The sequence below is a fragment of the Bacteroides sp. AM32-11AC genome (genome assembly GCF_003603515.1).
GTDB classification, from domain to species: domain Bacteria; phylum Bacteroidota; class Bacteroidia; order Bacteroidales; family Bacteroidaceae; genus Bacteroides; species Bacteroides uniformis.
In genome coordinates, this window is record NZ_QTNH01000005.1 from 1 (window position 1) to 57,671 (window position 57,671).

Below are 57,671 nucleotides of genomic sequence, written 5' to 3' on the forward strand. Positions count from 1 at the left end.
AACCGACTAGTGACCAAAAAATTTTTAGTGGACACTAGTGAAATCCCAATATATAACATAACGTTGATGGTGCACATCGTACAGAGGTTTCAATATAGTACCTTCCGCATTTTTGAATTCCAGTCCTTTACCTGTACGTTGCAGGTTGCGTTCCGGATGTTTTAAGTCTACTTGCAATGTCGTATTCAATCCTGCCGGGATATGATAATCGTAAGTATAATAATCATTGTATAATGCCGGATCAGAGAATGGTGCCGGAGTTTGCATACCTTCTGTTCCCAATTCGCCGGCCAATACCAGCGGTCCGTATAGCAGAGCTCCCTTTTGAGGATTATCAGAAGTGGTTTCCAGCTGCAGGCTCATCGGATAATTGGCTTCAATGCGATCACCGTCTTTCCACTGGCGGGTTACAGCAATGTATGATCCCGGTTTCTGCTTTACCGATACTTTTTTCCCGTTGACGTTTACTTTCACGCCTTCACTCCATGAGGGATAGCGCAGATAAATCGTAGTGGTGACAGGTTTGTCTGTTTGGATGGTCAATGTAGTGTTTTCTTCTGCTGGGAAACCTGTTTCCTGACGCAGAGTTATTCCTTTTGCTTTCCAGTTTACTTCTGACGGAATAAAGAGATTCACGTAAATTCCTTTTTCATTGTGACAATAGATAGCTTCTCCGTATTTGGCATGACTTTCAAAACCACTGCCTACACAACACCAAAAGGAATTCTCCCGGGTACTATAAACTTTGTGAGAGCCGGAGAGTAAGGGCAAGAAATAGGATACCATTCCCGTTTCAGGATCTTGTTGTCCAAGAATATGATTATAGAGTGCACGTTCGTAGTAATCGGCAACTTTGGCATCTCCCGTCCAGCAGAACAGGTGACGGCTTAGTTTCAGCATATTGTACGTACAACAAGTCTCACCGGTATATCCGGTCAGATGTTTGGATAATTGTTGTGGATCGAAATAATGCTCTTTATCACTACTGCATCCCGGTGCAAAGGTATGGTGGTCTATCATGGTATGCCAAAAGAAATCTGTCAGTTTCCGACTGTCGTTATCCTGCGTCAGCTCGTAGTTGCGTGCTTCGGCAAGAACTTTTGGAATAAAGGTATTCGTGTGCTTGGTACCTAAATCATCGCGTTGTTCTTTCAGCGGATCTATCACATCATTGTGATAGAAGAATTCGGCAAGCCATTGATAACGCTCGTCGCCGGTGATGGCATAAAGATTATAAAAAGATTCGTTCACACCGCCGAACTCATTCCGTATCATCCTTTTCCGGGTGGCTTCATCCAGTGGTTTAAGTTTATTATAAGCCCAGTCGCCCATGCGGGTCACAACTTCCAATGCCGGTTTGTTATCTGCATAGAGGTATTGGTCAATCAATCCGGAGAAGAGTTTGTGCAGTGTATACCAGGGTGCCCATACACTTGTCCCACGTATGTTCCGATTAATCAATTCTTCCGGATATGCACTGAGATATCCGTTTCCCAAAGCCGCCTGTACCTCTGCCAGACCTGTAACAAGGCTGTCGCCCTTCAACTTGAATATTTCACTTCCGGTAGATGCGTACATGAGCGCATAGGCTGATAGTAAATGCCCTGTTGTGTGTCCGCGCAGTTCACAGTCCAGCGATTCCCAACCACCCAGTTTCTTTACGGTCATATATCCGCCTTCACGCCCGGCAAATACTCCGGCATTGTTGCGGAAACCGTGCAGCAAACGATTGGTTGCTATGGAAGTCATCCAAGCGGAATCACGCATCATATTGTCGCGAAAGCGGCTTGGCAATAAACGCACGTCCTTTAAGTCGAAACTTTCTACCTGCATCGGTGCGGTCGTCACTTTTTTCATTTTTCCGGCATGCTGTCCGGGATAAACGGATTGGGCGGAAAGACCGGTTGATAGAGCCGCACAAATTGTCATTAGGATTAAACTCTTATTTCTCATAACCTTTTTATTAATTCTTTCTTTATATAAAAACTACGTTCCACCGGCTCGGCCGTCTGCACCTTACCTGCAACGCCGTATTGCCAGGCAACTACCGTCACTTTTACCGGAAATTTGCTGCGAGGAGGAATAGGAGTGAATACAATTTGGTCTCCTTCTATCTCGGCCGGACCTTCTTTGATGTAGTAAGAGACCGGCAGTCCGCAATCACTTGTGGCTTTTAAAGATAGAGACCCGCTTCCTGTTTCCACATCGGGCAGTCCCGGAAACAGTATATGCTGCCTTTCTCCTGCCGTATTCCGGTAGGGGATGCGGATACTGACTTCCTGAACGGCACTTTTATACCTCCGGTCTCCTGTCTGGCTTGCCAGCAGGCATATATCACCGGTGCGGCGTGGGTTATCCATACCCATCCGATAGAAAGATACCTTAAATGTCGTGTCATTTACCTTTTCTACCGGTCCGCAGATGCGACTGATTGTCGGCGTTGCATCTGCGTGTTCGTCAGACAGTTTCGTTCTCAGGGAATCCGTACATACAGCTTTCAGATGGAAAGTAATTCCATCGGCTTTCGGATTGAAGCGAGGCTGTACACGTACATGCTGTTTCTTGTCGTATGCCAGCAGACTGCCGCTTTGTTCAAATCCCAGATACTGTTCTTCCTTACCGCGACTTTGCACATACCGTGCTTCAGTCGCTTCTGCCATTTCACGGTCAAAATACCAGAAGGCGTCATGCACATCGCCTTTATATTGTGAGTAGAAAGCAGCTTTGGCTCGTTTCTTCTGATTGGGATGCCAGCGTTCTGCCAGCCAGCCTTTGGTCGGGTTTATCGGATTCAGTTTTACTTTACCGTCTTTCGTCACTTCATCCGTCAATCGCAGGCTGACAGCCTTTTCCAGAAACAGAGCGATGTATGCGGCTGTTTCATCTGCCACATCAAAATGTCCCCGTCCTGCATCACACAGAAACGAAATGCAACTTTCAGGATACATCATGCGGAAAGCCAGTGCCGGATTTACCCGGGCTTCCCACCATTCATATTCTCCTTCAATCATCAGTCCGGGTATCCCGTTGATATTACGGGTACGTCCCCATTCCAGATTCTCACGCCCGTAGCCGGTCAAGTTCGTACGCGGAGCATCGCCGTGCAGGGAAATGACGGCCAAGGTGCGTTCCGCATTCCATGCGGCAAAGTTCCAGGGATAAGTAGCCATGGCCGAATGGCCTATGGGCACGATAGGGACATTTTTCAGTTCGCTATATCCGCTGACGTCTGCCAGGTCGGCCATCATTTTCTCGAATATCCGTTGTGTGCCTTTCGATACATCCCATTGCTGGTCGATGCCGGGTGTTATCCATACAAAACCGATTCCCAGCTTCTGCATCTTCTCGCGGAAAAGGGGATTGTCAAAAAGAGTTTCTTCGCTCATATTGTGTTGTCCTACAAGAATTGTTTTCACCCGCATACAGTCGGCGGGTATCCACAAGAAAGCCGTAGGATTCCGATTCGTTTCGTTGGAGACGAATCCGTCAAGAGTCACAGACCATTGCCACTCTCCTGCCCGCAGGCAGGGAGAGAAGCAAAGCAAGAGGATTATTGAAAAAAGCAGTCTATATCTATTCATGGTTCTTATGGTTCACTTTATTTTAATTCCTTTTATAAACTCATTGGTTACTACTCCTTTCAAGTCCTTCATCCGTTCTCCATTGATTACTACATTTTCAAACGTCACGTTTTGCACGGTTCGTTCTTTGTCCAGTCCTTGTATCAACGATGGATTCTCTCCTACGCCTGTGTACGTAATGTTCCTGAAAGTAATGCCGTCAATGCCGCTTCCCGGCTGTTTATCATATTTCTCGTTGAAGCGTACTTTTACATAGAACAGCCGTCCTTCCTGAATATTCTCTACCCGGATGTCTTCGAAAAGGACATTACGGACCTGATTCTTGTCACCGCAATCCACTGTCATGCAACCTTGATAAATCGGATCATCCTCGTCATGTTCCAGAATGTCGATGTGGCGGAAAGTCAGATTTTCTATTACTTCTCCCGTAGGTGAATCGGGGTCGCCATGGCCGCCTACATTGATGGGATGCGCCACATCTGCCCAAAGAATGGAGTTCTGCACGGTGATGTCGGACGAACCTCCCCACCAGTTCCAGCGGTGATTGTACAGAGCGATGCAGTCGTCCGAATTGCGCATGAAGACATTGTCAACAAGCACTTGGCAGCAACACATCATGTCTATGCCGTCACTCCAACCTTTGCAACTGAATGATTTCAGATTTTTGATGGTGATTCCCGTTGAACCGCCTCCGAATATGGTATAATGTTCTGGGTTCACTACGGTAATTCCATCTATCAGCACATTCTTTGAGTCAGTCACTTCAATGCCCCGTATCGGATGGTCCAAGATGCCTCGTCCGATAATCCGGACATTTTCTGCTTTATCTACCAGAAGTTTCGCTTTGACTACCGCTCCCGGTGCCAGATATACGATGGTATTACCGGGGATACGGATTTGATTATTAGGTAAGTCTTTAGGGCGGTGGACTCCCGGACTGAAATACATGATGCCTTTTGCCTCTTTATCATATTTTTCTGTTTCCAAAGGGTTGGCAAAGAGATGCAGATTGTGCAACCGGTCGCCATCAAACTCAATAGAGAGATACTGTGGCTTTTCCAGAGTGAAAAGAATGGCGTTTTGTACCTGCTTGTATTCAATACCTTTACTCAAAGGGCGTATGGTCACTTCGCGCACGCTGCCATTGTTCTTCTTCACCATTACCTCTACAACACTTCCCATATCAAATTGCACCATGGAAGCCTTCTGCACGTTGTCCATATCTACCTGTACGTTGTATTCAAACAAGTCTTTCCACTCACCGCCGGGGATACGTACACGTACCGTGTAGTCGTCATTATGGGGTATGCCCGGATTTAAACTTTCAGGATAGGTCACCAATTGTGCCTGTACTCCTGCGGTAAAGGTCAACAATAACATCACTACTAATTTGCAAATCTGTTTCATAAGTTCCATCGTTTTCTACACAAATATACGATTGAAAGCCGAAAAGCACTTAATTTGCACAAATATCATTAGCCCTACTAAGTGAATATCCCGTACAAAACGTATTTCTACTTAAAGCAACATAATTCTATTACCAATGAAACTAAGAAAACTAATCTTTATCTCCGGCTTATTGCTCGGATTCGTTCAGACTATCGACGCACAAAACCTGTTAATCACCTATCCCGCTCCTCAGGGGACGGAATTGAAGAACGACTTCACCGTCAAAGTGCGCCAACCGGGTGGAGAGTGGCAAGCAATAGCCACCTATCCCGTCAAAGTGGACGAAGTAAAAGAGGCCCGGCACCATGTAGAGCTGGCCTCCATGAGCTATTTCGACTTCAACGGTGAAGTGGAAGTATCGGTCACCGCCCATAAGGAAGAGATAGAGACAGCCCGCATACGTCCCCTATCCTACGGCATCACTCCGCAGGTCAGCCGCAACACGCTCACTTTCAAGCTAAACTCTCCCCGCAACTTATCGATAGAAGTGAACGGCGACATCTTCCACAACCTGCACCTCTTCGCCAATCCGATAGACCGGAACAATCCTCTGAAACCGGGTATGAACCCGAAGAAATTAAAAAAGAACCGCAACTTGATTTATTTCGGTCCGGGCATACACCAATTACCGGGCGACACGCTGGATGTACCTTCAGGCAAAACCGTATACATTTCCGGAGGAGCCATCGTCAGAGGGTGCATACGAGCAAAGAATGCTGAAAATGTAACTATCTTCGGCCGGGGAGAAGTACATCCCGAAGGACGTGGAGCAGGAGTCAGCATCATCAACTCCAAAAACATCCGGGTAGAAGGCTTGATTACCACCCAATGCCCCACCGGTGGCTCAGACAGCGTGACGATACGCAACGTAAAGGCCATCAGCTCCTATGGATGGGGCGACGGGATGAACGTGTTTGCCAGCAACAATGTACTGTTCGATGGCGTATTTTGCAGAAACTCGGACGACTGTACCACTGTTTATGCCACCCGTATGGGCTTCAAAGGCGGATGCAAGAACATCACCATGCAGAATTCCACCCTCTGGGCGGACGTGGCCCATCCCATCTTCATCGGACTGCACGGCGATGCCGAAGGTCAAGAAGTAATGGAGAACCTGAACTATATCAATATCGACATCCTCGACCATAAAGAAAAGCAGATAGACTATCAAGGCTGTATGGCCATCAACATAGGAGACAACAACCTGGTCCGCAACGTGCGTTTCGAGAATATCCGCATAGAAGATTTCCGTCAAGGCCAACTTGTCAACCTACGCATCTTCTTTAACAAGAAATATTGTGCGGCTCCGGGCAGAGGGATTGAGAACGTGCTCTTCAAGGACATCACCTACAACGGAGAGAACGCCGAACTGTCCATCATTGCCGGCTACAACGAAGAACGGAAAGTGAAGAACATCCGCTTCGAGAATCTCAGAATCAACGGAGAAGCTATTTACGACGACATGCCGGGCAAACCGAAATGGTACAAGATGGGAGACATGGCACGCTTCTTCATTGGCGAACATGTGGAAGGGGTGACATTTACCAAATGATGTGCTTGTTGAGTGCAGGAAGCAAGGACTCCGTGAAACCATAACGCACTTCGCCGTTGGAATAGGCCAGCCGGTAAAGACGGAAAGCAGGGTCATACCCCTTTATTGTCAGGTAGCCACTCTGATAAAGTACCGGAATAGGGTCGACAATGTGGTCGGTAGGCGCATCGAACTGTTCATCGGTAGCCGTAAGTCCGTCCAGGCTCTGCACGTCGAAATCCGTGCGTTGCAATATATCAATCAGAAAGGTAGGAGTGCCCGTAGAGAACCAGAAGTTCTTGTACTCCTTTGCATCGAAAGCGTTGAACAAGCTGAACGGATTATAGATGTCGGCACAATTCTTACTGAAATGATAGCCGTCGTACTGCCGTTTCAAGTGAGCGCAAGCTTCCTCATAAGTCCCATTGTTTGCCTTGGCCATTCGCTCGATGTCCGGTTTCAAGTCTGTGAGCAATTCTTGCTCGGTGATGCCGCAGAGTGCACTGAAATCATCGTGCATGCTGATGTTCTTCAGATTATTCAGTTCGCTGAAGATGCTCAGTTGGCTGAACTTGCTGATGCCGGTGATGAAGAGAAAGCGAAGATACTGCCCCAACCTCTTGAGGGGGGCTGAAGAACTTCCGCATCTCGTTGCGGAGCTGTTGCTGCAAGGCGGTGTCGGAATTGCTGTCCAACAAGGGGGCATCGTACTCGTCAATCAGCACGACAACCTGCTTGCCGATCTGCTCGGAAGCTCTCAGAATGATGCCTTGCAGACGCTCGGAAGCGGTCTTTTCCGCTTCATCCTTTCCATAAATCTTTTCCCACCGGTGCAGGAAGAGATTAAGCTGCCCCGTAAGGTCGGTCAGTTCCATGTATTTTGTTAGGCTGAAATCGATGTGCAACACCAGATAGCTTTCCCAATCCTTCTCCCAGCGCTCCATAGCCAACCCTCCGAAAAGGTCTTTCTTTCCTTGGAAGTAGGCTTCGAGCGTAGACACGAGAGGCTCTTGCCGAAACGGCGGGGACGGCTGAGGAAATAGACCCGGTCGGTATGTGTCAGTCTATAAACCAGTTCCGTCTTGTCTACATACACACAGTCGTTGTTGCGCAACTGTTCAAAGTTCTGTATTCCTATCGGGTATCTTCTGTAATCTTCTAACATGGCTATGGAGAAAATCAATGGTTATAAAGACAAAGGTAGGAATTTTACTTATTATATTCACAAACATCTCCCATGTTTCTCATGGCTTTTTCATTTAAGGGAGTTATCGGGAGTTAGAAGGAGTTATCACCCTGCAAGCTTAGGAGTTAAAAGCCGATAGTTCTGTTGATGTATAGCTATACTATCGGCTTCTAACACCCTTTAACTCCCTTAAATGAAAGAGCCGTATATGTTTCTTCTGTTCACTCCTTATATTTAGCAAAGGCTCACTATAGTGAGCCTTTGCTAAAAAAGTACCTGATCGTCCATCATTCCTTTAGCCGCTCCGTATTCTTCAATGCAGAATGCCACGAAGAGGGCTATGTCTCTATCTTTCTTGCTCATTGTAATTCTCCTTTCTACGGCTCTGCCACACATGTTTGCCCTATTAACACATCATTTATCAAAACGACATTAGAATATTTCCTGACTTTGACAATGGGGCATGAAGGGGACGCAGTAGCAAGTCATCCGCCTTTATTTACGGTACGAAGCCGTAAAAGTGCTTCTATATAATAATAATCTGCATACATAATCGAAGCATCAATCTCACGTCCACGAGGCATATGGCCTACAGAATGAAGTAAAAAAGCTGTATTAACCGTACCCGACTGATAAGCCGATGAGGAGAGATTCTCCAACATAGCTATAGCTGCATCAAGATAATGGCGTGATTTTATCTCATCATTTACATAGCCCGAAAGTTCAATCAACGCCGAAGCCGTAACAGCAGCAGCAGATGCGTCTTTAGGAGGGAGCAATGGTGACATTGGCGCATCAAAATCCCAATATGGTACCATATCTTCAGGCAAACGACGAAGATAAGCATCGGCCGATTGGCAAGCTACTTCAAGAAAACGTACATCACGAGTTTCACGGTAAACCATCGTATAACCATAGATGGCCCAGGCCTGACCACGAGCCCACATTGTACTATCAGCCAATCCTTGATGAGTGACGCCTTTAATAAAATGACCGTCCAGTGTATCGTAAACCGCAACATGATAGCACGAATGGTCCGTACGGAAATGATATTTCATGGTTGTTTCCGCATGTTTTACGGCTACATCATACAGCCATTTGTTACCACCGTTCTTGGCCGACCAAAAAAGCAATTCAAGATTCATCATATTGTCAATAATGGTGTTATGAGGCCAATTCATCTTTTTGACCATACCCGGCCAAGATAATATGGTACCCACTTTGGGGTTATAGAGTTCGGCCAACGAATCTGCCGCATGATGAAGTGCTTGAGCGTACATAGTATCGCCCGTAAGACGATAAGCATTACCCACACTTGGCATCATAATAAATCCCGAATCATGCGAACGAGCCTTACGATAAGCTTCCGGCAACAGAATACGAGTAACATTTTCAGCTGCATGCAACCATACCGTATCCTGAGTCGCTTCGTAAAGATACCATAATGTACCCGGCCAAAAGCCACATGTCCAAGAACCTACATGAGCATACTGCCATTTTTTCTGTCCTTTATCAATCGTATTGGGAATCGAATCTACATCAGGAAGCGTTTCAAGAGTTTTTATAGCCTGACAGCTACAGTAAGCAATAGCAGAATCCACATTAAAATCAGTGGTAGGATGGGTATGGGAAGAACACCCAAATGCGGCAAGCAGTAATCCTGCAAATAACGCATTCCTCAATCTAAAATGTTTTTGCATAATTAGTAAGTAACAAGTTTATTAATGATATAATTTATAAGCATATAAGAAATTACGAACCAAAAAGTAAAAATACTCAATCGCCCCGGCAAATTAACCATCCGGTTTAGGTAACAGTCCTGCTTGATACGTATATTATCAAAAAACATCAACCAATTGTTTTATCAGTATGAATAGATACCTAACAACCGTCCTTGTATCCATGATTTGCAGCCAGCAGTTGTGGAACAACTCGATACTCGATTACGAGAAGGACAAGTCAACCGTCAAAAACATCTATCACAAAGGATGGATTGACTTTAACAAAAATGGCGTGAAGGACATCTACGAAGACAGCTACGCCCCACTTGAAGCAAGGGTGCAAAACCTGCTCTCGCAAATGACTCTCGAAGAAAAAAGTTGCCAGATGGCTACACTGTATGGTTCAGGCCGCGTACTCAATGACGCCCTTCCAAGTGATAACTGGAAAAACGAAGTATGGAAAGATGGCATCGGGAATATTGATGAAGAGCACAATGGGCTTGGCAGCTTCAAGTCTGCATACTCTTTCCCCTATGCACACCACGTGAAGACGAAGCACGCCATTCAACGCTGGTTCGTAGAAAATACACGGCTGGGAATCCCGGTAGATTTCACCAACGAAGGCATCCGGGGGCTATGCCATGACCGGGCGACCTACTTTCCTGCCCAATGCGGACAAGGAGCCACATGGAACAAAGAACTAATAGCCCAAATAGGCGAAGCTGAAGCCCGTGAAGCCTCCGTACTGGGATATACCAACATATACTCCCCCATCCTCGACATCGCACAAGATCCCCGGTGGGGACGATGCGTAGAAACCTATGGCGAAGATCCCTATCATGCAGGACAAATGGGAAAGCAAATGATTCTGAGCCTACAAAAAAACAAGCTGGTCTCTACCCCAAAACATTTTGCCGTCTATAGCATACCGGTAGGCGGACGTGACGGAAAAACACGTACTGACCCCCACGTAGCTCCCCGAGAAATGCGCACACTCTATCTCGATCCTTTTAGAGTGGCCTTCCACGAAGCCGGTGCGCTGGGAGTAATGAGTTCGTACAACGACTATGACGGCGAACCCATCACGGGCAGTTATCATTTCCTCACCGAAATTCTTCGACAAGAATGGGGATTCAAGGGCTATGTGGTTTCCGACAGTGAGGCCGTAGAATTTATCTCCACCAAACATCAAGTGGCCAACGGATATGAAGATGCCGTAGCGCAAGCCGTTAATGCCGGACTCAACATCCGCACCCATTTCACACCACCTGCCGACTTCATCCTTCCGCTGCGCAGTGCCGTAAAGAAAGGAAAAATCTCCCAAGAAACACTCAACCAACGTGTTGCCGAGATTCTACGCGTGAAGTTTTGGCTCGGACTTTTCGACAACCCTTATCGTGGCGACGAAAAGAGAGCCGGACAAATAGTACACAGTCCCGAACATCAACAACTTGCGCTGGAAGCCGCACGCCAATCGTTAGTACTCCTCAAAAACGAACACCAGGCACTTCCACTTTCCAAGTCGATACGTTCGATAGCCGTCATCGGTCCCAATGCCGACGAGCGACAGCAGCTAATCTGCCGATATGGCCCAGCCAACGCACACATTACCACCATTTACGAAGGCATCAAAAAGATGCTTCCCCAAGCAGACGTTGTTTATAAGAAAGGATGCGACATCATCGACCCCAACTTCCCCGAAAGCGAAGTCCTTGAATTTCCCAAGACTGCCCAAGAAGTACAAATGATGGAAGAAGCCATAGAGGCGGCAAAGAAAGCGGAAGTTACCGTAATGGTATTAGGAGGAAACGAACTTACCGTAAGAGAAGACAGGTCACGTACTTCATTGGACTTGCCTGGCAGACAGGAAGAATTACTCAAAAAAATCTGCCAATTAGGCAAACCTGTGGTATTGGTAATGATTGACGGACGCGCCTCATCCATCAACTTCGCCGCTACCCATGTTCCTGCCATCATCCATGCCTGGTTTCCTGGTGAATTCGGAGGACAAGCCATAGCCGAGGCACTGTTTGGTGACTACAACCCCGGAGGACGCCTCGCCGTGACCTTCCCTAAATCCGTTGGGCAGATACCCTTTGCCTTTCCTTTCAAGCCCGGTTCTGATGAAAGCTCCGAGACTTCTGTCTATGGTGCGCTCTACCCCTTCGGTCATGGACTAAGCTATACTGCTTTCCAATATGGTGACCTTGCAATATCTCCATCCAAACAAGGAGTACAAGGCAACATTTCCATCAGTTGCACCATCAAGAACATCGGTCAGCGCGAAGGAGATGAAGTGGTACAGCTTTACTTGCGCGATGAAGTCAGCAGCGTAACCACCTATACACAAGTGCTGAGAGGATTCGAACGCATCACTCTAAAACCGGGAGCATCGCATACCGTACATTTCGAACTCACACCACAAGAGCTGGGGATATGGGACAAACAAATGAATTTCACCGTTGAGCCGGGCATGTTCAAAGTCATGATTGGTTCTTCATCAAAAGACATCCGCTTGAAAGGAGAATTTGAGATTGCACAATAGGAACATCCGGACTGAGATAAATAGCGATAGACAAGAAAGAAGAGTCAATTCCATTCTATATATTATAACAAAACATATATAAACAAAATATACATTATGAAAACATTATTAAAAAAATTGATTTTGAGCTTTGTGCTAATCTTTGCTACAAGCATGAACATCGGAGCCAAAGTAGTTAGTTATCCGGTACCACAAACCGAACCTCTGTCCTCTGATTATACAGTTGAAGTCAACGGCATAACTATACCGGTATATACAGCCAGTACACAACACCACGACAAGAAATATTCAATTGCTTACTTCGATTTTTCGGGTACGGTAACGATTACTGTAAAAAGTAATTTCCAACTGAGCAAACTGAATATTTTGCCTGACAAATACGGCATCCGTCCATCGGTAAATAAAAACATAGCTACTTTTAAGCTAGATACTCCTTGTGACATTTCTTTTGAACCAGACGGTTGTAACAGCCCTTTGATTCTCTTCAGTAATGAATTGGAAAAAAGTATTCCCTCCAAAGATGACCCGAATGTAATTTACTATGGTCCGGGTGAACATAATCCGAAAAATGGATTAATAAAACTTACCGACAATCAGACACTATATATAGCAGGAGGTGCCGTAGTCAATGCAGGAATAGAAGCAACTGGTGACAATATTACGATTTGCGGTCGTGGCATTTTAGACGGTTCCGATTGGGAACACAATGCCGGTCCAACAGATTATATGATTAATGCCAAACATTGCAATAACTTGGTGATGAAAGATATTATTTTGAAAGGCTCTTATTATTGGACTATTGTTCCGCAAGATTGCGACCGTGTATTGATTGACCATATCCGTTTGGCCGGTTCGCGAGTGGGAAATGATGACGGGGTAGATCCTTGCAATTCCAGCAATGTAACGATACGCAACTGCTTCTTTCGTACGGACGATGATTCCGTTTCCCCCAAAGGCATCACTCGTGCAGGAGGTGAAAGTCATTCTAAGTCAGTAGAGAATATCACGGTAGAGAATTGTGTATTTTGGGTAGATTTTGCCAATGTATTTCGTATGGCTACTGAAAGTAGTTGTCCGGCATTCCGCAACTTCACGGCACGAAATATTGATGTCATCCACTTCCCTGACCGTGACCGGGTACAAATATTTTGGTTACACCCCACAGGTGAAATGAGTATGGAGAACCTCTGCTTCGAAAATATCAGAATCAATGGGCACAAACCTTATAATTTAATTAAAATGACTCCTGCCCTTCAGTTGGTTGGTACTCGTCCAATAGAGAAGCCGCGCCCCAACAATATCAAAACTGGCCCAGGACGGCGTGGTCCAGGTAGTTGTGGATATGGAGAATTCGTAGTAGTTCCATCTAGTGGTCCATATATACACAATGTAACTTTCCGCAACATATATACATACGGTACAAAGAATAGCCCTAAAGCTGGAGGAACTGTTTTGTTACAAGGGATTGATGACAAATACAATATATCGGGCGTTACTTTTGAGAATGTAAGTTATTACGGTGAACCGATAAACGCCCTAAGCGAAAAAGTACAAATGAATGACTTTGTGAAACACGTACAGTTCGTAGGCAAACACATTGAATAAATTGGGGATATTCAGTAAATGTTCCCGTTTCTAATAAATCAAGAGAAAAGTTTTACTTTACGTGAGCTTTTCTCTTGATTTTTCCGTTCAACTCTCCCGGTCTTCTATCTTTTTCATAGAATATTATTTACATATACTTATTCTTTTTTTCCCACCCATGCGTTATGTACATGCCTTTTCTAGGTGAAGTTAAAAACCTCCCCTCTTTTCTTCTTATTTTAGTCTGATTATGCAGCCATCCTTTTTTTCCTCTCTACTTTTTCTATCATACATACCGCATTGGCTGTATGTATCCCAAAGAAAATCCAAAGTACTTCCGTTTTCCTGGTTCTGGCTTTTATCCTGGCCAGTGAGTAATGTTGCTTCTGCGTTCCAAAACTTCCTTCCAAGCGGGTAGCTCTTTCACGGCTGAGTTCCGACCGTAAAATCTTACGAAGCGGCTCATCCTTGGCAGCTCTGCCCTTACGCTTAAAGGAAGTACTTATATGATATTTAGTACAAAATTTCCGGTTGGCATTATTGGCATAGATTGAATCTGCCACAAGCGCCTTGACCCTAACCCTGGTCAGTTGTTGTTGCAGACGAATACAGTCTTTCAAACGTACTCCTTCATTAAAATCCTTAAAAGAGATATGTTCTATGAAAGAGATTCCATCTATCTGTATATTGTTGACTTTGGCTCCGAATTCAACGGATTTGGTTTCCTTGCCCCTGATGATGGGGCGAAGGTGATGCCGGTCGATACTCACAATACGGTTAGATACTTTCTTGCCTGCAAATAAACTCTTCCCTTGCTCAAGGATTGTCTGTATGACCAAAAAGCGTCTTTGGTAATCAGAGGATAGTAAGTGACCTGCGTTTAATCATACGAATCTGCGATTTCCTGCGTTTACGTAGTTTACTATAAGCAAGGTAGGTACGGCCTACATCAAGATGGCTTTCATAACAGGTGGCATCGGGAAAAGTTGGTATAGGACTTCAAGACCATCAAGGCTATTTTACCTTCGGGAGAAAAATAACTTTTACGCCCCAAAGCAGAGGACTTCAAATGCATTTGTCGGGCCAATTCCGAGAAAGGAAACAGAGCATGGAGGCGGCCTAATTCACTCGTTGCAAAACTTTGACGATATTTTTTAGCATATCGAACTCAGTAAAACCAAAACGAGGTTCGATTTCTGAGATTTTTTGTATCTTTACCATGTGTTTTTAGTTTAGATTACCCCCGTTTTGGCCGTCAAACCGTTTTTTGGGGGAATGCTTAAAGAGACAAAAAGGCAACCAACTCGCAATGAATTAGTTGCCTTAAATTTCCTTATTTTAGGAATATCCCCAATTAAAGACCTATTCAAATAAGAAAAGCTATACGGAGGTTGTGTCAACGTTTTGACGCAACCTCCGCATTTTAATCATCCTGCGGCAATCTACCAATTCCCCATTGCTTATTAGGCTTATCACCCAAATGCAATTCAAGAACACCACCGTTAGCAAAATCTTCATGATAGAACCAACACCTATCCCAGGGGTTTCCATCAAACGTAGCCCGTTGGATATACATATTTTTGTCGGAATTGCCCGTAGTTACAATTTGGAAAGTCTTTCCCGGATAGTACCTATTGTCAAGATGTATGGTCACTTTATCAAATATAGGAGAGGTTATCTCATAATAAGGCTTTACAGCGCAGCCTCCGTCCACTTCAAACAGTCCCATCGCCATTAAAACGCCCAAAGCTCCCATCTGCCCTTGGTCTTCATCATCACGATACCCACCATACGGGGTAACATCAGCATAAGCCGCTTTGACCTTACGCACCCATTTTTGTGTCAGCCATGGTGCCCGAGCATGATTGAAAAGATGAGCCATGCCCGTGCCTGGTTGGTTACCGTAATCAGTCCAATTACCAGATTTGGTATCTTTTGAACGGAAAAAACCATAAGGCTCACTCTTGACAAAGTTCTCATTCAAACGCTCGGCATATTTCTTATGACCACCATAAAGTGCTATTAAACCTTGCATATCGTGGGGAACATAATGAGAATATATAGCCGAATTGCTTTCACAAAAACCACCTTTCTCCGTCAACTCAAGTGGATCGAAATCAGGTAACCATTCTCCATCCGTCCCTTTAGGTTGCATGAATCCTGATGCTTTATTCCAAAGGTTCTTATAATTTTTTGAGCGTTCAAAGAACAATTCATAATCAGCTTGCTTGCCCATTGCCTTGGCCATTTGGGCAAGACACCAGTCTTGATATGCGTACTCCAAGGTCATAGATGCACCTGTAGTATGCATACCTACCACATTCGCACGTCCATCAGGCACATATCCCATTTTAATATAATATTCCATTCCACCTGAATGAGCATCCTTACTATGTTCGTAACCGGCATGGTCACGAATACCTCCAGGAAATGCATTCTTGCGTAGCCCTTCATAGGCCAAATCAGCATCATAATTACGAATACCTTTGTTATAAGCAGTTGCAAAGAAAGACACAGCAGGATCGCCTATCATTACATAGGTATAATTTCCCCCCGAAGGTCCGCGAGGAATAAGTCCCCCATTACGATACATATCCAACATTGTATTGCAAAAATCATCCATCAGATGCGGATAAGCCATAGACCAAAGAATATCAAGCGACCAATGGCTCCCCCACCACGCATCAAAATTATGATGATTGTAGAGAGGTTTACCACTTGCAGACAAAGGAATACGGCAAATACGGGGAAAGTCGGACGTTTGGTCAAGATAACACCCATCAACATCACTCACTACCCTACGTCCCAATAATGCGTGCCAAAGATCTGTATAGAACTTTATCTGTTGCTCACGGCTACCGCCCTCCACTTCTATCTTACCAAGCCAAGTATTCCACTCATCAAACGAAGCATGTTTTACCTCTTCAAAATTCCATGATTCCAGTTCCGCATAAAGATTCTTACGAGCCTGCTCTACACTAACGTATGAAATGGCAACCTTCAGTAGTACTTTTTCATTGGCCTTGGTACGAAACTTCACAGCCAATCCCACATTCTTTCCTGAAATTCGCTCAGGTTTGGTATTAGGCACTATTTTCCCTTCACGCCAAGTCACTATCTGCTCCACCGGCTTGCTCAACTGTGCATAAAAATAGACAGGTGTATCCTTAGGACGACGCCCTGTACGCTCCATTATTTCCCAACCAGCTATTTCCGTATCACTAATCTTCCAGACTTCCGAATAAGCGGTAGGACCGTGAGCCAAAAAAGCGCCAGTATCAAAAAGGACATAGCTCGAATCGCTTTGGGGGAACGTATAACGATGGAAGCCTACCCGCATTGTCGACGTTAATTCAGCAGTCACATCATAATTTGTAAGTTTCACCTTATGAAACCCAGGTTTGGCAATCTCACCCTCATGAGTAAATTCAGACTGATAGGAGTCCATGCCCAAATGCCCTTTAAATGGACCAACCGTAGGCATTACAGCAACACCGGACATCTGCCAATTATGAATATGGCTAAAACATCGTATATACTTAGAGCCATACATATAACCCGATCCCCATGAATGTTCCGTATCTGTATCAGGACTCAGACTGACCATACCAAATGGGCGACAAGCAGAACTAAAAAAGAACCAACGAGAACGATGGCTGTCCACGAATGGATTTACCAGTTCTACATACTTCCAATTTGTTTCGGGCTCATTAGAATAAACCTTTAACGACATTAACAATGATGACAGAAATACTAAAGCCAATAAACACTTCTTCTTATCACATTTCATCATACTGGATTTTAAAAATTAAATCTTTATAATTTCTGCTTCCTATAGTTGCGAACATTTCGGTTATCACCTGTATCAAGCACCAACCGAATAGCGGCACCACCGGAAGCACGAAGAGAGAAACGAAGCACCGACTGGGCATTCACAAGATACCGCTGACATCGCACACGAGTACGGGTTTTTACTGATTTATCTCCATCTGTATAAATCTCAGCTATATAAGACTTTCCTTGCGGCAAAAAATCGAGACTAATCTCCTGTTCGCGAGCATCATTATTGGTTATGGCACCAACAAACCACTCTTCACCTTTGCGGCGAGCTATGGTAACGAATTCGCCTATCTTACCTTGAAGCACCTGCGTATCATCCCAAGTAGTATAAACATCATCAAAGAATTTCAATTCAGGTTCATCTTGTGAATCAGAGGGTTTATCATACCAATACATATACTGAAGAGGGCTGTAATAGATTACAGAAAGAGCCAACTGATGAGCAGGAGTTGTTTGAATAGTACGAGAACGAGGTACCCCATAACTATCTTTATCCGTATGCAAACGCCCGAAGTCCTGACGATAATAACAGATAGTATAGTCTGCGGCACCTGCAACAAAACGCGTAAAGGGAAGAATGGTATTATGAGTCGCATCAGGGAATTCTTCATTTCCTCGAATACCTTCTTGGGTCATCAGATTGGGATAAGTACGACTAAAACCCGTTGGACGATATTCATCATGAATGTCCACCATAAGGCCATATTGCGCACATTTCTTCACCGCTTCGTGCATCCACCTTGTCCATATTTGAGAGCCGACCTGTACAAAACCGAACTTAATACCCGCTATACCCCATGATTTGTAAAGAGGAAGTATCTCGTCCAGTTGTTGTTGAAGAGCACGTTGATTTACATAAAGGATAACACCTATTCCTTTCGACTTGGCATAACTAATCACTTCTTGCAGATTAAGCGCATCAATCTGCTCATTGCGCCGTGGGTCGAGCGTTACGGTAGTAGCATCAGAAGACTTGTCATATTCAAAACCATACCAACCTGCATCAAAATGAATATACTGCAAGCGGCGCTTCACTGCAAAATCCACTAAAGCCTTACCACCTTCAGTGGTAAGTGTAACTTCCCGCATTACCTTCCCCGGTTTAATCCAGGATGTATCAGCGATTTTACAATCAGGATTCAGATTAAGCAACAAGTCATTGTTAGCGAGAATATCTCCTGGCCGGGAAGCGCACATCACAATTCTCCAAGGCGTATGATATGGAGCTATATCCTCCACTATTCCATACATTGAAGTAAGCAAAGTATAAGGTTTCTCATCCGAAAGTTTAAATTTGGTACGCACATAATCCACGACCTGAGCCTCGGCAAGACAAGCATATTGGCCTTCTGGCAATTGAAGCATCAACGGACGATCCGACTCATTTTCCCACCCTTCGAGTGGCAAAAGATTATAAGGGGTCTGTGCCCGTTCGGTATGCCAAGCAAGAGTGCCTTTAGGAAGTGTAAATTGGGTAAACTCATTTTCAATCTTCAAATATTCACCTCCTACAAAACGATAACGGAATGCAACGCCTTCGTTATAAGCTCGCACATCCAGCACCATTCTCTTCCGCGAACCAGTTTTAGCCAACTCTATCTCGCAAGCATTATATAATTCCTTCACAACGGCACGTTCACCGTAGACAGGTTTCCAATTCTTATCTATCCGGCTGTTACGCGAAGTGACTATTCGGATTCCATCATACCAATTTTCGTTCCATTCGATTCCTAACCGAGAAGGTTCTATCACCTCTTTCTGTTGATAGAAAAGCGAATAGCTCAATTGTCCGTCATCGCTCACCGTAAACTCATATTCGCCGTCGGGCGATGTAACCTTCACCGCTTCTGCCATAACAGAAAACGCAACCAACATACCCCAAAACGTCAGTGTTAATCTCTTCTTCATATCAATTCTAATTACAATATTGTTATTTTGTTTAGCTCCACACCTATCCGTCACACACATTTATAAATGACTCTCGGAAACGATACTTTCAACACCGACAGCCTTTATGTCTCCAAAATCGAGCAACAACGAAATATGCCTGTCACGTGTACCAAATAATGTTCCATTATTGGAACGTGCGTCTTTCACAGCAAACCAATAAGTATTACCATCCACTTTCACCGCATCCTTCTCATAAAAAGTCCAAAATTCAGGAGCACTCTGTACGCTATAGCTCAACCGAAGCCATCCATCTTTAACCTCTTCGGGTTTATGGCTGAATGTCACTTTTATATAAGGGAATTCTGAAGGATTATAGTGTATCCGGTTTTTCTGCATTGAGATACCTTTGTTCACCAATAAGAATTCATTGCCGACAGGCTCTAAATCAGGTGCTGCAATTTGCCACCCTTTCCAGCCATATTTAAGTTGTTCTGAAATTTGCCCTTCAAGAGGAACCGGTTCGTTTTTTCCTAAGTAAAAGAGTAATGTTCCAAAACCCGGATTATCACACGTCCATCCTATGCCTTCAGGGCGAATACGCTTTAGCACCTTTTCCGTATAAGGCATTGCAATTCCCCTTCGTTCCACATAATGATTATATGCAATTTCAAAAACAGCCCTGAATTTGCCCAATTCTGCTTCTCCCATATTTTGCCAGTTACAATATTTACCTGTAGCATCTTTCCAAACTTCAAAAGGAACATCCGTATAGCCCAAGTTAACTTTAGAAAGATATTCATATCCTTTCATAATACGATTATCTAAAGCCGCATAAAGATTATCCCCTTGTTTCCAAGCGCATTCTGCCAATTCAGCCAAAACACCTACTCCAAGCATACAGTGAGCTTGATCACGTCCCGATTCTTGCAATTGGCCAGTTTCTGCAATGTAATTAGGCAAACTTCCATTATCCCGACTATTATAAAAGAAGTCTACAGCCTGATTGTAAAGAGGTTCATCATTACAGAAAATACCAATTGCCATCACCATTTTGTTAACCGATCCTCCCCAATTACCATTTGCATAAGGTTTGGCTTGAACAAAAGTGGTAAGTACTGGAAGAAATACATTACGGAACATACCTTCTATACTCTTTGTATCAGCTTCGCTCCAACCTTTCACATATTGATTATCTTGATAAGTGTAACGCATTATTTCAGCTGCATTTATAAGCATGAATCCCTGAAGACCTGCACAAAGAGGATCATCAGGTCCATATATTTTCTGTAATGTGGATGCATATCCTCGAAGAATTTCCATAGCTTTATCGGCATGACGTACATCACCGGTAATGTTCCACATCAGAGCATTATAATAAGCCGCATTACAATCGCTTTCACAAGGAGCTTTGGTGTATCCATATTTTCCGGCACGACTGATATTCTCAAACGGCCCCTTCATTTCATACTCAAAGGATGCACCCGGCACTTTTCTCAATAAATCATACGAACCCATAGCCGGATAGGAATTCTCTTTCACAAGTCGAGTAATACGTTTTAAATCGTCTTGAGAATGAAGCAAACCGGGATGAATAAAGTTTCGGGCAGCAGCAGAAAATATCGAACATAGCATCACTAAAACGCTTGCACATTTAAGTAGTTTTTCATATATATCCATAACAAATACTCTTTTAAGATTAAAAGAACAAAGAGCTTGCACAATTTATTGCAAATAACAAACTGGCAAGCCCTATTAATTTATAGTTTCAATTTACTATTATTCCCATCCAGGGTTGTTTCCCAATTCTTGTCCGTTAGATAGGGTATTCAGCCAATTCACCGGAATAGGACGAAGACTATATTTGGCATTGGTGGCTGCACTTAATTGAGTTTGGATTAAACCACCTGTAATATGGGTTACGTCCCAGTTATACTCTAAAACTCTTTCGGCCAACTTACCAGTTCGAGTCAAATCATTCCAACGAGGTGCTTCACCAAATAATTCAAGTGCTCTTTCATCCAATACGTCATCAATAGTGACTGTACCTTCATATTTAGCCAAACCTTGTTCCTTCGCATTATGCATTGCACGCTCACGAACCGCATTGATACAAAGCAAAGCATTCACATTGTCTTTTTTCATTACAGCTGCTTCGGCTGCAATCAAGTAAGTTTCAGCCAATCGAAACAACACGATGTCACGACTTCCATACTGGCTACCACCACTTTCGCCATAAAGAGTACCTGCATCCTTGAACTTATATACCGGCAACCAAGCACGAGTGGTTGAACTATTGCCTTGCAAACCGGTAATAAAGTAATCATCTTCAGAGCAATCTTTGTAAGAACCGGAAGGATAATTATAAATAAACTTCATCGGAGAAGCAGCATTTGCCGCATCTTGCTCAGCTTTTGAATACACTCTAAAGCCTTCTTCTGTAGGTACAGGAAAATGAATCACCGTATCGGCAACACCTGTACTTGAAGACCCTAGCTGAGTAGTATTCATAAAGGCATTACGTCCATAAGTACGTCCATCCACCGAAGTAGCAGGATCTCCATTAAGCGGACTCATAAAAGTAACTTCCGCACGACGGTCTTTTTTCCAATCGAAAGAGGTATAAAGATACTTTGAGGGCATCACATCTCCGTAGTCATTGGCGTAGAAATTTGATTTGGCCAAACCTTCCCAACCTTCACGGTAAGAGAATAGATAATAAGTACTCTGTTGATTATTATTATTATTTGTACTATTGTTATAGTTTACAGCAAAAATAACCTCATCATTAGCCTCATTAGACTGACGGTGAACCATAGCATAGTCTTCAAGTAAACTATGCCCCGTCTTTTCAATTACATACATAGCATCATCATATGCATTTTTAAAGTCATTCACATCTGCATAGTCCTGATATCCACGAGTCAAATAAACCAAAGCACGCAAATGGCGAGCTGCTGCTTTTGAAGCACGTCCAAAATCGGAAGCTCCTTGTTTTTCGGGCAATGAAGAAGATAACACATCTTGCAAGTCTTTCAGAATCTGAGTATAAAATTCCGCGCCACTGTTCAGTTTAGAAGTTGTTGCTGTTGATTGAGCTTCTTCCAGTACCAAAGGAGCTTGCCCCCAATTCTTCACAATTTCAAACAAATAAAGCGCACGAAGAAATTTGACTTCTGCCACCCTCAAGTCACGTTGATTCGGATCAATTCCTTCAATAGGGTCTTCTGTTTTAAGAGTCACATTTGTAGCACGGCCGATAGCAGCATTTACATCTTTTAATGCTACATAAAGTTTAGACCACTGCTCATATACAGTTCCGTTTGATTTATCATAAGTCACTACATACTGATTCAAGTCGCTAGTAACAGTACCGTTAGGCTGTGTGCCAATATCAGTACCCAATTGAGTAAGTTTATGGTAACTATAATTATTATATACAGACTTCAAAGAGGCATACGCACCATTAACTAATGATTCATAACCTTTGGCTGTTTTGTAATAGTCTTCAGCTGACTGACTAGTCCAATTTTCTTCTTCAAGAAAAGACGAACAACTTGCGAAAGTAGCTACGGAAATAAGCAATAAGCCCTTTTTAATTATATTCTTAGTTTTCATTTTATTCTTTCTTTAATTTCGATTTGTTAAAAAGAAACATTCACTCCAAACATCACATTGCGTGTCATAAGGTCTGTGCTAGATACATTTGTAGGTAACTGTTCGGGAACAATAACATTATCAGCACAAATAATCATCGGATTTTGAACCGTACAATACAATCTCAAATTGGTCAAGAATGATTTAGAAATCAATTTCTTATCAAATGTATATCCCAAACTAACATGAGTTATTTTAAAGAAATCTGATGATGACATTGTATGTGAAACGTCCGACTTCTGATTTCCCCACGAACCTGCTTTGCTACGATAAGTTCCCATATTACCGGGTTGAGCCGATTCATTAGTAGGATTCTCTGGGGTCCAATAATCTTTCACCATATTATTTAAGTTCATATTATTGTTCTCAAGTGCATAAGACACATAGAATTGATTACGCATACGACCGCCCAATTGGAAAGAAGTACCTACCGATAAATCAAAATTCTTATAATTAAAAGTATTAACCATACCACCGGTCCAATCCGGGGTGCGCTTACCATCAATTACGCGGTCAGCATCATCTATTTTACCATTTTTATCTAGATCCAGTACTTTATATTGGCCAGGTTTACATCCATATTTAGCAGCCTCTTCTGCTTCGTCCAACTGCCATACGCCAATAGTCATCAAATTATAGTTGATGTCAATAGGTTGTCCTACCACCCAAAGATTGCTATAATCACCCTTCATTCCTTCGAATGACTTACCTCTTGAAGTCAGATCTTCTATATATTGCAGCTTTTCAATCTTATTATTATTATAAGCTATATTGAATGAAGTTCTCCATGAAAAGTCTTCTGTACGGATATTTTCCGTATTCAATACAAATTCAAAACCTTTATTACGAACAGAACCAACATTAGCCTTTACTGAAGAATAACCAAGAGTAATGGGAAGAGTTTTGTTCATAATCAAATCTTCTGTCAAACGGTTATAGTACTCAAAAGAACCTGATATACGGTTGTTCAAGAAACCAAAATCAACACCGATATTATATTCTGTTGTTCTCTCCCAACCTAATTCCATATTACGCAAATTGTTAGGCACGTAGCCAATTACATCATTCGTTCCAAAAGAATAGTACTGAGCGCCACTGATAGAACCTTGTGTCTGATAAGCACCTACATTATCATTACCAGACTGACCGAAACTTACACGCAATTTCAAGTTATTCAGCCAATCAATATCTTTCATAAATTCTTCTTCAGTGATTCTCCAAGCCAATGCACCAGCGAAGAAACCTCCCCATTTATGTCCTTCAGCCAATTTGGAAGAACCGTCATAACGCATACTTGCAGTCACATAATACTTGCCTTTATAATTGTAGTTCAAACGTGCCAAATACGACATCAATGATGTTTTAATGTACTTAGATTGAGTCTTATTCGTTTTTGCACCATTTTGCAAAGCATACCATAAAGAATTATAAGAAAGACCGGCACCGTCACCACGCATAAATTCATTCTGATATTCGGTCATTGAATAAACACCTGTCAAATCAAAATGATGGTCCTTCATCAAATCAAAATTATAAGTAACCATATTATCCCAAACCCAATTCAAAATGGTAGTTTTCTCATACCATGCAGTAGCTTGTGAACCTTGATTACGCTTAGTATAAGCACCTGCATACATACCATAGTCAATAAATTGAAGATCGGGAGAAAATGTAGAGCGTAACGCCAAATTCTTAATAGGATTAAACTCTACAAATAAATTACTCAGAACATCATATTTCTTATATCTCCATGATTGGTTTTTCTGAGTTACAAAAGGATTGAACTGTCCGCTACCATATTTGAATTCCTGCTCACCTGTCACAAGATTAGTAGGATGATAAGTAGGACGTAAACGATAAATAGTCTGCAAACCATCTTCATTACCAGTTTCTTGGTCAGAAAAAGTTCCATAAAGGCTTACCCCGAACTTAAAGTAATCATTAGGCGTTACGTCAACGGCAGCACGCAGATTATATCGCTTATAAAACTGAGGTTGAAGACAACCATCTTCATTATGATAACCCGCAGACGCCACATAGGATGATTTCTCTGTTCCTCCAGAAACTGAAAGTGTATGACTGTTCATCCACGCAGTAGAAGTAAGAGCATCAAACCAATCCATATAATTATTATTTTCAATAGCAACCAATTCTGATGCTGAAAATATTTTATCATCCGAAACATATTCTCCGTTACCTTTAGTAGCTCGAGAGTATTCCCGTGCAAGTTGGACATATTGCTGTCCATCCATCATATCGGGAGCATTCATATAATTTTTAAATCCAACGGAACCATCATAACTGACTTTAGGAGCTCCGGCTTTTCCTCTTTTGGTAGTCACGATTACAACTCCATTCGTAGCTCTGGAACCATAAATAGCTGTAGAAGAGGCATCCTTCAATATATCAATCTTTTCAATGTCATCAGGATTGATGTTTTCCAATTCAGCACCAGGAACACCATCAATTACAATCAATGGTTTGGTACTACCACTAACTGTATTCAAACCACGAATCAAGATATTATACCCACTACCAGGCTTATTAGATGAGCGTTGAATATTGACACCAGGCACTACGCCTTGCATAGCACCAGCCGCACTGGAGATACCAGCAGCCGTCAATTCTTTTGTAGAAACAGAAGCTACGGCACCCGTCAAATCAGATTTCTTAACTGCGCCATAACCCACTACAACAACTTCATCAAGCATTTCTGTATCTTCTTTCAACACTATCTCATTTAATTTTTTATCTGAAGCTGATAATTCCACAGATTTATAACCTAAATAAGAAACAACTAAAATAGCTTTAGATGAAGAAACGCTCAATGAAAAGTTTCCATCAATATCAGTAATTGTTCCATTGGTAGTACCTTTTTCTATAATACTTGCACCAATAATCGGTTCACCAGTAGAGTCAAGAATCCTACCTTTAACTACACTCGTCTGCATAACAGCCTGAACATCGTTCGCTTCGGCAAATGCCATCTGCGGACTCCCCGCCAACAAAGCTGATACCATTGCCGCTGAGAATAAAATTCTTCTCGATGAGAACTTTAGAAATTCATTCTTCATAAATTTATAAATTTAAAATTAACACTATATTATTATCAATACCTAATTAGATACATTGCTTCAAGTATTCGCGTACCTCTTTACGGCTGATGAAAAGATGGTTCTCCACCGTGCGGCGCGAAAGATTCAATTCTTCCGAAATATCTGTGACAGACTTGTCTTCAAAACGGTTCATGACATAAATCTTACGACGCTGCGACGGAAGAAATTCTACCCGCCGTTTCTCGCAAGCCAATAAATCATCGGCTACCACACAAGACTCCACCTCATTATGACTAACCTCCGTCCTATCATACATATAAGAGGTAATCTCTTGTTTCTTATAATAGCGACGCAAATAGTCGTTCACCAAATTACGCGAAATGGTATAAATGAAAAACTTGACAGTATCGGGACGGAGCATTCGTTTATAGTCCATCAGACGGACAAATACATCTTGGGAAAGATCTTCCGCCTCTTCCTTATTATTCACCTTATTATATATATACAGGTAAACCGAAAAATGATAACGCTCATAAGAATCAGCTATCAATTGGGGGGATGTCATCATGCAGTTTTCCATAATAAATTAGATTACGATTCATGTTTTCCGTTCGATTGAACAATGCAAAAATAACTTCTATTTCAATAAAAACAACACTTCTGAAGGGCATACAAATCTCAACTAATACGGTTAGACTAAAAACAAAGAAAGTCGCTAATATATAGCGACTTAAGAATATGAGACTCACAGTATCAATTAATAATTTGAGACTATTCGTTGTTCCCTCCTATGCTTCGGATATATTCATTCGGAGTAATTCCCGTAGCTTTCTTGAAATAACGGAAGAAAGAAGCGCGGGAACTGAAGCCACAAAGTTCGGCAAGAGCACTCAGCGTATATTTGGAATACTCTTCCGTATTGACTAAACGTTTAAACTCGGCAATGCGGTAATCGTTGATATAATCATAATAATTGCGTTCCAAGTATTGATTGAAAAGATAAGAAAGTGTATGGGCAGACGTATCAATGGCAGCAGCCAAATCGGCTATCTTCAAATCAGAATGCTTATAAAGCTTGTCTTTATGCATGATTTTTTCCAGCTTGTCCGTCAGTCGCCTGCACTCTTCCGAGCTGACCTTTACGCTCTTATACTTTTCTTCGGATACCGATTTTGTCTCCACCGCAACAGATTGTTCTTCTTTCACGACCTGTACCTGCTCAGGGGCTTGTCTTTTTCCACGCCCGAAGAAATAATAGCCTCCACCGGCCAACAGTACTGCTACAACAATCCCCCAAGCAAGCCAACCACTGAAAACAGAAGCGATTTCCACCTTCAGCAGAGTTTCCGAATCCGGTTCCCCCATACGGCGCACCTTAAACACATAAGAACCGGAAGGCAAATCATAATAGGTCACTTCCGAACGCCCTGTAATTGCTATCCAACCGTCATCCCTACCCTCCAACTGGTATTCATAGGACATAAAAGCAGGAGAAGTATAGGAAAAGTCGGAAAAACAGAAAGTGACATTTTTCTCCGAAAGCTCCAACCCGATTCTCGAAATACCACTTCCAACGGTGACCATCGGATAAGTAGACGGCTTACCATTGATATGCACATCGGTTACCTTGACCGGATAAAAATCATGCTTCTTCTGATTCATGTGAGCAACATCCAAAGAGACCAATCCTTTAGAATTTCCAAACCAGAGATTCCCTTCCGCGTCACAAACCGGCGGGCATAGGGTAAAAATGGAACTCGGAATACCGTCTACAAAGTTATAAGGGATAAAATTGTCATTCTTGTCATAATGGAACAAACCGTCACTCGTCCCCATCCACAGCCATTTTTTACGATCTTCTATAATGAACATCCCGTCTCGCCCCTCCAAAGGAGTACCGGGATGCAAACGCCAGAAGCTGTTCATAGACAAATCGGATATGAACAGAGAGCCTTTGTCCGGAAAAAAATAAAGATTATGCCCGGAGTCCTCATAAACGACCCTGATTTTCTCCTTATGGATAAATCCCTCAGGAAATATATCCGTACGAAGCTTTTCAGAAGAAGGGTCCCAGATACATACGCCATTTTCCGTACAAATCCATCCTTTATGGGTAGAGTCAAAATATATTTCGTAGACATTGCCTTCAGGAAGCCTGGAATTGGAACTGGTATAGTGAGCCACCTGCCTGCCGTCTTTATAACAATAAACGCCTTGAGAAGTTCCTATCCATAAATTTCCTTCCGCATCCTGCTTGATACAGAAGATATGTCCTTTTACAAAAGGTTGCTGTTCACCGTCAGGCGCAAAGTCACGTATGGTCAACCTTTCCGGATTGAAGATGTACATTCCTCCGCCGTAAGTTCCTACATAATATTCTCCTTCATAAAATAAAATACAGAATATCATGCCGGAGCGCATTTCGGGCGACTGGAAACTTTTGAAACGATTCCTTTTCTCATCAATATAGAATAAGCCGTCACGCGAACCTACCAGCTTTTCATGCCCATTGATGGCAAGGGCACGGATAGGCATGTCTCTGGAATTGAAATAAGGAGGGAAAGCATAAGTAGTAAACAAATCACTCTGATATAAAGTATAATCAAGTCCCAACTGGTAGAACCCTATCCAAATCATTCCGTTCCGGTCTACCAAAAGCGAATAAACGGAATTGGAACGCAAGCTTTCATTGTCACCCGTCTCATGCCGCATGGTACGGACCACCTTCCGCCGGTCTGTGGCTATGAAATGCACTCCATTGCCATCCGTTCCTACATACAACATATTTTTGCCGTCGCTGGAAAGGGAAGAGATGATGTTGCACCCCACCTCCACAAAATGCTCAAATTCTCCGGAACGGGTGTCAAAGGAAATAATCCCTTGGTCCATAGTACCCAGATAAATGGTAGAACCGATACGGGTGATATTGTTAAAAGCACACACATGCTTGCCGTCTTTTACATTATGATAGGCTTTCACTTTTCTGTCGGACAATCGTAACGAATACAGTCCCTTCTCGGTTGCCATCCATAGCATGCCCTGCTCATCCAATGAAAGTCCGGTTACAACATTCGAAGCAGAAAGGGCATTTTTATCCAGTAATATTTGCTCCAAGTTTCCTTTCTTGTATAAAAAGAGCCCTTTCGCACTACCGATATAGAGTGTCCCTTTTCCATCATGAAGCAAAGAGTGGACTGCACAATTTATCATATCGGGGACAATAAGTTCCAAAGCATCCAATTCTTTGTTCAAACGCCACAATCCCATGCCATTCCCCATCCACAATTGGTTATCTTCCATTTCGGCAATAACATTGACACGTTTCAATTTCTCATTGGAACCGGTTATCGGATAGTGTTTGATATGGCTTCCGTCAAAACGCTCCAAAGAATTACCCGTACCTATCCAGACAAATCCCAAAGAGTCTTTATAAATGGCATTGACCAGCAAATCAGACAGTCCGTCGGATACCGACAAGCCACGCAAGGTATATGTACTTGGATAGGCCCATGCACAGAACATTAACAAGTGAAAAAGAAAAATGTATTTTATTATGTTTTTCATTACACTGTAGTCTTTACTCTATGGTGCAAATATAACGAAAAACATCAACTGTATAGCTACCTCAAGCTTAAAAATAGAGGGAATGATATAACTATCTTCCCAAATATTCCAATCCTTTTGTAGCCTTAGCTTTGTATGTCTGTCCCTTTATTGTAATCGTACAATCGGCAGAGGCTTCATAATACCACCCATCCAGTTGATGTTCCAACAAAACATTTGCAGGTTTTTCAGATTTTATAGTAACCCGAGGAGTTTGCAGCAAAGTACCGTTTCCCAAAAACAATGTAGTTTCTTTTCCCGCCTTGTTTCCGCATAAAGCATAAACAGCTTTTGCCTTCATATCCCCCATGCCGCAAAGGTGCGACGCGTTGTCTGAGGATAAAATACAATCCTTACGACCATTCCTCTGTTCAACGCAAACTGCGACATGGCTCCCTTTGTCCTTACATTCCACCTCCGGAAAAGTGACAGACTCAATCTGTCCCGGTTCGTTTACCGAAGACGGCTCATAGATTGCCACAAACGGACGGCTCCATGCCTCTCCTGACTGTCTGGCAACAAATGTCAGGGTAGGCTGTTCCTTGATATTATAGGGCATCCCCGGAGTACGGCTATAACCTTCAGTCATGGGAGACAAAGCGGTAAAGACTTTACGGTCTTTTTCCCCTTTCATCCACAAGTTCATGGAAATATCATCTCCGTCTTTCATGTCGATAGTGAAAGAGGCCTTTACATCCTTAGCCGTCTGCACTGCTTTCTTGTTGTAGATATAAGAATAGGCATACAAATGTGCGCCGGCAAAAGAGAGTTCTTCGGTAGGCTGTAACCCCAAATCGGTACCGTCTGTACCGGTCAGTGAAAGCGTCTGCCCAAGATTGTGATAAAAATAATCATGCATTTTGTCTCCACCCTGCACTTTACGGCTACGGAATATGTCAACATAGTAACCGGTTTCCGGTCCCGTGGTGACGATGCTCGTCAGACGGGTCTGGTCGGCACAACTCTCCGGTTCGCGGAAGTAGACTTCACTATATGTAATCGGATAAAATTCTCCTTTCTTTGATACCGGTGCCGGAAAGCAAGAGTTCACACGGAAAGCATGGTTGCTCTTCATTACCGGATAGCTCGATATACCGTCTACACAAACCGTATTATGACTGGGAAACTGGGAATAATATTCCAAGTAATCCAATCCGCTATACAGATACAAGCCGATACCGGCATCGGGACCCAAAACATAGCCTTTGCCATAAAGCTCCATAGAGATTCCGTTGGCGTGCATGTGATTGCCTTCACTGCCATTCAGCGATACCATAAGGCTGTGGCGTGGATGCATCCCGTTGCGCTGCACCAACCATGACACATTCGGAGCATAGAACAACGGTGATACATAATCTTCTATCTTGCCAGCCTTAATATCAGGATTCAGCACCAATGGTTTATCGTCAAAAAAAGAATTGATGGAGACACGGGCATTCCGTTTCCCGTTCGCCTCACCCATATCCGGCTTCAAGCACTTCAACAAAGCCGTGAAATAATCCTCCTGCTCTTTCTTGCCATTGACCTGGGCATTCTCTATCATACGGATTATTGGAGAAGTATTCAAATAACCGGGATGGGTATCACCAAATCCGCACATCATCCGGTTGGGGAACAGATATTGGGGAGTAGCGGCTACTGCTTTCGGAATAACCGGCAAATCCAGAGTCAAATCATATCCCAAATTACGGTCGAACAGATTGGTGAAGTTGGCATAGTCATTAAGTACAACACCACTGTAACCGGGACACTCCGCCCAAATACCGGTATTTGAGTCATAGCCATAATCCGCCAGTTTCTTCAGGCTCCATTGACGGATACTGGAACGGTTGAGCACATAATCAATGTAGTACTCACGCCCCTTACCGTCGGCATAACATCTATTATCTTCCAAAATCATGCCAATGTCCATGACATAACGCGCCTGCATCAGGTTCCAGTTGTTATGAGGCACTCCGTTTGCTATGATATTGTCTGCCCATTTCTTGAAAGCTCCGGCATAGATTTCCAGTTTATCGGCATAATTGCTATGTAAATAGCCGTAAAGAAAATCATAAAGAGGAACTATATCTTTAAGAATATCTTCGTGGATTACCTCGAAAGAAGTCATGCCCACCAAAGTTTGCTGGTGCCCATGATTCAGGTCAACGGGGACATTCCGATAATAGATGCCCTGCATGTAGGTATCAAAAACTCCGGCTGCCAATTTTGCATATTTCTCATCATCCGTCAGCCAGTAAAGGAAAGCTGCATCACGGGCAATGCCCATAATTTCACGGTTCAGGCTTTCTATGTTACGACCGGTTTTGGAAGGGTGCACACTTTCCATGGGGCGTCCCGGCAAAGAGTTGTTGCAAAACGTAACATTGCCACCGGCGTCATCGTAAGGAACGACATCTTCCAACTTCGGACGACTGTGTGTAGCAAAGGTCCCTCGTGTCCCCGTATAGCGTACGGTTGGAACTGGAGCTTTTTCTCCACCGGCATAATCAAAGGTTTCACCTTTTACATATACATCCGTGGCATGCGATTCCCAATACATGGCAAGTCGCGAAAGCAACCATTCCGGCTGTGCTTCTGTCAACCGGACATAAACATCCGTCTTGCTTTTCAGCTTTCCGAACACTTCTTCCGCCCACGGTTCATTACTTATCAACTTCAAAGTAGTCTCTTTTCCACCGGCATCAGTCAGATAACGCGGATGCCCTTGGGGAAGATTCATAGACAGAGTGTTGAGCTGTGCCTGCAATAATACAGAAAAGAAAATTGCCATTAATAAAAGAATCTTTTTCATAGTATCTATCTTTTTTCCTTTTAATACGTACAATCTCCTCTTTACACTCAACCAATAAGTGTGTTTTTTCCAATTAATAAGAATATATCTAAAAAGGAAACAGCAACGGCAACACAAATACCATCACCACTCCCATAATAATCTGCAACGGGAGCCCCACTTTTATATAATCCATGAATGTATATTGTCCTGCCGGCATCACCAGTGCATTGGGCGGTGTAGAGAACGGAGAAGCGAAACACATGCTTGCCGCAACCGTCACGGCAAACAAGAACGGAACGGGACTTACTCCAATCTGAATCGCACTTTGAAGAGCAATAGGGGCCATCAGCACTGCCGTCACCGTATTGCTGATGAACATGGTCATCAATGAAGTGGTGAAATAGATACCTGCCATCAACACAATAGGACCATAACTGCCCAATCCGCTCACAAGACTGTTGGATATATATTCCGAGGCACCGGTTTTTTCGAGTGCAAGAGACATGGGGAGCATGGCTGCAAAGAGTACAATTGTTTCCCAGTTTATCGTTTTATAGGCGGCTTCCACATTCCTGAAACATCCCGTCAGCACCATCAGCAAGCCGGCAATCATCACCGCTGTCACCGGGGCCACGGGAATAAAGTCGAAGACCATCATGGCAACCATCAGCACCATGATAGCGGCAGCTATGGGCGCTTTATAATCCAGCGTCACTTTGGCGGCTTCTGCCAAAGGCTGCCCCAATACCACCCAATCGGAATCTTCCCTGCTTATCCGTGCGATGTCCTGCCACGCACCCTGCACCAGCAAAACATCGCCACTATGCATACGCTCACGTCCCAATTCACGTAATATATATTCCTTCTTACGACGGATGCCCAATACATTTACATTAAATTTATCACGGAACCCTGCTTCCTTCACCGTCCGGTTCACAATATTGGAAGAGGGCATCAACACGATTTCGGCAATTCCGATGTCATAAAAGTCAAGGGACTTGTCGGCTTTAGAGGCTTCTTCAGTGGTATGCCCGTCGAGCATTTCCATTAAAAAGTCTTCAGCAAAACGATTTACGTTCGATACCTCTCCCGTAATATAAAGCACGTCGCCCACCCAAATAGTCGTATCGGGTGATGCCAATTTCTGGGTAATAGTTTTCAGGAATCTATGTTGGGAAGAGTCTACACGCCGTACTTCAATGATATTCAGACCATACTTGCGGCGTACATCCAGGTCTATGATGGTTTTTCCTATCAGACGGGAGTCATTGACAGCCCTCAAACGGAACAGGTTGCTGGAAAGTCCGTACTCCTGTACCAGTTGGTCCAATGATTTACCCGACAATGTTCCGTCATTCTTTTTGCCTTTCTTGGAGAGAAACCATTTGGTCAGAGGCATTAAAACCAAAGTTCCCACTATCACGCACACAATGCCCACCGGCAAGAAGGAGAAGAAAGACAGCGGTTCAAAGCCCGCTCCCGTCAATGTATTCTGAATGACCAAGTTAGGAGGCGTACCGATAAGTGTCATCATACCGCCCATGCTGCTGGCAAAAGCCAAAGGCATCAATAGACGGCTAGGATTCATTCCGGCACTCAGTGCCAAGCTCACCACGATAGGCAGCATCAAAGCCACCGTTCCCGTATTGCTCACAAAAGCACCAATGGCAGAGGTAACCAGCATAACCAGCAAGAAGAGTTTCAGCTCGCTTTTGCCTGCCAGCTTTAAAATGCGCGAACTTATCATTTTAGCCAGCCCGGTCTGAAAAATGGCGCCGCCTACAACGAACAAGCCCACCATCATAATCACCACCGAGTTGGAGAAGCCGGAAAGGGCCTCTTCAGGAGTAAGAATCTGAAATATCAATAAACCAATCAGCGCACAAAGCGCCACAATGTCCGAACGGACTTTGCCTGCTACAAAAAAGGCAGCGGAGAGAACAAGGATAATAAGGGTAATCAGCATAAATATGTATATTAAGAATGCACAAATATACTTATTTACGCATGATCACACAACCCCTTACTACCTCAAATTACTGATTCAGAACTCGAATTTTTCCAACTTCATGGCAGCCAGCCCCTGGATTTTGGGCACCAGGGCCACAAAATGGTCTGCTTTTTCATGGGCAGACAATGACTCTGCATCTTTCCATGTTTCACAAATCATAAGAACATCGCTGCGAGTGGCGCTCTCAAACACATCATAAGCAATGCATCCATTGTCCTTCAAGGAATATGCGACCAGTTCTTTGGCAGATTCCAATACTGCGGCACGGTTCTCCGCACTTACCTGAATAAAAACATTTAATCTAATCATACTTGTATAAATTTTAAGTGCATCGCAAATTTAAGCAGAATAAATATCTCCACCAACAAAAGTAAATTGTTATTAATTCCTTTCCCGCCGGATGAACCAATCTTTGGCAAGTATGTTGTCTCATCAGAATTGATTCTAACTTTAACTATTAAAAACTGACTTGATTATGAAATGTAAAGATTCTAATTTCTGGATCGGACTGGGAATAGGTTCGGTTGCCGGTGCATTGGCCTACCACTTCTCCCGTACGGAGAAAGCTAAAAAGCTGGAAGATGCCATATGCCGTGCCATCCACAAAGCAAATGGCGAAGCCAAGGAGTTCATCAACACTGCTGAAGAAGAAGCATTGCACGTTGGCACCAAAGTAGCAGACAAGATGGCCCATGAGGCCCATGAGGCCGCAGAGAAAGCTGACAATCTGAAAAACAAGGTTCACAATTTTGCCGATGCTAAGAAATAAAACAAGCACTTGGAAACTTCTGAAGGGGTGTGTCAAAATTCACCACAGATTACACGGATTAACACAGAATGAGCTTAATCTACTGATAATCAAAGATGCTTATCTGTGCAAATCTGTGTAATCTGTGGTGAATACCAGTTTCGACACACCCTCTTTGCATATCGACCCATCAGTTCTGCAGACTGCGCCGATTCAAAATATCATTCATATGCTCCAATGCCCATCCTACCAAAGATTCAATATGCGGCATCAGGCTACATCCGGTTTCTGTAAGGTTATACTCCACACGGGGAGGAACTTCCGCATAGACTTTCCTAACAATCAGCCCGTCCGTCTCCAATGAGCGCAATGTAACCGTCAACATCCGCTGGGAAATATCCCCTATGGTTTTCTGTATATCGCAAAAGCGCATCGTTCCATTCGCTTTCAGTGTGACCAGCACAAGCATTGTCCATTTGTCTCCCAACCTGCTCAGTACATCCCGTACCGGACAAGCATCCATACGATGAAAATTTTCCATTCCTTTATTTTACCAATCAGTTCAACCTCAGCAATGGCGACTCTATGCTTAGTGTCCGGCATTGCACCACAAAAGTAATAAACTTACTCAAAATAACTATCGTTTCATACAATAATAAAAACATTCTTTATACTCATAAAAGCATCCGTCTCATCCGGATTATTTGTATGTTTGCAACATCATTTCCCATTCATATGTAACTGCAAGACTCTTATGAACGTAAAAATAGAAGAAAGCTGGAGAAAACGCCTGCAAGAGGAGTTTGACAAACCTTATTTTGAGAAGCTGGTAGCATTTGTAAAAAGTGAGTATGGACATGCCAACGTGCTACCTCCCGGCCATCAAATTTTCCACGTCTTCAACTCTTGCCCGTTCGAGAAAGTGAAAGTCGTCATACTCGGACAAGACCCTTATCCTAATCCCGGTCAGTATTATGGAGTCTGCTTTTCCGTACCGAAAGGAGTAGCCATTCCCGGTTCTCTGGCAAACATATTCAAGGAAATACATCAGGACCTGGGAAAGCCCATTCCGACTTCCGGAAATCTGGACCGTTGGGTAGCGCAAGGCGTGTTTCCTATGAATTCCGTCCTCACAGTACGTGCCCACGAAACCGGCTCGCACCGGAACATGGGATGGGAAATCTTCACAGACGCTGTTATCAAGAAACTGAGTGAAGAACGGGAGAATCTTGTATTCATGCTTTGGGGAGCGTACGCCAAAGAAAAAGCCGCTTTAATCAATAGCAGCAGACACTTGATTCTGACTACCGTCCATCCGTCCCCACGTTCTGCCGAATACGGATTCTTCGGTTGCAGGCACTTCAGTAAAGCCAACGATTTCTTACGGAGCAGAGGGATACAAGAAATAGACTGGTAACACGCTACAATACTCCGCTAACTCCGCTTCCAAACAAAGCAAAGTCCCCCAGGCACGGGTCGTCCGGAAAGGCCTCTGCCAGAGCTTCAGTAATCCGGCGGGCATTCTTCAAAGAAAATGTTTCTGTCTCGGTGAGTCCCAAAGCATAGGCCACACGGCAGACATGCGTGTCCAAAGGCACAATCAGGTCCCTGCAATCAAATCTCTCCCAAATACCAAAATCCACTTCCGGACCTTTCCTTATCATCCAGCGCAGAAACATGTTCAGTTTCTTCTGGGGGCTCTTTGCCGAGACTTCCAAAAATGCGCATAACCTTTCCATCGGATTACCTGCATACGTACATAAGGCATCCTCCAGACTGTCAAAAGCAGAATAAGCAGCATGCAAACGTCTGAAATAGGAATGAAAGTCGGCATAAGAAAGCATCCGGTAAAAACTGCTTCTGTCCGCAGCAGGAAAGTCGTTCTTCCATCGGCAGGACAACACGTATTGATGAGGCGATGCCCCCATCACCCTATGCAACTCATCAGCCTTTTTCAATATCTGTTTACGGTTGCCGAAACTCATGATGGCAGTCAGCAACCCACTGATTTCAATATCCTGCTTCCGTTCATAGCGATGTGGAAACTGTACGGGGTCGTTCTGAATGAAGCCGGCGCAATGATAGGCCGCCGCCCACTCCCAAAGTTGTCTTTTAATCTCCTCGGTCATCTGCAAGCATTTGTTCTTTTCATCTGAAATGCAAAGATATTGCAAATTGAGTGCAGAACTTTCATGCTTGCACGAAAAAGTTGTGCCGGAATACAGCTTATCTTATTTTAAAGATTTTGCATTTATAGCAACATCGGACAAGTAACCTATTTCTTTTCCTCCTATTTTTGCAACATGAAAAAGCCCAATAGAGCCATGCAGCAGAAAAAGACAACCCAGGAGGAATACCAAAAGTGTGTGAACGCAGTAGTGGATTATATAAATCTGCACCTCGGAGAAGAAATTGACCTGAAATCTTTGGCCAGGATTTCCCATTTCTCTCCCTTCTACTTCCACCGCATCATGAAAGCTTTCCTGGGTGAACCCGTCGGTACGTTCATTGTCCGGACGCGTACCGAAGCCGCTGCCCGGTTGCTTCGTTACTCGGACATGCCGATAGCGGACATAGCCTACCGTATAGGCTACTCTTCGCCTTCGTCACTGTCGAAAGTATTCAAGCAGTTCTACGGCATTTCACCATTAGAATACCGTAACAATAAAAACTTTGTAATTATGAAACCAGCCATTATTCGTCCGGAACTGGAACTGAAACACGAAATCAAAGAAGTTCCTGCCAGAAATGTGATTTACATCCGCCTCTTTGGCGACTATAAACTGAACGACTATTGCAGCGCATGGATGCGCCTTTGCCAGTTCATCCAGGAAGAAAAACTGCCTATGGGAGAAGTGATGCCCTACTGTATCTATCACGATGACCCCAAAGTGACGCCCGCTGAAAAGCTGCGTACCGATGTATGTATAGTCCTACCCTCATCTGCAACGGCCAAAGGAGACATAGGATTTAAACAGCTCGCGGCAGGCCGCTATGCCATATTCCTATACAAAGGTCCATACGAACATCTGCAGGCCGTATACGATACCATCTACGGGAAGTATATCCCCGAAATGGAATGTAGCTTACGGGATGAGTCCAGTGCGGAACGTTACTTGAACAACCCCGCAGATACGGCGCCGGAGGAACTGTTGACAGAGATTTATATTCCGGTAGAGTAGGCAAACTGTTCTGCCGGAGCCATCAGGATTTCTCCCCGGAAGAGTTTAGGAACCGGGCAGCGAACAAGTATTCGTTCCTCCATGGAGTAAAAATCGTTCCACCATGGTGGAACGATTTTTACTCCGCGGTGGAATGATTTTTACCTCATGATGGAACGAATAAATATTAGGCAAGCCGGTCGATACTATATTAGATACCCATATCTATACTGTATTGTAAAAAAGGGACACTCCCTTGTCTGTATGCTTGTTTTTATTCATTAATTTTGCACGACGCAATGCGAATCAAGCAATTGACGCAAACAGATAATTTTAAAATCTCCATTAAAATCAAGATAAAAGATGCAAAATGTTTCCATAAAAGGGTTTATATATGCGGCTCTCTCCTCTGCCACCTTCGGGCTGGCTCCTTTTTTCACCATTTCATTACTCCTTGCGGGCTTCTCCTCTTTCGAAGTATTGGCCTACCGATGGGGAATAGCTTCACTTGCCTTGGTCGTTTTCGGCATTATGCTGGGCGAGACATTCCGCATCAGCAGGAAAGACTGGGGAACGGTGTTCATCCTCAGCCTGCTCCGGGCAGCTACCTCCTTCAGTCTGGTCATCGCCTATCAGAACATAGCCAGCGGAGTGGCATCCACCATTCATTTCATGTATCCGCTGGCCGTGGCACTGGCCATGATGGGCTTTTTCGGAGAAAAGAGGTCATTCGCCATTCTGTTTGCCGTGTTGGTGTCACTAAGCGGAGCTGGACTTTTGTCATCCGGCAAAATAGACTTTGAAGGAGGAAACACGACCATCGGGCTGATTGCTGCCGGTCTGTCCGTATTCTTTTATGGAGGATATATCGTAGGAGTAAGGAAGAGCCGTGCCGTGCAGATTCCCTCCACTGCATTGACATGCTACGTAATGGGGTTGGGAGCCTTGTTCTTTATTATAGGAGGATGTCTGACCGGAGGCATCCGGCTGGCCAATGACACCCATACATGGCTGAATATTCTCGGACTGGCACTGCCGGCAACAGCTATATCCAACATCACCCTGGTAAAGGCCATTAAATACATAGGGCCTACACTGACTTCCATTTTCGGGGCCTTGGAACCTCTGACAGCCGTAGTTATCGGTTGCCTGATATTCAATGAAAGCTTCACACCGGCCAGCGCCGTCGGCATGGCGCTGATAATAACGGCCGTTACAGTCGTGGTGGTACACGAAAAGAAAAAGGAGAGCCAGAGTTGATTGTCCTTATTTCGCCTTTTTATAATCCGTGATGAAACCCTCCATCATCCACTTGGCCAAAGCCTGGCGGTTCGAACTGATTACAAAACGGCGCTGGTCAAAAGTGTTCTGGATATTTCCCAATTCCACGAATACGGAAGCGGGAGAAGTATTGGCTAACACATAAAGATTGCGTGCGCTGACAGTTCCGGTAAACCCACGGTTGGGCTGGTGCTTGTCATATTTCGATTCGAAAGTTTTCTTCATGGTCTTAGCCAGACGCTTGCTGTCGGGCTTGCTTTTAGAGTGGTAAAAGAACACATCGGTCTGATGGCTCTTACTGCGACTGTCCACATGAAGAAAAATGGCACGGCAATATTTATAGTTCTTGCGGTCCTTCTTGTAAAACTCATTGATTTTGGCGCAACGTTGCCGGAGACGTGCCACTTGGTTCAAGGGTATGGGAGCTCCCATGCACGTCTCACGTTTGCTGTTGGAAAGGTACTTGTCATCACGGATTCCGTCTTTAGCATCCTGGATAATGATACGGACTTCCGCCCCCTCTTGCATCAAGTTACGGGCAAGGCGCAAAGCCACATCATACGCATACTCATCTTCATGCAGTTCTATTTTGCCGATTCTGCCGATAGCTCCGGGGTCGGGGCCTCCATGCCCGCTCACTACATAAAAACAAGCGCCCTGCAAACGGTTGGATGTCACTTTTACACTGGCAAGCGCTTTCCCGAACAAAGGTTCATTGATTGTCTTCTTCCCATTGCCGACCGGCTTTGATAATGGGGGCAGTACATACTTCACTCCCAGCCGCAATTCCTCCTTCCCTTTAAGAAGTTTCTTGTTCAGCTCCAAAAACTCCTTATAATAGGCTCTCCCCGGGCGCTTGTTACGTTCCAGGAAAACAGAGATTCCTTCTCCACGTCTCGGACTATCCCGCTCTTCCTGAGCCGAAGCATTAAAAGCAAACAAAGTACAAAAGAAGATGGTCAGTAAACAAAATATGCGTTTCATATTCCAATTATTCATCATTTATTCGGTTCGCTACAAATTTCCAGCCGCTAATTTATAGCATTTTACCATACTTAAGCACAAAATTATAATTTTTTCCCTACTTTTGCGACAACTTACGCGATAATAGATAAGAAACTTTTAAAACAGATAACATTATGGCAAAGCAATTCAAGCCGGAGACGCTGTGCGTACAAGCCGGATGGACTCCTAAAAAGGGCGAGCCCCGTGTACTCCCCATCTATCAAAGTACAACTTTCAAATATGATACCAGCGAACAGATGGCACGCTTGTTCGACCTTGAAGACAGCGGCTATTTCTATACCCGCCTGCAGAACCCTACGAACGATGCAGTAGCCGCCAAGATTGCCGCCCTCGAAGGTGGTGTGGCCGCTATGCTGACATCCAGCGGACAAGCAGCCAACTTCTATGCCATTTTCAATATCTGCCAGGCAGGAGACCATTTTGTTTGCTCCTCTACCATCTATGGCGGAACATTCAACCTCTTCGGAGTAACTTTGAAGAAATTGGGCATCGACGTCACTTTCGTCAACCCGGATGCCAGCGAGGAAGAAATTTCCGCTGCTTTCCGCCCCAATACCAAGGCCCTATTCGGCGAAACCATCTCCAACCCTACGCTCGAAGTGCTCGATATAGAGAAGTTTGCCCGCATTGCCCACAGCCACGGCGTGCCCTTGATTGTGGACAACACCTTCCCTACCCCCATCAACTGCCGTCCGTTTGAGTGGGGTGCCGACATCGTAGTACACTCTACCACCAAATACATGGACGGACATGCCACCAGCGTAGGTGGAGCCATTGTAGACAGCGGTAACTTCGATTGGGATGCACACGCCGACAAATTCCCCGGACTGTGCACCCCGGACGAGTCTTACCACGGACTGACTTATACGAAAGCCTTCGGCAAAATGGCTTACATCACCAAGGCTACAGCCCAACTGATGCGCGACCTGGGCAGCATCCAGTCTCCACAAAACGCATTCCTGCTGAACCTGGGTCTGGAAACACTGCACCTACGTATGCCCCAACATTGCAAGAATGCACAAGCGGTAGCCGAGTATCTTGCCCAGAACGACAAAGTGGCTTGGGTGAATTATTGTGGTCTGCCGGGCGACAAATACTACGAGCAGGCACAGAAGTACATGCCGAACGGCTCTTGCGGCGTTGTCACCTTCGGCTTGAAGGGCGGACGGGAAGAGTCTATCAAGTTTATGGATTCACTGAAACTGGCGGCCATTGTGACTCATGTGGCCGATGCACGTACTTGCGTGCTACACCCAGCCAGCCATACACACCGCCAGTTGACAGACGAGCAACTGATGGAGGCAGGTGTACGCCCCGACCTGATTCGCTTCTCGGTAGGTATAGAGAATGCAGAGGATATTATTGCCGACATCGAACAAGCGCTGAACGCCTAAAGGAATAAACAAAAGGGAGTGCATTTTCGGACAATGCACTCCCTTTTCATTTCAATATTCTCTATTACTCAACATTCAATATAATCGTCAAACTTTCCTTGCCTTGGTAGAAGGTCTTTGCTTTCACTACCAGGGAACCACACTTCACCGGTTCTTTCCATAAGGTTGACTGGGCAGTAGGTTCCGAACCATCAGTTGTGTAACGTACTTCAGCACCATCAATGGCCACATTAGCATACAGATTTCCATCTTTTACCAATAATCCCGGCTGAGGCAAGCGGAAGTTAATCCCATTCTTTGCCCAATAAGGCATTTCACTCTTGCTGATTTTCTCATAATAAAGTGCCAAAGCCTGATTGAAAGCCTGCTCCTCCCGTATATCGGATAAATTTTCCCATGCCGGATGGGCATTCCAGCCACGTTCTGCCAGCCCTAATATTTTTGGGAAAAGAAGATATTCCACGCCATCAAAACTACGGATAGTTTCGGCGAACAATTGCCCTTGTACACCCATAATATGCTTCTTGCCTATCTCTGTCAAAGCAGTCTTCCCCTTTTCCGCATTATTCAAATCAATGGGATTGCCTGCCATATCCACACGCAGCGAACGATAAATGCTGAAAGGAAGCATAGAGAAAGAGACAGACTCATCCACATAACCTCCCCAATCGAGTCCACGCTCGTCCGGATGACCATTGTAAGCCATATCCATATAGAAATTGCCCACGTTGCAAAGGATGACCGGGTAACCGTTATTGGCTGTCTGATAAACCACTTCATCAGAGCCCGGTACAGTATTCCAGCAATACACACCGGCAGCCTGGCCCCTCAACTGTTGATGAGCCTCTTCGGTATGCCCCAAAGCAACTTCCTGCCAACCACTGAATTTCAGTCCGTTCTTCTGCATCACATCCGCCATTTGCGTAATGAAATACTCTGACAAATCATGAGCTTTCGTCATGCCTTTTTCCTTCATCAGTTCCTGGCATTTCGGAGAGCCCATCCACACGCCGCGAGGCACTTCGTCACCACCCAAATGCACTGTGTACAGTGAAAGACCGGCTTCCTGATACATCGCATTAAGTTCCTGAATCACCTTCTCCATAAAACGGTAAGTAGAAGGCAAGGCGACATTCATCACATTGTCCGTATAATATTGTACAGAAACATAACGTGAAGTATCTTCCGGTTCACTCAACATATATTCTGTAGCTTTCCCCGGATCAGTTTCAAAATATTTGTTATAGCGTGCCTTCATGGAGACAATGGCAGCGCGGGCATGCCCCGGAGATTCTATTTCCGGAACAATGCGGACATGTCTTTCGGCAGCATACTTCAGCAAATCAATAAATTCCTCGCGGCTATAATATCCATTGCCTACAGTCTTTGCATCAGGGTCATAGCCACCGTCATAACATGGGTAGAGGCACTGGCTTTCGTCAGTGGTATGCCCGCGACGGCTACCCACAGCAGTCAGTTCCTCCAAACCGGGAATCTCCAAACGCCAGGCTTCATCATCACAAAAATGGAAATGCAGGACATTCAATTTATAAGATGCAAAAATATCCACCAGTTTCTTCAAGTTCTCCGGAGCGGTGAAATTACGGGCAATATCTATCATTTGTCCACGATATGCCAAGTCCGGATAATCCCGGATGGAGACTGCCTCCAGCAAATAAGGTGTCTGCTTGTCCTTCAACATTGACAAAAGTGTCTGTGTACCATTAAAAATGCCATGAGGAGTGGCAGCACTGATTTTTATCAGGTTGTCACCTATATTGATAGTATAATATTCATCATTTACGGCCTCCTTCCTATCAAGCAGTTCTTCCAGCACAATCTTCACGGAAGCATTTCCGACAACTTCCAAACCATACAAACCAGTCAGTTTCTCTTTCAGCAACTTGGCTTCACCGGCAAAGTTCTCCGGAAATGCCAAAGCTACCTTACCTTCCAATACGACATTATCGCCTTCAATGGCTACCGCTTTCTTTACAGACGGAAGAATGTCTGACTGCACCAAAGCAGGAGCACCAGCCAAGCGAAGATTGGATTCATAAATCTTAGTCGCATCCGGATAGCCGCTCATTGACTCGGGAGAAGGAAGCGGCAGCGCCTTCAAAGCCACGGGCAACGGACTGCCCTCTTTACCATCCACAGTCTCCACCCAATAAGTTCCTTCCGGTACATGGGAGTTCCGGTCCAGCTTGTAAGTGCAAAGGAAAGTAATCCGCATGGAATCACCGGGAGCCAGCGGAGCAAATTCGTCTGTCGGATACATTTTGAAAAAATTACCGTTCACTACCTCTACCTTCACTTCAGAGGCTCCTTCCTGCTTCACCCCTCGGGGAAGCTGTGAATAGTAAATCGTCCAGTTCTTTTTTAGAGGTTTTTGAGAGATATTCTTGAGAATAAAGGTATTCTCATAATATCCGGGTTCGATGTCACTTGCACCCATTTCCCAGGTCAGAGCAACCGGTGCCTTAGGTTCATTACTCGTTTTACATCCAGCAAATAGTGCCATTACACAAAATAATAATCCTGCCAGAGGAAGTTTCAAAATTCTCATGCAACTCATGTGTTAAGTTAATAAATGGGGGTAATTTCTAAAATCTGATGCCAAAAATAAGCATTTTAAGCTAATTAACTGATAAAAGTAATAGATTTTATTGACAGCGAGCTACAATTTAGAACTTTTATACCTACATTTGCAGCCAAATTATAACCAATTTAACTATTCTACCATGGCTAAAATAACCAAAGAAGCAGCCTTGCTCTACCATTCGCAAGGCAAACCGGGTAAGATTGAAGTAGTACCCACCAAGCCTTACAGTACACAAACCGATCTTTCTCTCGCCTACTCTCCGGGCGTTGCAGAACCGTGCCTCGAAATTGAGAAAAACCCGCAAGATGCATATAAATATACAGCAAAAGGCAATCTGGTAGCTGTCATCTCCAACGGAACCGCCGTACTCGGCCTGGGCGATATTGGCGCCCTCAGCGGCAAACCCGTCATGGAGGGTAAAGGTCTGTTGTTCAAAATTTATGCAGGTATCGACGTATTCGACATCGAAGTAAATGAAAAAGACCCCGACAAGTTCATCGAAGCTGTCAAGGCTATTGCCCCAACATTCGGAGGTATCAACTTGGAAGACATCAAAGCACCCGAATGTTTCGAAATAGAACGCCGCCTGAAAGAGGAATTGGACATCCCCGTGATGCACGACGACCAGCACGGCACCGCCATCATCTCCAGCGCAGGATTGCTGAACGCCCTGGAAGTGGCAGGCAAGAAGATAGAGGAAGTGAAAATCGTCGTAAACGGTGCCGGGGCTTCCGCCACCTCATGTACCAAACTGTATGAAGCGCTCGGTGCACGCCGTGAGAATATCCTGATGCTGGACAGTAAGGGAGTCATTACCAGCGATCGCGAGAATCTGACCGAGCAGAAACGTTACTTTGCCACCGACCGTCGCGATGTACATACTCTGGCAGAAGCCATCAAAGGCGCCGATGTATTCCTCGGACTGTCAAAAGGTAATGTGTTGACCCAGGACATGGTTCGCAGCATGGCAGACCATCCCATCGTGTTTGCCCTTGCCAACCCTACTCCGGAAATTTCTTACGAAGACGCCATGGCAGCACGTCCGGACGTACTGATGTCCACCGGTCGCTCCGACTATCCTAACCAGATTAATAATGTAATCGGTTTCCCCTACATCTTCCGCGGTGCCCTCGACACGCAGGCAAAAGCCATCAACGAAGCCATGAAAATTGCTGCCGTACACGCCATTGCCAACCTTGCCAAGCAGCCCGTGCCCGATGTTGTGAATGAAGCATACCATGTAAACAACTTCACCTTCGGTCCCGAATACTTCATCCCGAAACCGGTTGACCCGCGCCTCATCACCGAAGTGTCCTGCGCTGTGGCCAAAGCCGCCATGGAAAGCGGTGTAGCCCGCAAAGACATCGAAGACTGGGATGCCTACCGCCTGCAACTGCGCGAGCTGATGGGTTACGAAAGCAAACTGACCCGCCAACTCTACGACACCGCCCGCCGCAACCCGCAACGTGTGGTATTTGCCGAAGGCATCCACCCCAATATGCTGAAAGCTGCTGTGGAAGCCAAGGCTGAAGGTATCTGTCATCCTATTATATTGGGCAACGACGAAGCTATCGAGAAGCTGGCAAAAGAACTAGACCTTAGCCTTGAAGGTATTGAGATAGTAAATCTGCGTCATCCGGATGAAGCGCCGCGCCGTGAACGCTATGCCCGCATTCTATCCGAAAAACGTGCCCGCGAAGGCGTCACTTACGAAGAAGCCAACGACAAAATGTTCGAACGTAACTACTTCGGTATGATGATGGTGGAAACGGGTGAAGCAGACGCTTTCATCACAGGTCTTTACACCAAATACAGCAATACCATCAAGGTTGCCAAGGAAGTCATCGGTATCCGTCCGGAATACAAGCATTTCGGCACCATGCATATCCTGAACTCCAAAAAAGGTACATACTTCCTGGCCGATACGCTGATTAACCGTCATCCCAATGCCGAAACGCTAATCGATATTGCCAAGCTGTCGGAATATACCGTCCGCTTCTTCAATCATACACCGGTAATGGCCATGTTGAGTTACTCCAACTTCGGTGCGGATAAGGAAGGTAGCCCGGTAAGTGTACACGAAGCAGTGGATTATATGCAACAAAACTATCCTGACCTTGCCATTGACGGAGAAATGCAGGTGAATTTCGCCATGAACCGCGAAATGCGTGATGCCAAGTACCCGTTTACACGCCTGAAAGGAAAAGACGTAAACACACTGATTTTCCCGAACTTGAGTTCTGCAAACTCTGCTTACAAACTGTTGCAGGCCATGGATACAGATGCCGAACTGATTGGTCCTATCCAAATGGGATTGAACAAGCCTATCCACTTTACCGATTTTGAAAGCTCCGTGCGAGATATCGTGAATATCACCGCAGTGGCAGTTATCGATGCTATCGTAGACAAAAAGAAAGCAGCCAAATGAAACGACCGTTATCAAAATTCCAAATAGTTTGCATTATGCTGCTTTGGGCAGCACTTTGCTACATTGTTTTGATATCTGTCGAACGAATTGACGGTCCAATCATCCTAACGCTTGCCATTTCGGCGGCTTTAGTATTTATTCCCGTCATAAAGTCTCTAAAAAGAGGATAAATAATATCTTTTTATTCCATTTTGCGGTACAAAACAATAAAATTGTTGTTTTATACCGCATTTTCTTTATAAAATGTTTGTTCGTTTCATTTTTATGTGTACTTTTGCAACCGCAATGAGAGGAAAAGGAAACAAACCGAAAATCGAATTGTTTTAGGTAATATATAGTAGCAACCAATAAAAGAAATAGATTATGAATGCAGCTAAGGTATTAGAAGACCTGAAAAGACGGTTCCCCAACGAACCGGAGTATCATCAAGCAGTAGAAGAAGTTCTTTCTACGATTGAAGAAGAGTATAACAAGCATCCGGAGTTTGACAAAGCCAATCTGATTGAACGTCTTTGCATCCCCGATCGCGTTTACCAATTCCGTGTTACTTGGGTAGACGATAAAGGTAACGTACAAACCAACATGGGCTATCGTGTGCAGCACAACAACGCTATCGGCCCTTATAAAGGCGGTGTTCGTTTCCACGCTTCTGTAAACCTGAGCATCCTGAAATTCCTTGCTTTCGAGCAGACATTTAAAAACTCATTGACAACTCTGCCTATGGGTGGCGGTAAAGGCGGTTCGGACTTCTCTCCGCGCGGCAAGTCAAATGCTGAGGTCATGCGTTTTGTTCAGGCTTTCATGCTGGAGTTATGGCGTCATATCGGCCCTGAAACAGACGTACCTGCTGGTGATATCGGTGTAGGTGGTCGCGAAGTAGGTTTCATGTTCGGTATGTATAAGAAGCTGGCTCATGAATTTACGGGTACTTTCACCGGTAAGGGCCGTGAGTTCGGCGGTTCGCTGATTCGTCCGGAAGCTACCGGCTACGGTAACATCTACTTCTTGATGGAAATGTTGAAGACTAAGGGTACTGACCTGAAAGGCAAAACTTGTCTGATTTCCGGTTCCGGTAATGTGGCTCAATATACGGCCGAGAAAGTATTGGAATTGGGCGGTAAGGTATTGACCATGTCTGATTCTGACGGTTATGTATACGATCCGGACGGCATTGACCGCGAAAAGTTGGATTACATCATGGAACTGAAAAACCTCTATCGTGGACGTATCCGCGAATATGCTGAACAATATCCGGGTGTCAAGTATGTAGAAGGTGCACGTCCTTGGGGTGAAAAAGCAGACATCGCCTTGCCTTCTGCAACTCAAAATGAAATAAACGGAGATGATGCAAAAAAACTAATTGCTAATGGTGTCATGGCTGTGTCCGAAGGTGCAAACATGCCTTCTACCCCTGAAGCAATCCGCGTATTCCAAGATGCAAAGATTCTGTATGCTCCAGGTAAGGCAGCCAATGCCGGCGGTGTATCAGTATCCGGTCTCGAAATGACTCAGAACTCCATCAAGTTGAGCTGGAGTGCAGAGGAAGTGGACGAGAAATTGAAGAGCATCATGAAGAACATTCACGAAGCTTGCGTGCAATATGGTACGGAAGCCGACGGTTATGTAAATTACGTGAAGGGTGCCAATGTGGCCGGATTTATGAAGGTGGCAAAGGCGATGATGGCGCAAGGGATTCTGTAAGAACTAAAGCCATAGTACAACTACAACAGAAGAAAGGTGAGGGGCTCAAAGCTTTTCACCTTTTTTCTGTTTAATAATATAGAAGAAACAAAATTTTGTTTTTTTCAATCCATTATCACATAAATCAGATAACTTTGCGGAAGTTAATAAAAGAAGACCATTATCATTGAAGCAAACCAAACGATTATGAATACAATAGAAATCCCCGTACTGCTGTTGACCGGTTATCTGGGTAGTGGCAAAACGACGTTGGTAAATCACATCCTTTCTAATAAACGTGGCATTAAGTTTGCCGTTATCGTCAATGACATAGGCGAAGTGAACATTGATGCAGACCTTATACAGAAAGGTGGCGTGGTGGGAAAGAAAGACGACAGCCTGGTAGCTCTGCAGAATGGCTGTATCTGCTGTACGCTGAAGACAGACTTGATAGAGCAGATGTTCGAAATCATGAAGATGCAACGCTTCGACTACATCGTGATTGAAGCGAGTGGCATCTGTGAACCGGAGCCTATTGCCCAAACACTCTGCTCCATTCCTCATATGGGAGGAGCGTATACTAAATACGGTATTTGCCGCTTAGACTGCATTACCACCGTGGTGGACGCCTTACGTCTGCAAAGTGAATTTTCTTGCGGAGATGATTTGACACGCAAAGGCATTGATGAGGAAGATATAGAAAACCTCATCATTCAGCAGATTGAGTTCTGCAATATTATCCTGCTGAACAAAGCAGCAGAAGTACAGCCCGAGGAATTAAAACGTATCAGGCAGATTATCCACACCTTGCAACCCGGTGCCCAAATTATAGAGTGCAACTATGCAGATGTAGACCTGGATAAGATTATCCATACCCACCTCTTTAACTTTGAACGTGCCGCAACTTCCGCCGGATGGATTCGTGGCATAGAGCAACAAGTAAGCGAAGAGGAGGAAAAAGAGGCGCATTACCATCATGAAGATGAACATCATCATGAAAGCGAACATCATCACGAGAAATGTCATCACCACCATCACGAAGGAGGTGAAGTAGAAGAATACGGTATTGGCACATTTGTCTACTACCGCCGTCCTGCATTCGACATTCATAAGTTCGACCACTATGTCGCTACCAAATGGCCCCGCAGCGTTATCCGCGCCAAGGGTGTCTGCTACTTCAGCCACAACCGCGACATGTCCTTCCTCTTTGAACAAGCAGGTATACAGAAGAAAATAACTGAAGCCGGACAATGGTATGCCACCGCTCCCGAAGAAGACATGATAGAACTGATGCGCCAAGAACCGGGATTGCTAAGAGACTGGGACGAACAATACGGCGACCGCATGCTGAAGATAGTATTCATCGGACAAAATATGGATAAAGAGCAAATCATCCGCGACTTGGACAAATGCCTTGAATAACTTCCTAAAAAAGTGCTCCCCGTCATTCCGATCTTAAGAACAACGGGGAGCATCGTCCCAGACGCGTAACTCTATTTTAAGAATCAAGAACCATATCAATTCTCCGTAAAACGGAACATTTTGAAATACACCTTCTGCTCTGTGTCGGATACATTCACCAGCCTCATCTTCGCAACGCTCAAATCCTTGAGAGATGCCTTCACCTGCGTTCTGTATCCCGGTTTCAAATCCACCGCCTGCCAGTTTGTACCATCCGAAGTTACTTCCAGTTTAAACTTAGAATTAGCCACCTCCGCATCTCCCAAATCAATAAGCACCGAACTCAACTGGCGGGCATAATCCATCGAAATGGTCAGCACACCGCCTGCCTGCCAGTTGATGACTTCATTGGACGGAATAATTGTATTCACCTTTCCCTTCTGCTGAATAGGAAGCGAAGCCAACTGATTCACGTCGCTCTTCAACGTGTAGGGAGAATAAACAGCCTTTGTATCAAGCCCGGCATGGAACGCTGCATTATAGCCCGTTGTCGCCGCTTCGAACAAAGCATTGAAAGTAGGCATCAGATGCAGGCTGCCGCTCTTTATGCCCGCTTTATATTGGGCATCCGTCTCACCCATCAGCACCAGCAGGGCGCGGGCGTGTTCGTAGCTACCTATAAATGCATCCTTCTGCTGGCGCAGGCGTATCATGTTCAGCACCTCCGCACCATACTCTCCCACTTGTTTGAACTGAATGAGCCAAGGCCTTATTTCAGTTATCAACGGACGATTCTCATTTCCCGACGCAAGCAATCCATCAGCGGCAACGATTATCTTCCGGCATTCCTCAGCTACCTGCCGATAGGCATCTTCATCTATCTCGTTTTTCTCTTGATAGGCTTTCAACAAGGCAGAGAGAGCAGGCTGAATGGCAACGGACTCTTCACGACGGAAGCGATGTCCATTCTGTCCCGGGTCGGAATTATGAGCAGCGAAGATTTCCAAATATTCGGCATGAAGTGGCATAAGGTCTCTGACTGCATGTTTCCAAGAAGTTTCACTATCATAATTCTCCATATTCCAAGTATAATCAGCTACACTGTACAGAGAGATTTTGGAAGCCTCGGCATGTTCCATCGGATTGGAAACAAAAGCAGACATATCATCTTTTACATCAAGCCCGTTTCCATAAACCGGCCCTAGCAGCAAATGGTCTTGTACATAATCCGAAACGGGGAAATTCCACCAAATGTACGCCTTACGTTTCAGCAGCGGATTGACGAAGTCCAGCGTAGACTTATCTATAGTAGCAACTACCATATCACCGGTCCACATCACCTTGATACCCTCGTTCAACTTATCACCAAGCGTAGTGAGATAGCCTCCCTCCACATCGGTCCATGACTTGTTGTACTCTGTGGGACACAATATCAATGGTGCAACATCCCGCTTGACTTTTACAAAATGGTCGTCAATATAGTTCAACAGTTCAGCCTGCTTGTCCGCCTTTGTCCCCTCACCCGAAATATCATCAAAGAAAACGGCAAAACCACGCACACCCAACTGGTACATGCTTTCGAACTTCTGCAACAATAACGAGCGGTCTTCTTCATTCCAGCGAATATCCTGACCCGGATGAATGGCCCAATAGAAAATAACATTGTTCTCCTTCGCCCTATTCACCAATACTTTCAACTCTTCTCCTTCTCGAGCAGGATAAGGCTTGCGCCAGTTGGGAGTCCGGTGATAAGGATCGTCTTTTGGTCCATAGATATAGACATTCATTTTGTTCCGACCATAAAAATCAAGCTGGCGTATACGCGCCTCCTGACTCCAGGGAGCACCGTAAAAACCTTCTACCACACCCCGATAGGGAACATCAGGATAGTCCGTCACTTCAACCAAAGGCAGCTTGTCTAAAGCAAGCAACTGCGCAAGAGTCTGTACACCATAGTACGCTCCCCGTTCGTCAGCACCGGCTATGACGATGCAGTCTTTTTCTATTTTCAGGAAATAACCTTCGGATTTGCGTGGAATCCGATGTTGGTATTTCTTAATAATCTTATCTCCTTTCACTCCTATATATACACGGAAAGAAGCGCCAAGCACCTCTTCCGGCATCAATGAACGGAGTAAAGGCAACGCAGGTCCGTCCTGCACGGAATTGCCGGAAAGGATCTGGTATTGTCGGGGAATATCAACAGAATCTTTTTGCGTAATATATTCTTGGGGAGTAGGTTGCAAATGAAACTCTTGCGCACAAAGCGTCGCTGTCGTCAGCATACCGAATGCTCCCAGTAACAGTAGTTCTTTTCTCATAAGCGGATTATTAAATTAAGGAATATCTATGTATTAAGAAAACTCTTCCATGCATTCAAGGTTGATACGTCCAAAAATAAGAAATAAATATGAAAACACGTACAAATACAGACATTTATTTCAGTTTAAAGATTCATTCTGCATCCGTTTGAGTTCATCGCACACAGCCGGATGCAGGAAGTAGCGTACGTCTTTTCCCTCCTCTATGGCCCGACGGATAAAAGTGGAGCTGATTTCGAATACCGGAGAAGAAACTGTCCGCACATTCTGCGGTAAAAAGGTGGCCTCTACCGGATAGCCGGGACGGGGATAAACCAGAAGATGATTTTCGGCAATAATGCGTTCCGACTCGTACCAACGGTGGAACAGCCTCCAGTTGTCCGAACCAATGACAAGATGGAAAGTGTGTTGGGGATAAGTCCGTTTCAGTGCGTCCAACGTATGAACAGTATAAGAAGGCCGAGGCAGATGGAATTCAAAATCGGAAGCGCGAAACTTGGGATAACCCTCAGTGGCTAGCTGCACCAGCTTCAAACGTAACTTGTCATCCATCAGTTCGTTTTCTTCCTTCAGCGGATTGTGGGGGGTGACCATAAACCACACTTCGTCCAGGTCCCCGTATTCGCAAAGATAGTTGGCGAGGGCCAAATGTCCGATGTGTATCGGGTTGAACGAGCCGCTGAAGATTCCTATATTCATTTATTCTTATTCATATACAACCTTACAAAGGACGTCTTTGCAACGCACGCCAGGCAACCCAAGCATTGAAAATCGTCACTACAGAGATAAGAAACATTGAAATACTGGAACGAGGCTCGCCATGATGTATATACAATACACCCACAACAAGGGAGCAGACGAACAGAACGCTATTAATAATTAGCAATGCCTTGTTCAGCTTCGGGCTATTCTTCCTCCTCGGTGCCAACTGGTTGTACACTCCTCCACGTTGTTTCATTCGTTCAAGAATTGAGAGATTACTTTCAATGCTTCCGCTTTGGCTGTCTCCAGGTCATCGTTCACAATCACGGTATCGAACTTCGGTGCAAAGCCCAGTTCGTATTCGGCTTTCGCCACGCGGTTCTCTATCACTTCGGGAGCATCTGTTCCGCGCCCCACCAAGCGTTTGCGCAATTCCTCCACTGAAGGTGGCTGAATGAAAACAGACAAAGCACGCTCACCATAGAATTTCTTGATATTGCAACCACCCACTACATCCACATCGAACACTACATTCTGTCCGGCAGCCAATTGCTTTTCCACCTGCTCCTTCAGTGTTCCGTAAAAACGGTCCTGATATACCTCTTCATACTCCAGGAATTCATCATTGGCTATGCGACGACGGAACTCGTCAGGAGTCAGAAAGAAATACTCCACTCCATCTTTCTCCGTTCCGCGGGGCGGGCGGCTGGTCGCTGAGATGGAGAATGCCAAGTTCAGATTTTGAGTCAGCAGATAGTTGATAATCGTTGACTTGCCAGAGCCCGAAGGGGCTGAAAATATGATAAGTTTTGCCATCGAATTATTTACGATTTGACGATTTACTATTTGATACTACATGACGTTCAATACTTGTTCCTTGATTTGCTCCAATTCATCTTTCATCTGAACGACAATCTTCTGCATCTCCGCATGATTGGACTTACTGCCCAAGGTATTGATTTCGCGTCCCATCTCCTGGGCGATGAACCCTAACTTCTTGCCTTGTCCGGTTCCGGTTTCCAGCGTATTGATAAAATATTTCAGATGATTGCCAAGACGCTGTTTCTCTTCGTTCACATCCAGCTTTTCGATGTAGTAGATGAGTTCCTGCTCCAGGCGGTTCTTGTCATAATCCACACTTAAGGTCTTTTCCAGTGCATCTGTAATACGTTCCTTCACTTTGGCTACACGCTCTTTCTCATAGGGAGCGATAGTCTCCAACAGATGGGAGATGTTGGAGATCTTCTCACGGAACTTCTTTTCAAGGGCAGCTCCTTCCTGCTTACGGAAGTCCACCAGCGCACCAACAGCCTTTTCCACAGCCGAATAAACCACAGCCCATTCCTCCTCACTCAGTTCCTGCGTATCATTCTTAGTCATCACATCCGGCATACGGAGTAACGTGGCAAACCAGTCCGTCGCATCCGGCACAGGTATTCCTAGATTTTCTGATATAGCACAAATCTGCTTGTAATATCCCTCCACCAATGTCTGGTTGATGGGAGTGACGCTTTCCGCACTCTCTTTCTTTTCTATCCAAAGGCTGAAATCCACCTTTCCGCGCTCCAGTTTCCGTGATATTTCATTACGGATTTCCATCTCCTTCTCACGATAAAGCGGAGCAATGCGGGCAGATAGGTCCATTGCCTTACTATTGAGCGACTTTATTTCAACGTTGATTTTCTTATCAGGCAGTTCGACGGTTGCTTTGCCGTAGCCTGTCATGGATTGTATCATAATGTTATAGTTTTGCGCAAAATTACACGATTATTTTAATTAGTGAAAATAATCACGTAAATTTGCCACAATAAAATCAAGAATAAAAGTTATGTCATGTATCTTGCATATTGAAACGTCCACTTCTGCCTGCTCCGTAGCCGTGAGCGAGGACGGACAGAACGTTTTCAAGAAAGAGGACCTGAATGGCCCTTCACACGCCGTTTCATTGGGAGTCTTTGTGGACGAGGCGCTATCCTTTGCCGATAGCCATGCCATGCCGTTGGATGCAGTCGCCGTGAGCTGCGGCCCTGGTTCGTATACCGGGTTGCGTATCGGCGTGTCGATGGCAAAAGGTGTCTGCTATGGACGTAACCTGCCACTTATCGGGCTGGAAACCCTGAAAGTTCAGTGTGTACCGGTATTGCTCTACCACGATGAGTTACCCGACGACGCATTACTCTGCCCGATGATTGACGCCCGCCGCATGGAAGTCTATGCTGCCATCTACGACCGTGCCTTGAAATCGGTGCGCGACATTGCAGCCGATATTGTGGACGAAAACTCCTACCTGGAATTTTTAGAGCAACATCCCGTCTATTTCTTCGGTGACGGTGCAGCCAAATGTAAAGAGAAAATCACGCATCCCAATGCACACTTCATCGACGGCATCCGCCCGCTTGCCGGCATGATGTTCCCGTTGGCAGAAAAGGCAATAGCCGAACAAGATTTCAAGGATGTGGCCTATTTCGAACCCTTCTATTTGAAGGAATTCGTAGCCGGCACGCCAAAGAAACTTATTTAGGGTTTAGCGATTAGGGATTAGGGATGAATACCATGCGGTATCACTACGTAGCCCATTAATCACTAATCGCTAAACCCTAATCACTAATCGTTGAACATTAATCACTAATTAAAGATGCAATATAACACTCAACAAAAACGGATGCCCCTGCCCGAATATGGTCGCAGCATCCAGAATATGGTAGACCACGCGCTGACAATCGAAGACCGTGCAGAACGCCAGCGTTGCGCAAACACAATCATCAACATCATGGGAAACATGTTTCCCCATCTGCGCGATGTGCCCGACTTCAAACATAAGCTATGGGACCACCTTGCCATCATGGCCAACTTCCAATTGGATATAGATTATCCGTACGAAATTATCCGCAAGGACAATCTGAACACCAAGCCGGAGAGCATCCCCTACCCCAGTACCAAAATCCGCTACCGCCACTATGGCCGTACACTGGAAGTACTGATAAAGAAAGCCATCGAATTTCCGGAAGGAGAAGAGAAGCAGAACTTGATAGCGCTCATTTGTAACCACATGAAGAAAGACTACATGGCATGGAACAAAGATACCGTCGATGACCGTAAGATTTCAGATGACCTCACCGAACTCTCTGACGGAAAACTGCAAATGACAGACAGTATCGTCCGTCTCATGGCCGAACGTATTGACCAGAACTACCGTCCGAAAGTGAACAACCAGAATAACCGGAACAACAACCGGAACAATAAACGGAAATACTAAAATTGAATGATTAGTGGTTAGTGATGAATGCCATGCGGCATCACCATGCAGACCACTAATCACTAACCCCTAATCACTAATTTCATGGCATCATTTGTAATCGAAGGAGGACACAGACTTTCCGGTGACATTTACCCCCAAGGAGCAAAAAACGAGGTGTTGCAAATTATCTGCGCCACATTGCTCACTGCCGAAGAGGTGACTGTGCACAATATCCCGGACATACTGGACGTCAACAACCTTATCCAATTGATGCGGGATATGGGAGTCAGCGTATCTAAAAAAGGCATTGACACTTACAGCTTTCAAGCTGCCAACATTGATTTCGCCTATCTGGAAAGTGACGCGTTCCTGAAAAAATGTTCCAGCCTGCGCGGTTCCGTCATGCTGGTGGGGCCGATGGTGGCACGTTTCGGCAAGGCCATGATTTCCAAGCCGGGCGGAGACAAGATAGGACGCCGCCGTCTGGATACACACTTTATCGGTATCCAGAATTTAGGAGCCGACTTTGTCTATAATGAGGAGCGTGGCATCTACGAAATCTCAGCCAAACAACTGCATGGCAGTTATATGCTACTCGACGAGGCATCTGTAACGGGAACAGCCAATATCGTAATGGCAGCCGTCCTTGCCAAAGGCAAGACCACCATCTACAACGCCGCCTGCGAACCCTACGTGCAGCAACTTTGCAGAATGCTGAACCGGATGGGAGCTAAGATAGAAGGCATCGCCTCCAACCTCCTGACTATCGAAGGAGTAGACGAGCTGCACGGAACCGAGCATACCATCCTCCCCGACATGATTGAAGTGGGCAGTTTCATCGGCATGGCAGCCATGACCCGTAGCGAACTGACCATCAAGAATGTCTCCTACGAGAACTTGGGAATTATCCCCGACAGTTTCCGCCGCCTCGGCATCAAGATGGAGCAGCGAGGAGATGACATTTACGTGCCCTCACAAGAGACGTACCAGATAGAGTCCTTTATCGACGGCTCCATCATGACCATTGCCGATGCACCCTGGCCCGGACTGACACCAGACTTGCTCAGTGTGCTGCTGGTGGTTGCCACCCAGGCAAAAGGCAGTGTACTCATTCACCAGAAAATGTTCGAAAGCCGCTTGTTCTTTGTGGACAAGCTGATAGATATGGGAGCGCAAATTATCCTCTGCGACCCGCACCGCGCCGTTGTCATCGGTCACGACCACGGCTTTAAACTACGTGGCGGCAACATGACCTCGCC

Annotated in this window: 37 protein-coding genes and 2 pseudogenes (1 of these 39 running past the window's edge); 14 read left to right on the top strand and 25 right to left on the bottom strand. The window is 44.8% G+C overall.

The annotated features are described in order from the left end of the window. Nucleotides 1–24: 24 nt before the first annotated feature. Genes DW800_RS06480 through DW800_RS06490 form a run of 3 tightly spaced genes read right to left on the bottom strand, consistent with a single transcriptional unit; the run spans nt 25 to nt 4,988 of the window. Nucleotides 25–1,953 (bottom strand): glycoside hydrolase family 127 protein, encoded by a 1,929-nt coding sequence (locus DW800_RS06480; protein WP_117703664.1) that lies wholly within the window; start codon nt 1,951–1,953, stop codon nt 25–27. Continuing rightward, nucleotides 1,950–3,581, bottom strand: coding sequence for a hypothetical protein (locus DW800_RS06485; protein WP_044468216.1), 1,632 nt, complete (start codon nt 3,579–3,581; stop codon nt 1,950–1,952). The genes DW800_RS06480 and DW800_RS06485 overlap by 4 nt, the downstream gene beginning before the upstream one ends. A 12-nt stretch (nt 3,582–3,593) precedes the next feature. Further along, the gene (locus DW800_RS06490) at nt 3,594–4,988 is read right to left on the bottom strand and encodes a glycosyl hydrolase family 28 protein (RefSeq protein ID WP_044468218.1); all 1,395 of its coding nucleotides are present in this window, start codon (nt 4,986–4,988) and stop codon (nt 3,594–3,596) included. A 136-nt stretch (nt 4,989–5,124) separates the two neighbouring features. Between DW800_RS06490 and DW800_RS06495 the strand changes: the two genes are divergently transcribed. Beyond that, complete coding sequence (locus DW800_RS06495; protein WP_016272935.1) at nt 5,125–6,582, top strand: glycosyl hydrolase family 28 protein; 1,458 nt, start codon at nt 5,125–5,127, stop codon at nt 6,580–6,582. A gap of 13 nt (nt 6,583–6,595) precedes the next feature. On the opposite strand, the pseudogene DW800_RS19620 reads toward DW800_RS06495, so the two are convergent. After that, nucleotides 6,596–7,726: pseudogene (locus tag DW800_RS19620) on the bottom strand (AAA family ATPase); the annotation flags it as partial. A gap of 506 nt (nt 7,727–8,232) precedes the next feature. Beyond that, a complete protein-coding gene (locus DW800_RS06515; RefSeq protein WP_044468525.1) occupies nt 8,233–9,447 on the bottom strand; it encodes a glycoside hydrolase family 88 protein in 1,215 nt (404 codons plus the stop codon). A gap of 202 nt (nt 9,448–9,649) precedes the next feature. On the opposite strand from DW800_RS06515, the gene DW800_RS06520 reads away from it, so the two are divergent. Next, nucleotides 9,650–12,013: a glycoside hydrolase family 3 N-terminal domain-containing protein gene (locus DW800_RS06520; protein ID WP_016272939.1), complete on the top strand. Its 2,364-nt coding sequence runs from the start codon at nt 9,650–9,652 to the stop codon at nt 12,011–12,013. A 96-nt stretch (nt 12,014–12,109) separates the two neighbouring features. Further along, the gene (locus tag DW800_RS06525; protein WP_016272940.1) at nt 12,110–13,618 is read left to right on the top strand and encodes a glycosyl hydrolase family 28 protein; all 1,509 of its coding nucleotides are present in this window, start codon (nt 12,110–12,112) and stop codon (nt 13,616–13,618) included. 227 nt (nt 13,619–13,845) lie between these two features. Here the strand turns inward: DW800_RS06525 and DW800_RS20075 are convergent. The 11 genes and pseudogenes from DW800_RS20075 to DW800_RS06580 all read right to left on the bottom strand — a co-directional run bounded on the left by DW800_RS20075 (nt 13,846) and on the right by DW800_RS06580 (nt 34,736). Next, a pseudogene (locus DW800_RS20075) lies at nt 13,846–14,818 on the bottom strand (transposase). A 202-nt stretch (nt 14,819–15,020) separates the two neighbouring features. Then, nucleotides 15,021–17,387 carry a GH92 family glycosyl hydrolase gene (locus DW800_RS06535; protein WP_044468113.1) on the bottom strand — a complete coding sequence of 789 codons (2,367 nt, stop codon included), beginning with the start codon at nt 17,385–17,387 and terminating at the stop codon, nt 15,021–15,023. Between the two features lie 26 nt (nt 17,388–17,413). Then, nucleotides 17,414–19,345 (bottom strand): glycoside hydrolase family 97 protein, encoded by a 1,932-nt coding sequence (locus DW800_RS06540; RefSeq protein WP_005832976.1) that lies wholly within the window; start codon nt 19,343–19,345, stop codon nt 17,414–17,416. Between the two features lie 60 nt (nt 19,346–19,405). Next, on the bottom strand, nt 19,406–21,004 hold the full coding sequence (locus DW800_RS06545) for an alginate lyase family protein (protein ID WP_005832978.1): 1,599 nt from the start codon (nt 21,002–21,004) through the stop codon (nt 19,406–19,408). A gap of 99 nt (nt 21,005–21,103) precedes the next feature. Next, entirely contained in the window at nt 21,104–22,942 is a 1,839-nt protein-coding gene (locus DW800_RS06550; protein WP_005832980.1) for a RagB/SusD family nutrient uptake outer membrane protein, read from the bottom strand. A 26-nt stretch (nt 22,943–22,968) separates the two neighbouring features. Then, complete coding sequence (locus DW800_RS06555) at nt 22,969–26,055, bottom strand: SusC/RagA family TonB-linked outer membrane protein (protein WP_016272943.1); 3,087 nt, start codon at nt 26,053–26,055, stop codon at nt 22,969–22,971. Between the two features lie 46 nt (nt 26,056–26,101). Beyond that, nucleotides 26,102–26,617 carry a sigma-70 family RNA polymerase sigma factor gene (locus DW800_RS06560; RefSeq protein WP_016272944.1) on the bottom strand — a complete coding sequence of 172 codons (516 nt, stop codon included), beginning with the start codon at nt 26,615–26,617 and terminating at the stop codon, nt 26,102–26,104. A gap of 191 nt (nt 26,618–26,808) precedes the next feature. After that, entirely contained in the window at nt 26,809–29,601 is a 2,793-nt protein-coding gene (locus DW800_RS06565; protein WP_057281648.1) for a two-component regulator propeller domain-containing protein, read from the bottom strand. A 91-nt stretch (nt 29,602–29,692) separates the two neighbouring features. Beyond that, the gene (locus DW800_RS06570) at nt 29,693–32,434 is read right to left on the bottom strand and encodes a heparinase II/III family protein (protein WP_005832988.1); all 2,742 of its coding nucleotides are present in this window, start codon (nt 32,432–32,434) and stop codon (nt 29,693–29,695) included. An 88-nt stretch (nt 32,435–32,522) separates the two neighbouring features. Beyond that, nucleotides 32,523–34,382 carry an SLC13 family permease gene (locus DW800_RS06575; protein ID WP_005832990.1) on the bottom strand — a complete coding sequence of 620 codons (1,860 nt, stop codon included), beginning with the start codon at nt 34,380–34,382 and terminating at the stop codon, nt 32,523–32,525. Nucleotides 34,383–34,460: 78 nt separating this feature from the next. Further along, nucleotides 34,461–34,736 carry a putative quinol monooxygenase gene (locus DW800_RS06580; protein ID WP_005826936.1) on the bottom strand — a complete coding sequence of 92 codons (276 nt, stop codon included), beginning with the start codon at nt 34,734–34,736 and terminating at the stop codon, nt 34,461–34,463. A gap of 166 nt (nt 34,737–34,902) precedes the next feature. Here DW800_RS06580 and DW800_RS06585 point away from each other — a divergent pair, with 166 nt between their 5' ends. Beyond that, nucleotides 34,903–35,196, top strand: coding sequence for a YtxH domain-containing protein (locus DW800_RS06585; protein WP_005826938.1), 294 nt, complete (start codon nt 34,903–34,905; stop codon nt 35,194–35,196). 169 nt (nt 35,197–35,365) lie between these two features. Here DW800_RS06585 and DW800_RS06590 read toward each other — a convergent pair whose 3' ends face one another. Beyond that, complete coding sequence (locus tag DW800_RS06590; RefSeq protein ID WP_009038044.1) at nt 35,366–35,716, bottom strand: winged helix-turn-helix transcriptional regulator; 351 nt, start codon at nt 35,714–35,716, stop codon at nt 35,366–35,368. 213 nt (nt 35,717–35,929) lie between these two features. Here DW800_RS06590 and ung point away from each other — a divergent pair, with 213 nt between their 5' ends. Then, nucleotides 35,930–36,592: a uracil-DNA glycosylase gene (ung, locus tag DW800_RS06595; protein WP_117680564.1), complete on the top strand. Its 663-nt coding sequence runs from the start codon at nt 35,930–35,932 to the stop codon at nt 36,590–36,592. 4 nt (nt 36,593–36,596) lie between these two features. Here the strand turns inward: ung and DW800_RS06600 are convergent, their stop codons facing one another. Continuing rightward, on the bottom strand, nt 36,597–37,304 hold the full coding sequence (locus DW800_RS06600) for a TIGR02757 family protein (RefSeq protein ID WP_057258633.1): 708 nt from the start codon (nt 37,302–37,304) through the stop codon (nt 36,597–36,599). A gap of 195 nt (nt 37,305–37,499) precedes the next feature. Here DW800_RS06600 and DW800_RS06610 point away from each other — a divergent pair, with 195 nt between their 5' ends. Continuing rightward, nucleotides 37,500–38,357 (top strand): GyrI-like domain-containing protein, encoded by an 858-nt coding sequence (locus tag DW800_RS06610; protein WP_008665173.1) that lies wholly within the window; start codon nt 37,500–37,502, stop codon nt 38,355–38,357. Nucleotides 38,358–38,699: 342 nt separating this feature from the next. Beyond that, on the top strand, nt 38,700–39,596 hold the full coding sequence (locus tag DW800_RS06615) for a DMT family transporter (protein WP_119957923.1): 897 nt from the start codon (nt 38,700–38,702) through the stop codon (nt 39,594–39,596). Nucleotides 39,597–39,602: 6 nt separating this feature from the next. Here the strand turns inward: DW800_RS06615 and DW800_RS06620 are convergent, their stop codons facing one another. Continuing rightward, entirely contained in the window at nt 39,603–40,619 is a 1,017-nt protein-coding gene (locus tag DW800_RS06620; protein WP_009038039.1) for an N-acetylmuramoyl-L-alanine amidase, read from the bottom strand. A gap of 137 nt (nt 40,620–40,756) precedes the next feature. Between DW800_RS06620 and DW800_RS06625 the strand changes: the two genes are divergently transcribed. Next, nucleotides 40,757–42,037 (top strand): O-acetylhomoserine aminocarboxypropyltransferase/cysteine synthase family protein, encoded by a 1,281-nt coding sequence (locus DW800_RS06625; RefSeq protein WP_005826957.1) that lies wholly within the window; start codon nt 40,757–40,759, stop codon nt 42,035–42,037. Nucleotides 42,038–42,101: 64 nt separating this feature from the next. On the opposite strand, the gene DW800_RS06630 is transcribed toward DW800_RS06625, so the two are convergent. Then, the gene (locus DW800_RS06630; protein ID WP_117713727.1) at nt 42,102–44,606 is read right to left on the bottom strand and encodes a family 20 glycosylhydrolase; all 2,505 of its coding nucleotides are present in this window, start codon (nt 44,604–44,606) and stop codon (nt 42,102–42,104) included. 175 nt (nt 44,607–44,781) lie between these two features. Between DW800_RS06630 and DW800_RS06635 the strand changes: the two genes are divergently transcribed. From DW800_RS06635 to DW800_RS06655, 3 genes are all read left to right on the top strand, one after another. Beyond that, nucleotides 44,782–47,070 carry an NADP-dependent malic enzyme gene (locus DW800_RS06635; protein ID WP_117713726.1) on the top strand — a complete coding sequence of 763 codons (2,289 nt, stop codon included), beginning with the start codon at nt 44,782–44,784 and terminating at the stop codon, nt 47,068–47,070. Between the two features lie 363 nt (nt 47,071–47,433). Beyond that, nucleotides 47,434–48,771 (top strand): NADP-specific glutamate dehydrogenase, encoded by a 1,338-nt coding sequence (locus DW800_RS06650; RefSeq protein WP_005826963.1) that lies wholly within the window; start codon nt 47,434–47,436, stop codon nt 48,769–48,771. A 186-nt stretch (nt 48,772–48,957) separates the two neighbouring features. Then, nucleotides 48,958–50,172, top strand: coding sequence for a GTP-binding protein (locus DW800_RS06655; protein WP_005833014.1), 1,215 nt, complete (start codon nt 48,958–48,960; stop codon nt 50,170–50,172). Nucleotides 50,173–50,267: 95 nt separating this feature from the next. On the opposite strand, the gene DW800_RS06660 is transcribed toward DW800_RS06655, so the two are convergent. The 5 genes from DW800_RS06660 to DW800_RS06680 all read right to left on the bottom strand — a co-directional run bounded on the left by DW800_RS06660 (nt 50,268) and on the right by DW800_RS06680 (nt 54,911). Next, nucleotides 50,268–52,472 (bottom strand): beta-N-acetylglucosaminidase, encoded by a 2,205-nt coding sequence (locus DW800_RS06660; protein ID WP_057255743.1) that lies wholly within the window; start codon nt 52,470–52,472, stop codon nt 50,268–50,270. 120 nt (nt 52,473–52,592) lie between these two features. Next, nucleotides 52,593–53,171: a nicotinate (nicotinamide) nucleotide adenylyltransferase gene (nadD, locus tag DW800_RS06665; protein ID WP_005826971.1), complete on the bottom strand. Its 579-nt coding sequence runs from the start codon at nt 53,169–53,171 to the stop codon at nt 52,593–52,595. A gap of 22 nt (nt 53,172–53,193) precedes the next feature. Continuing rightward, nucleotides 53,194–53,430 carry a hypothetical protein gene (locus DW800_RS06670; RefSeq protein WP_117703659.1) on the bottom strand — a complete coding sequence of 79 codons (237 nt, stop codon included), beginning with the start codon at nt 53,428–53,430 and terminating at the stop codon, nt 53,194–53,196. Continuing rightward, nucleotides 53,427–53,990, bottom strand: coding sequence for a guanylate kinase (gene gmk / locus DW800_RS06675; protein ID WP_016272958.1), 564 nt, complete (start codon nt 53,988–53,990; stop codon nt 53,427–53,429). The genes DW800_RS06670 and gmk overlap by 4 nt, the downstream gene beginning before the upstream one ends. A gap of 36 nt (nt 53,991–54,026) precedes the next feature. Next, nucleotides 54,027–54,911: a YicC/YloC family endoribonuclease gene (locus DW800_RS06680; RefSeq protein ID WP_008665165.1), complete on the bottom strand. Its 885-nt coding sequence runs from the start codon at nt 54,909–54,911 to the stop codon at nt 54,027–54,029. Nucleotides 54,912–55,002: 91 nt separating this feature from the next. Here DW800_RS06680 and tsaB point away from each other — a divergent pair, with 91 nt between their 5' ends. The 3 genes from tsaB to murA form a co-directional block, all read left to right on the top strand. Beyond that, on the top strand, nt 55,003–55,695 hold the full coding sequence (tsaB, locus tag DW800_RS06685) for a tRNA (adenosine(37)-N6)-threonylcarbamoyltransferase complex dimerization subunit type 1 TsaB (protein WP_008665164.1): 693 nt from the start codon (nt 55,003–55,005) through the stop codon (nt 55,693–55,695). 114 nt (nt 55,696–55,809) lie between these two features. Further along, nucleotides 55,810–56,430, top strand: coding sequence for a DUF4290 domain-containing protein (locus DW800_RS06690; RefSeq protein ID WP_005826977.1), 621 nt, complete (start codon nt 55,810–55,812; stop codon nt 56,428–56,430). Nucleotides 56,431–56,514: 84 nt separating this feature from the next. Then, nucleotides 56,515–57,671 carry the 5' portion of a UDP-N-acetylglucosamine 1-carboxyvinyltransferase gene (gene murA / locus DW800_RS06695; protein WP_117703658.1) on the top strand. 151 nt of this gene lie beyond the right edge of the window, so 1,157 of the gene's 1,308 nt are visible here — the first part of the coding sequence; its start codon is at nt 56,515–56,517; the stop codon falls past the right edge of the window.

Excerpts from the sequence above, each read along its gene's own strand:
- DW800_RS06480 (WP_117703664.1), bottom strand. The coding sequence starts at position 1,953 with ATGAGAAATAAGAGTTTAATCCTAATGACAATTTGTGCGGCTCTATCA.
- DW800_RS06485 (WP_044468216.1), bottom strand. The coding sequence starts at position 3,581 with ATGAATAGATATAGACTGCTTTTTTCAATAATCCTCTTGCTTTGCTTC.
- DW800_RS06490 (WP_044468218.1), bottom strand. The coding sequence starts at position 4,988 with ATGAAACAGATTTGCAAATTAGTAGTGATGTTATTGTTGACCTTTACC.
- DW800_RS06495 (WP_016272935.1), top strand. The coding sequence starts at position 5,125 with ATGAAACTAAGAAAACTAATCTTTATCTCCGGCTTATTGCTCGGATTC.
- DW800_RS06515 (WP_044468525.1), bottom strand. The coding sequence starts at position 9,447 with ATGCAAAAACATTTTAGATTGAGGAATGCGTTATTTGCAGGATTACTG.
- DW800_RS06520 (WP_016272939.1), top strand. The coding sequence starts at position 9,650 with ATGATTTGCAGCCAGCAGTTGTGGAACAACTCGATACTCGATTACGAG.
- DW800_RS06525 (WP_016272940.1), top strand. The coding sequence starts at position 12,110 with ATGAAAACATTATTAAAAAAATTGATTTTGAGCTTTGTGCTAATCTTT.
- DW800_RS06535 (WP_044468113.1), bottom strand. The coding sequence starts at position 17,387 with ATGAAATGTGATAAGAAGAAGTGTTTATTGGCTTTAGTATTTCTGTCA.
- DW800_RS06540 (WP_005832976.1), bottom strand. The coding sequence starts at position 19,345 with ATGAAGAAGAGATTAACACTGACGTTTTGGGGTATGTTGGTTGCGTTT.
- DW800_RS06545 (WP_005832978.1), bottom strand. The coding sequence starts at position 21,004 with ATGGATATATATGAAAAACTACTTAAATGTGCAAGCGTTTTAGTGATG.
- DW800_RS06550 (WP_005832980.1), bottom strand. The coding sequence starts at position 22,942 with ATGAAAACTAAGAATATAATTAAAAAGGGCTTATTGCTTATTTCCGTA.
- DW800_RS06555 (WP_016272943.1), bottom strand. The coding sequence starts at position 26,055 with ATGAAGAATGAATTTCTAAAGTTCTCATCGAGAAGAATTTTATTCTCA.
- DW800_RS06560 (WP_016272944.1), bottom strand. The coding sequence starts at position 26,617 with ATGGAAAACTGCATGATGACATCCCCCCAATTGATAGCTGATTCTTAT.
- DW800_RS06565 (WP_057281648.1), bottom strand. The coding sequence starts at position 29,601 with ATGAAAAACATAATAAAATACATTTTTCTTTTTCACTTGTTAATGTTC.
- DW800_RS06570 (WP_005832988.1), bottom strand. The coding sequence starts at position 32,434 with ATGAAAAAGATTCTTTTATTAATGGCAATTTTCTTTTCTGTATTATTG.
- DW800_RS06575 (WP_005832990.1), bottom strand. The coding sequence starts at position 34,382 with ATGCTGATTACCCTTATTATCCTTGTTCTCTCCGCTGCCTTTTTTGTA.
- DW800_RS06580 (WP_005826936.1), bottom strand. The coding sequence starts at position 34,736 with ATGATTAGATTAAATGTTTTTATTCAGGTAAGTGCGGAGAACCGTGCC.
- DW800_RS06585 (WP_005826938.1), top strand. The coding sequence starts at position 34,903 with ATGAAATGTAAAGATTCTAATTTCTGGATCGGACTGGGAATAGGTTCG.
- DW800_RS06590 (WP_009038044.1), bottom strand. The coding sequence starts at position 35,716 with ATGGAAAATTTTCATCGTATGGATGCTTGTCCGGTACGGGATGTACTG.
- ung (WP_117680564.1), top strand. The coding sequence starts at position 35,930 with ATGAACGTAAAAATAGAAGAAAGCTGGAGAAAACGCCTGCAAGAGGAG.
- DW800_RS06600 (WP_057258633.1), bottom strand. The coding sequence starts at position 37,304 with ATGACCGAGGAGATTAAAAGACAACTTTGGGAGTGGGCGGCGGCCTAT.
- DW800_RS06610 (WP_008665173.1), top strand. The coding sequence starts at position 37,500 with ATGCAGCAGAAAAAGACAACCCAGGAGGAATACCAAAAGTGTGTGAAC.
- DW800_RS06615 (WP_119957923.1), top strand. The coding sequence starts at position 38,700 with ATGCAAAATGTTTCCATAAAAGGGTTTATATATGCGGCTCTCTCCTCT.
- DW800_RS06620 (WP_009038039.1), bottom strand. The coding sequence starts at position 40,619 with ATGATGAATAATTGGAATATGAAACGCATATTTTGTTTACTGACCATC.
- DW800_RS06625 (WP_005826957.1), top strand. The coding sequence starts at position 40,757 with ATGGCAAAGCAATTCAAGCCGGAGACGCTGTGCGTACAAGCCGGATGG.
- DW800_RS06630 (WP_117713727.1), bottom strand. The coding sequence starts at position 44,606 with ATGAGAATTTTGAAACTTCCTCTGGCAGGATTATTATTTTGTGTAATG.
- DW800_RS06635 (WP_117713726.1), top strand. The coding sequence starts at position 44,782 with ATGGCTAAAATAACCAAAGAAGCAGCCTTGCTCTACCATTCGCAAGGC.
- DW800_RS06650 (WP_005826963.1), top strand. The coding sequence starts at position 47,434 with ATGAATGCAGCTAAGGTATTAGAAGACCTGAAAAGACGGTTCCCCAAC.
- DW800_RS06655 (WP_005833014.1), top strand. The coding sequence starts at position 48,958 with ATGAATACAATAGAAATCCCCGTACTGCTGTTGACCGGTTATCTGGGT.
- DW800_RS06660 (WP_057255743.1), bottom strand. The coding sequence starts at position 52,472 with ATGAGAAAAGAACTACTGTTACTGGGAGCATTCGGTATGCTGACGACA.
- nadD (WP_005826971.1), bottom strand. The coding sequence starts at position 53,171 with ATGAATATAGGAATCTTCAGCGGCTCGTTCAACCCGATACACATCGGA.
- DW800_RS06670 (WP_117703659.1), bottom strand. The coding sequence starts at position 53,430 with ATGAAACAACGTGGAGGAGTGTACAACCAGTTGGCACCGAGGAGGAAG.
- gmk (WP_016272958.1), bottom strand. The coding sequence starts at position 53,990 with ATGGCAAAACTTATCATATTTTCAGCCCCTTCGGGCTCTGGCAAGTCA.
- DW800_RS06680 (WP_008665165.1), bottom strand. The coding sequence starts at position 54,911 with ATGATACAATCCATGACAGGCTACGGCAAAGCAACCGTCGAACTGCCT.
- tsaB (WP_008665164.1), top strand. The coding sequence starts at position 55,003 with ATGTCATGTATCTTGCATATTGAAACGTCCACTTCTGCCTGCTCCGTA.
- DW800_RS06690 (WP_005826977.1), top strand. The coding sequence starts at position 55,810 with ATGCAATATAACACTCAACAAAAACGGATGCCCCTGCCCGAATATGGT.